Source organism: Okeania sp. SIO2F4, from assembly GCF_010672385.1.
Taxonomy (GTDB): Bacteria; Cyanobacteriota; Cyanobacteriia; order Cyanobacteriales; family Microcoleaceae; genus Trichodesmium.
In genome coordinates this window covers 1-57,671 of sequence record NZ_JAAHGT010000020.1, presented here as the reverse complement: position 1 = coordinate 57,671, position 57,671 = coordinate 1, and the positions used below count along the sequence as shown (strand labels likewise).

Here is a 57,671-nt window from a genome sequence, read left to right as displayed (position 1 = left end):
TTTATTTAGAACAGTTTAGAGCGCACTTTCGCAGTCGTATGAACCCTAGGCGTTCTGGTGTAATGGCCTACAATTCGGAGGAAAAGTTAAATCAACTAGGGTTAGAGTTATTGGGTAAGTTGCTATTCTGTACTGGTACGACCGGTATGCAGCGGTTTTGGATTAGTCTGTTTGATGGAGAAGTTTTGTAATATATAACAGGCAAGAGGTAATAGGCAAAAGTGGTATGGGAAAGATATTTTCTAGTTTAAGTTCATCATCACTCTATGCTATAAAATTTATAGCAAATCTCAAAAGTATTGCTAAATATTCTTTAGAGTAGGAGAGTAGGAAGTTAGAAAGTAGAGTTCAACCGAATAGGTAGTCAATCAGCTTAATAGACATGGGCGTGATAATCAAAAATAAAATCAATCCCATACGCAAAAATTATCAATTCTTTCTCCCTGTTAAGTGTTCCCTGTTAAGTGTTCCCTGTTCCCTCTTTTCCGGAGATGGCTAATGCAATGAATCGTTAAAAACATTGCTCAAGCTTACTTATTACTTAATAACTGAAGTCTTGAGCAAGGTCTTGCATTATTTTGGGGAATTTGGTGAAGGAAGTCAAAATTTCAAATTAAGATTGTATCGACTAAAAACTTTGAAACTATTAATAACTCAGAGCGATTATTTCAGATCATCGTAAAATTTCGGTAAGTGGGAAAAGTGCCAGTGTCTTCGGTGCGTCTTACATTCATTCATTCTGGGGAGACCCCAGAATTAGGCACTCGCTTTTAACTGCTGGATGGAAACAACTCGACGGATTTTAATCCGTAGTCAAAAAATTTGTGATAATTAACCAAGAATGAAATAGCCTCTGAGTTCTGACTTCAGCTATAGTTTTCCTGATACTCCCGACCCCTGAATAGTTAAATCAACCCCTATTACCACTAAATTTTGATTCTGTCAAACCAGACAAATTATCAGTTTGAAAATTAGTTAGCCATCTAGGCGATCGCTCCTTACCCAGTTACTATTTTTTAGCCACTTCATCAACGACTCTACTATGGTTTAAGGCTATTATCTCCTAAGCATTTTGAAAATTAGTCATAAAAATAGCACTATATCATTGTTTATATATGATACCAAATGCCTGAAAAAACGCAAGCTCGTAGAAATAGAAAGCAAAATTTTCCGCCGAATTTGATTCTTTTTATTTAAAATTTAAAACATAATCTCTATTTTAGACAACTTTTATTTATGAAATAGCTTTCTAGTGTTGACTTAAAAAATCTAATATGGTAATAATTACTTTCAAGTATAATTAACTATCTATCCTACTAAATTTTCCCATCGAAAGGGAATTTGGAAAAATTATCTCCAATGCCAATTACCAAAAATAATGCCAGACTTCACCAAGACTTCAACGATTAAGTAATCAGTAAAATTCAATAATGTTTTTGACAATTATCAGTTAGTAAATGTATATTATTACTATTTTTATCTCTGCCCCACTCCCCTGCTCAAGCGCTCTCCCACTCAATCATTTCAGTTAGCCTACAGGGGGAGGAACTGCGTTAACAGTACTGACCGCTGAAGCCAGAGGCTTGAAATACTAAAGTTGATTTTTTTCATCCCCTATCCAAGGGGAGCCTATAGACCTGATTTTTTGTCAGATGTAGCAAAACTTTTGAGATTTGGTATAACTCTATTTCCTGTTGCCTTTTTGAGGTAAATGCTGAGTGCTAAAACCTGACCGCTATTCAAAAAAAACATCATATAAAATTTCAATTATATACTGATTTAAACTTAAGAAAATTAAACTTAATACTGATTTAAAATTCACTAAACATAAAAATCAAAAAATATTTCAAAACAATACAAAAAGTTGATTTAATCAACTTACAATTAACCTCATAAGATAAAGAATGGAATTATAATCTAAATAGGTATCAAGTCATACCTAGAAAAAGTCATTCATTAGGGCAAGAAGATAATATGAAAGTAACAAACGAGCATGAACTAGAAGAGCTCATACAGAAAGTCAAACTAGCCCAAGAAAAATACGCCACTTATACTCAAGAACAAGTAGACTACATATTCAAAAAAGCAGCCCTAGCAGCCAACGCAGCTAGAATTCCCCTAGCAAAAATGGCAGCAACAGAAACAGGCATGGGATTAGTAGAAGACAAAGTAATTAAAAATCACTTTGCCTCAGAAATAATCTATAACAAATATAAAGGCGAAAAAACCTGTGGAGTTATCGCAGAAGACAAATCTTTTGGCTTTCAAAAAATTGCCGAACCAGTAGGAATTCTTGCCGGAATAGTTCCCACAACTAATCCTACCTCAACAGCAATTTTTAAATCATTAATAAGTCTCAAAACTCGTAACGCAATTATATTTTCTCCTCACCCCAGAGCCAAAAAATGTACCTGCGAAGCAGCTAGAGTAGTTCTCGAAGCAGCAGTTGCAGCAGGGGCACCAGAACAAATTATCGGTTGGATAGATGAACCAACACTTCCCCTATCTCAACAACTGATGCAACATCCAGATATTAAACTCATTCTAGCTACTGGTGGACCGGGAATGGTTAAAGCTGCTTACTCCTCCGGTCATCCATCTCTAGGAGTTGGTGCTGGTAATACTCCAGCTTTGATTGATGAAACTGCCGATATTAAAATGGCAGTCTCTTCAATTATCCTTAGTAAAACCTTTGATAATGGGATGATTTGCGCTAGCGAACAATCAGTCGTTGTGGTTGATAGTGTTTATGATACAGTCAGACAAGAATTTATCGACCGAGGTGCTCACTTCTTAACTCCAGAAGAAAAAGACAAACTGCGCAGCAAAATTATTGTCAACGGACGGTTGAATGCAGAAATTGTCGGTCAACCAGTGCAAAAAATTGCCGAAATGGCAGGTTTCTCCATCCCAGAAAAAACCAGAGTAATTATTGGTGAAGTGGAAGATGTCAATAAACAAGAACCCTTTGCCCATGAAAAACTCTCTCCCATTTTGGCAATGTATCATGCAAGTAGCTTTGAGGAAGCTGTAGACAAAGCAGAAAGTTTAGTCGAATTTGGCGGACGCGGACATACGGCAGCTCTATATACTTCCCCTGCTAATACAGATCATATTAAACGATTTGAAGATACAGTCGAAACAGCCAGAGTTTTGATTAATACCCCTTCTTCCCAAGGAGCGATCGGCGATATCTATAATTTCCGCCTTGACCCTTCCCTAACTCTTGGTTGTGGAACTTGGGGGGGTAACTCCGTTAGTGAAAACGTTGAACCTCACCATCTGCTCAATATTAAAACAGTGGCAGAACGTCGAGAAAATATGTTGTGGTTCCGCGTTCCCCCCAAAATTTACTTTAAATATGGAGCTTTACCTACTGCCATGCGAGAGTTGGCAGGTAAACAACGGGCGTTTGTTGTCACTGATAAACCCATATACGAACTTGGGATGACTCGCGGTTTAGAAAATGTGCTGGATGAACTTGGGGTTAAATATGACATCTTTTATGATGTGGAACCCGATCCTTCCCTGGATACTGTTAACCGGGGTTTGGATATGATGCGAAAGTTTAATCCTGATGTGATTATTGCTATTGGTGGTGGTTCGCCTATGGATGCTGCCAAAATTATGTGGTTGATGTACGAGCATCCAGAAATTGAGTTTGAAGGTTTGGCAATGCGGTTTATGGATATCCGCAAACGGGTTTATGAGTTACCACCTTTGGGAGAGAAGGCTATTTTGGTGGCAGTACCTACAACTTCCGGTACAGGTTCAGAAGTTACGCCTTTTGCTGTGGTGACTGACCGCCAGAATAATATTAAGTATCCTCTGGCAGATTATGCTTTGACTCCTAGTATGGCAATAGTCGATCCGGAGTTGGTGTTAAATATGCCAAAAGGTTTGACTGCTTTTGGTGGAATAGATGCTTTGACTCATGCAGTGGAAGCTTATGTTTCTGTTTTAGCTTCCGAATATACTAATGGTCTGGCTTTGAAAGCTATTGGATTAATTTTTAAATATCTGCCTTCTGCTTATGACAATGGTGCTAAAGACCCCAAAGCACGAGAAAAAATGCACTACGCTGCAACTATTGCAGGTATGGCTTTTGCTAACAGTTTTTTGGGTATTTGCCATTCCATTGCTCACCAGTTAGGAGCTATTTTTCATGTTCCCCACGGTTTGGCAAATGCGTTGATGATTTCTCATATTATTCGTTACAACGCTACCGATGCGCCATTCAAACAAGCTACTTTCTCTCAGTATAGATATCCTAATGCTAAATGGCGTTATTCTCAAATTGCTGATTATTTGGAACTTGGTGGAGAAACTGAGGATGAAAAGGTAGATTTGTTAATTGCTGCTATTGAAGAATTGAAGAGTAAAGTAGGTATTCCCAAGGGAATAAAGGATGCGGTTTCAGTGAGTGAGGCAGAATTTTTTGCCAAGTTGGATGATTTAGCAGACCAAGCTTTTGATGACCAATGTACGGGTTCCAACCCTCGTTATCCTTTGATTAATGATATTAAGCAGTTGTTAACTAATGCTTATTATGGTGGAGAATTAAATAGTAATGGTAATGGGAATCAGGGGTCAGGACTAAGGACTCAGGAGAAAATAGGGGTCATTAATTGATAATTGATAATTGATAATTGATAATTACCTCACCCATTACCTGCCAATCTGTAGGGGCGGGTTTTGAGGAGAACATCCTGCTGATGTCAAAGATTTTCCTAAACCCGCCCCCTGTTTCATGCACGGACAATGAATGGGGGCGGGTTGATTGAATTTATGGGGAAATGTCAAGGCTTTTGGCTAAACCCGTCCCTACTTTTGAATGTCACCCACACCCTCATATAAAATCCGGATAATTAGTATAGCCAAGTCCGCAGCGACGGTCACTCCGTGGAAGGAAGCAATCTCAGGGATGGGCGGAGATTGCTTCCTGGTGTCGCAATGACTACTGTCACACCCTCATATAAAATCCGGATAATTAGTATAGCCAAGTCCGCAGCGACGGTCACTCCGTGGAAGGAAGCAATCTCAGGGATGGGCGGAGATTGCTTCCTGGCGTCGCAATGACTACTGTCACACCCTCATATAAAATCCGGATAATTAGTATAGCCAAGTCCGCAGCGACGGTCACTCCGTGGAAGGAAGCAATCTCAGGGATGGGCGGAGATTCCTTCCTGGCGTCGCAATGACTACTGTTCAACCAGATTCTATATCAAAAAAAATGGTGCGTTACGGTTCACTTTTTTCCGCTTTGCGCTAGCCAAACGAAGTTGTGCGCTAGCTAAACACACGGTTCTACTAAACTTACCCAAACTTACCCATGAGGGTTTTGGAGCTAGCTTCCTGCTTCACTGAAGACCACTGACTATTGTCTGTAACTTATCTTCTAATCCCTTGGAATTCAAGCTACTGATTCACATAGTTTTTGCTCGTTGACAGCAGCATTAAAGTCTCTGTTTTTTTTATGCACATAGAAGATAATTAATCGCGCATAATAATCTGCGCGATCGCTCACTAAGAAGGAGTAGCTTTTTTTGGGTTAATTAAACAGATTTTATCCCAATTTGATAACTATTTGTAAAAAATAGTATAGCCAAGAAATAAGGAATAAAAAAAGGGGGAAATGATATAAATAGGTATATCATATGATTGAATAAGCTCAAGCATAAAAATAAATTTCTAGCTTTCTATCTTGTAGCATTTGCCTTGAGAAATGGTATTAGATTACATTTTAACTACTTCAGTTTGAATATTATCGGCTGATTTTAAAACTGAATTAGTTTTGACTGCACGGAACATTCCAAAGCGACAAAGACCACTCCCAAATGCAAGACGCATTAGTAGCAAAGTGGGTACTTCTCGTATAGACTTAATTATCCCTGATAAACCAGAGAGAATCATTCCTTGAGGTCTAATTACACCTTGCCAAATAGAATCAAACCAAGAAGGAAGAGTTTCTGGCGTCCAATCTGCGGTTATTACTTCCCCTTCTACTAATCCAGTTTCTGCTATTAGTTCCGAAAAGCCTTCGATACTAGAAAAAGCAGGATGAGACCACTGCTCTAATAATTGACGCATTACAGGTTTTTCCCAAAAATTGAGTGGTTTTTGGCGATCGTCTCGCTGATTCCAGTCAGCTACAACCAATATTCCACCAGGCTTTAATACCCGTATCATTTCTTGAGCATATTTAGCTTTATCTGGCATATGAGGTCCTGCTTCAATAGACCAAACTACATCAAAACTATTATCTGGGAAAGAGAGTGCCAAAGCATCATCTACCTTAAATTTAGCATCAACTCCTTCTGGGGTTAACTCCTGTGCGCGTTGTACTTGTTTAGGACTAATGGTAATACCCGTAACATTAAATCCGTAGTCTTTGGCTAAAATACGGCTACTACCACCAATTCCACAACCTACGTCTAAAACAGTAGTACCACGGGGTAACTTATCGACGCCGCCCCATTTAACCATTTCATGCACAAAGTCAGATTTTGCTGTCAAGAAATTTTTCTTCTGTGGTGGCGAGCCATAATGACCTAAATGAATGTGTTCGCCCCAGTAAAATTCGACGATACCGTCTTCAGTCCATTCATCGTAGGAATTGGCTACAGTTTCTGATGATTGATAACTGCGAGGATTTTTCAGGTAAAGCACAATGCCTATTACTGATAGTAAAAGTAGAAATCCAAGGGTGTAATATAGGTACATTGGAGAAATCATGGTGTTTATTTACAAGTTTATTGGTATTATATTAGATTTTCAAAATTTTATCGTTAAAATGTGAGTTAAGAAACCTAACCCCCCAACCCCCTTCCCTGCAAGGGAAGGGGGAGAAAACTCCCCTCTCCTCGCAGGAGAGGGGGGAGAGGTCTCCAAGGTTGCTCGCTCCTAACCCACAATTTTAGATGTAGGTTGGGTTGAGGAACGAAACCCAACAAAAATCTTTCTCCCCTACTCCCGTACGGACGTTCGCATTTTTGCCGGTGCAACGTCCCTACCCTACTTCCTAATGCACCATTTTAGTAGATGTAGGTTGGGTTGTTCCCGTTAGGGTTGCGTTAGCGTTAGCGTTAGCTTTAGCTTTAGCGTTAGCGTTAGCGTTGCAAAGCAAAGCAAAGCATGGAAACGAAACCAAACAATAGTAGAGTTTTGTTGGGTTTCACTGTCGTTCAACCCAACCTACAGTTTTAGCTACTCCCCCGCTCCCCTACTCCTTTAGGGACGGTAAGTTATTGACAATATTTACAGTTTCTAAACTAACTGTAATTACTTGACGAATTAATCGGACAATATATTGTTCGTCGTTTAAGCGGTTGGGGTCATTTTCAATGTCACTGCGTTTGTCTACTTTTACTTGGTAGCGATCGATAATCCAATCTAAAGCGGAACGATTACCGAGACGATACTCAAAGACTTTTGGCGGAATATTGGCTAAGGTGAGAAAGTCGTTATAAATTAATTGGGTTTTGTCTTTGCTGAGTTTCATTTTTTCGACTCGCCAATTTAAGGGAACTTCTTCATTCTCGATAAATTTTAAGGGATATTCGGGTTGTTGTTCATAGTTGATGTGAATTTCGGCGAGGCGTTTTCCGGCATTGGCAAATCGCTGAAAGTCGGGAGCGTAGGGGATGCGGGGTAATTCTCGTTTCAGGTTATCGGCGTATTTTTCTCGATAGGTGGGATGATGTAAAACGGCGTAGATATAATAGAAGATATCCCATTTAGCGATCGCCTCGTCTTGGTATTTTTGGCGAAAGGTGTCTAAGCTCCACTTGGTGATATTTTCTTGGCGGTTGGTTCCGTCTTCGTTGTAGCTGTAGAAGGGGAAACATTGGGTTTTTTCTAAAATATCTAAGCAAGGTATTTGTGAAGTCATCAGACTATGAAAAGGCTTACTACTACCGACTCCACTTAAACAAATCACCCGATTCTCTTTCTCAGTGTCCGGGGTAGGGAATATGTAGGGAAATTGATAACGACGATTATTTAAGTGAGCATCAAAATAAAGGCAAGATTTAGTAAAAGGACGATAAAGAGACTGTCTAATATTATTCTGATCGTATTCTACGACAATCCCCCGCTTTAAATGGTCTTTCAAATCTCCAGACCAGCTAATTTTAGTATCATCATAAATGACAAAATCATCGACTTTAACAGATTTGTCTTGACAACCCTGCCATTTTCTCACTTGTTCATTATAAGTAGCATTATTACCTGCTTGCGTGACCGAGGTTGCGGAGGGAATGGAAATAGAGACTCAGACTCCGAAGTTGCAAGAATATCGGCGAATGTTGGTGGAGTTAATATTTTCTGAGGGGAATCATGTTTGTGCGGTTTGTGTTGCTAATGAAAACTGTGAGTTGCAAAATATAGCGATCGAGGTGGGGATGGATCATAGTCGGTTTGCTTATCGTTTTCCAGAGCGAGGAATGGATTTATCTCACAAGCAGTTTGGGATAGATCATAATCGTTGTATTTTGTGTACTCGCTGTGTGCGGGTTTGTGATGAAATAGAAGGTGCCCACGTTTGGGATGTGGGGAGTCGTGGTGCTGATTGTTTTATTGTTTCTGGTTTAAATCAACCTTGGGGAGAGGTGGATACTTGTACTTCCTGCGGTAAATGTGTGGATGCTTGTCCTACTGGGGCAATTTTCCGTAAGGGTGCAACGGTAGCTGAGATGAAACGCGATCGCTCGAAATTAGAATTTTTGGTCAATGCGAGAGAAAATAAACAATGGACGAGGTGAATACAGTTATCAGTTATCAGTTATCAGTTAACAGTTATTGATTTAGCACTATTAACTGCTCCCTACTCCCTACTCTCTATTCCCTAATTTATAGTTAGAGACTGAATTTATAAAACTCCCTATTCCCTACTCCCTACTCCCTACTCCCTACTCCCTACTCCCTAATTCAAGGTATTAATTATGTCAAATAAAATAAAATTTGCCACAGTTTGGTTAGCTGGATGTTCTGGTTGTCATATGTCGTTTCTCGACTTGGATGAATGGTTGTTTGAATTGGCAAATCATGTTGAGGTTGTTTATAGTCCGGTTGGAAGTGATATTAAAGAATATCCAGAAAATGTTGATGTTTGTTTAGTGGAAGGAGGCGTTGCCAATCAAGATAATTTAGAAATAATTATTGAGGTGAGGAAAAAGACTAAGACGTTAATTTCTTTTGGAGATTGTGCTGTTACTGCAAATGTGCCAGCTATGCGAAATATGTTAGGTGGTACAAAACCTGTTTTAGAACGAGGTTATTTAGAATTGGCAGATAAAAATAAGCAATTACCAAACGCGCCTGGAATTGTACCAGAATTACTTGACAAAGTTTTGCCTGTGCATGAAGTAGTACCTGTGGATATTTTTATGCCTGGATGTCCGCCTCCTGCCGATCGAATTAAAGCAACTTTAGAACCTTTATTAAAGGGTGAAAAGCCAAAAATGGAAGGTCGAGAAATGATTAAGTTTGGGTGAAATTGAGTAGGTTTGGTTAAGGAAACGAAACCCAACAAATATATTATACTAAATCCGGTTTACATGGCAGCCTTATAATAAGGGTAAGGCAGAAGGGTTAGAGATAAATTTCAAAAAGGTACTTTTTATAACCGGATTTGGTATTATTAATTCTCGGCGTAGTTGTGTAAAAAATACCAGGCAAAAATGCAACAACTCCAGAAGGTAACAAGTAACAAAAGTAATAATTTTAAACTTTTTATCTAATGCCTGTATTTTTACATAAGATTTAGGATTGGTATACATATTTCTGTTGGGTTGCGCTGTCGCTTAACCCAACCTACTAGCTTAAGTGGTGCGTTAGATGGGGAGTGTGGGGAGGGTGGGAAGTGTGGGGAGTGTGGGGAGAAAAAGACACCTAGAAACAAAAATCTATTGCACAGTTTTAGTTGTGTCAGTCTACTACTAATAAGTAACCAAGAAAAGCTGATGAAAAGACAAAAAATTCATCTAATTTTAGCTTTCATATCCTGTGGAATTTTAATAAAATTATCTCTATTAAATATTCCCCAGTCTTTAGCTACTCAACAGGCAATAATTTCTCAGATTATTGATGGAGATACTTTAGAAGTTACTATGTCACAATGTCGAATTTATTGGGAAGGAAAGTCAAAGTTATGTCGGCTATAACTTGCTTGTATTGATAGTCTTGATTATGGAGATAGTTCGTTTTTTGAGACTACCAAAAGTAGACTTGAAACATTAATTCCTAGAGGTACAATATTATCAGTTATTGATACAGGAAAAAGTAGTTGTCAACGGATAGTTCCAGAGGTATTTAAAGATAATACTTCTCTTAATTTACAACTGGTTCGTGAAGGAAAAGCTTCTCTTTTCTGTAAACATTTAGATGATACTTGCCCTAGTTCAAAAAGTGCTTACTTAAATGCTAAAAATTCTGCTAGATAAGCAGGTTTAGGTGTCTGGAATTCTCAACAATATTGGGGAAAAGCTCGCGTTTGTAATTATAATTAAAGAAGGTCTTATATCATGTCTGGTTAAATAGTTATAATTAAAGCTTGTAGTAGGGCTTGAGCAATAAGATAGATATTTCATATCATGTATGGTAGCATCGGAGCCTGTATAAAATAAAATTACAATTGAAAGAAACTTTTCTGCTTTCTGTCTTCCTTCCAGCAAAGTATAAGTATTCAGGCGGAGCGGACACGATATTATGGGCTAAAGCCCTACTACAAACAAAAACTTTTTTATAACTCAATCCGGACATCATATTAGGGTAAGCATTTAGCAGTCAGCTATTAGCTATTGATTTTGGAGGAAATAAAAGCAGTTTAGAATGAGAAATTGAGAGAGAATTAAAAGTTACTGCTAATAGTTAAATTCTTACATTTATGAAATTTATCTCTAAACTTAATCAGTAAAAATTTCATCAGCTATCAGCTTTTTTCGTTTTGCTTAAAATACCCTTCTCGTAACTAAAAGAAAGTCTTACTGATTTCTGATAACTGATAACTGAAATTACCGCTTCTTTAATCAGCAAAAATCATAATTTTATTAAACTAAGGAGAAAATAAACTATGTCTAAAACAGTAGTCATAGACCCCGTAACTAGAATCGAAGGTCATGGCAAAATATCCGTTATATTAGACGATGCTGGAGAAGTATCCGACTGTCGATTTCATGTCGTAGAATATCGCGGCTTTGAAAAATTCTGTGAAGGACGACCCTTTACCGAAATGGCAGGAATAACAGCAAGAATTTGTGGAATTTGCCCTGTCAGTCATTTATTAGCATCTGCAAAAACAGGAGATAAAATTCTCGCAGTGCAAGTTCCTACCGCCGGAGAAAAATTACGCCGAATGATGAATTTAGGGCAGTTAACTCAGTCTCATGCTTTAAGTTTTTTCCATCTTAGTAGTCCTGATTTTCTATTAGGTTGGGATAGCGACCCTGCTAAACGAAATGTCTTTGGGTTAATGGCAGAAAGTCCTAATTTAGCAAGGGCAGGAATTCGACTCCGACAGTTCGGTCAAACTGTGATTGAATTGTTAGGAGCTAAAAAAATTCATGCGGCTTGGGCGGTGCCTGGTGGTGTACGAACTCCCCTCTCTGAAGAAGGGCGAGAATGGATAAAAAATCGTCTGCCAGAATCTTTTGAAACTGCTAATATTGCTCTCAATTTGTTTAAATATTTATTAGACGAACAATTGAAGACTGAAGCCGAAGTTTTTGGTAAGTTTCCATCATTATTTATGGGGTTAGTTGGGGCAAATGGTGATTGGGAACATTACGGCGGAAAATTACGGTTTACTGATAGTGAAGGTAATATTGTTGCCGATAATTTAAGTGAAGATAATTATCAGGAATTTTTAGGAGAAGCAGTAGAAAGTTGGTCTTATTTGAAATTCCCCTACTACAAACCAATGGGTTATCCTAATGGTATTTATCGAGTCGGACCTCTTGCTCGCTTGAACGTTTGTTCGCAAATTGGTACAGAAAAAGCAGACCGAGAATTAAAAGAATTTCGAGACCGTGCAGGTGGTGTTCCGACTTCTTCTTTCTTCTATCATTATGCTCGTTTGGTAGAAATTATTGCTTGTTTAGAAAGAATTGAACAATTGATAGATGACCCAGATATTGTTTCTCCACGCACCCGTGCTACTGCTGGTATTAACTGTTTAGAAGGAGTGGGAGTTAGTGAAGCGCCAAGGGGTACTTTATTCCATCATTATAAAGTAGATGAAAATGGCATTATTCAGAAAGTAAATATGATTATTGCTACTGGTCAAAATAATTTGGCAATGAATCAAACTGTCACTCAAATAGCCAAACATTATATTCACAATAATCAAATTCCAGAAGGAATGTTAAACAGAGTTGAAGCTGGTATTCGCGCTTTCGATCCTTGCCTTAGTTGTTCTACTCATGCAGCAGGTCAAATGCCATTACATATTCAATTAATTTCAGCAAATGGCACAGTTTTAGATGAAGTTTATCGGAATTAAATAGCTTTTAGAAATCAGCATTTTCTACAGAATGCTGCGCAAATAGCTATTAGATAAAGGTAGTAAACTGACACATCTAAAATGGTGCAATAAGTGTAGGTTGAGTTGAGGGACGTAGCTTGCTTCCCGTCAGGGTAACCCAACAACCATCTTTCTCCCCTCCGACCGTACGGACGTTTTGCTGACGCAAAGCTCCGCTAACGCTGCGCGACATGAAACGCATTTTTGCCTGTGCAACGTCCCTACCCCCTAATCTACAGTTTTAGCTGTGTCGGTCTAGTAGTAAACTGACATATCTAATATGGTGCGTTACGACAGATTGTTAAATCCCTTTCACAGTCTAAATTTTAGCCGTAAATACGCACCCTACTAGACCGTTTCAAAATAGTGCATTAGATTTGTCATTGCGTTTCGCTCCGCGACATGAAAAGCGCAGCTTTGCGATAGCAAACGACAGTGTTTGCGAAGCAGTCCGTAAGGATAGCAATCTCCAGACACTTTTCTATTGCACCATTTAAGATGAAACAATCCACTACTGGACTACTGGAGTCAGACTAAAATTTTCAGAAAAAAAACCTAACCCCCCAACCCCCTTCCCTACCAGGGAAGGGGGAGAATATTTCTCCCCTCTCCTTGTAGGAGAGGGGTCGGGGAAGAGGTATTAATTTGCTCAAATTTACCCACACAAATAGACTCGCTTTTGATAGACAAAAACAGCTTAACTATAAGTTATAGATAAATAAACATTTTTCCACCTTATGAACTGCCCAAATTATCCACAAAATTTTGATGTTCTACTGTAGCTAACCCCAGTTGTACTACTTCAATAACTTTCATTAAATTTCCTGTTAATAAAGCAGTTTTATCTAACCATAACCCTGGAAAAATTTCACTATAAGTTATGCCTTATGAATTAGGTTGAAGCTGAATATATTCCCCTGATTTTAACCGAAACCAATCAATTTCTCCATCCTCAACTCGCCAAACTAAATACTCTTGAACTTGATTACGACGATAAACTTTTAGCTTATCATTTACATCAAGAGAAACACTACTAGCAGCAATTTATACTATTAATTCTGGCGCTCCTTCCACATACCCATCCTCACTAATAATTGACTGCCCACCATTTTCAATTCTGAGCAAAGCATCTGGTTGAGGTTCATTATCTCCATCCAAACGAACAGTAGAATTATCTCCAAGTTCTATACCTGGAGTTGCTGACCAATAAATGCCCAACCAAGTCATAATTCGTGCATGAGGATTACCATGTTTTGTAATTCGTAAAGGAGAAGCCATATAAACTATTCCCTCAATTAATTCTGCTTTTTTTATATTTGACTTGCTGTAACGATTTTCAAATTCTATTCTAGTTAGGCGATCGCCATTTTCTAGGGTAGGAATTGTTGACATTAATACTCTATTTTTCAATTTACTTGTCATAATTTTCGCCTCATCGCCTTATAAATTACATTTTAATAAATTTTAAATACTTGGCTCCAACGCCAAACTAAATACTCTTGAACTTGATTTTGACAATAAACTTTGACAGGACTTACGCTCCAAGCGCCATATCTAGTAGGGGCATCTATGGGAATCGCCCCTACAGATGGCGTATAATTCCATATTTTGCGTAAGTCCTGTTTGAGCTGATCATCCACATCAAGAGAAACACTACTCACAGCAATTTCCAGAATTAATTCTGGCGCTCCTTCCACATCATCCTATTCCTCTTCTCCTAATTCTGCAATGATATCCAACCAATACTCATTAGCCAATTTGAGCAAAGTTTCTTTGATTTGCTGGTGTGACTCTGGAATTTGCTCTAATAAAGAAATGACTTCCTGAGAGTTACAGCTAATAGCTGCTATGTGGAGTTCAGAGCAAAAATCTTTACCCATAAAACTTAAGATTTCTGGAGATAAACTAGATATTGGTAAAGTCGAGTCTGTAGGAGTAGAGGAAATATTACAAGAACTTTGGGAAAAACCAGGATTTTTGGTCAGGTCGTGAGGAGCAAATATTAGTATTTCCCGTAGCGATCGCTTTACCTGATAACTATTTAATTCATGATGAAAATATTTTTGTAGGTATTCTTGAGGCACATGAGCGGCAATATTTTCTGGATAAATTCCCCTGGCAGCAGTTTCTAGAGCATTAGTATCTATGTCAGTGGCAAAAATTTTCACATTGAGAGATTTACTCGTTTGCAGTATAGCTTCATTAACCAGTATTGCCATTGAATAAGCTTCTTCTCCAGTTGCACAAGCACAGACCCAAATACACAGTTGTTTTTCTTCCTGTTGAATCCTATTTACGATTTGGGGAAAAATTTCTGTCTTTAAATATTCCCATGCTGGAGGGTCTCGCCAAAATGAGGTAGCACCGATCAGCAAATCTTGGCAAAGTATTTTTTGTTCCTCTGAAGAATTTGTCAGGTAATGAATATAATTTTCTAGCTTTCCGTATCGTGACAGAGCGCAGCGATGAATAATGCGACGGCTGAGAGTAGAAGTTTTGTAATAAGAAAAATCTATTTCCTGAGTTCTGTAGAGGATACTTAATATTTCTTGTAGTTCTTCAGGGATAACTAATGATAATTCTCCTTTTTGATTCTCTTGAGAGAATAATGGATTTCTTCCCCACTCCACAATCTGATACACAAATTGAGCAAGTTCTCTTGGAGATAAGATTTCCTCAACTAACTCCGAGGAAATGGCATTAGTAGACACATTCGTAAAGTTGCCTGTTTCTGAAGCTTGGGCTAGGGATATGCCATTAGCTTTGTTAATGGCTCTCAACCCTTCTTGGCCATCATTCTGATTACCTGCAATGAGAATAGCAACAACTTGCTCTCCCCATTCTTGAGCTAGGGACTTGAAAAAGCTATTGATGGGGGTGTCAGACTCTGGAGGATTGTCTAGTAAACGTAGAATGCAATTTTCTAGCTGTAGATATTTGTCTTCTGTGGCTGCCAGAACATAGAAACTATTGGAGAGAATAACTGTCTCATTTTCTATTGTATAGACTTTTGAGGGAGTTTTTTCTTCTAGGAGTTGAGTCAATCGAATGATGAAATTAGGAGATTGAGTGTGGAGTAATATTATAAATGCAGCATTTATCTTGTCCGGCAGATTAAGAAAAAATTCTTCTAACTGCTGAAAATTATCTGTAAATATTGCTATACCGACTACAAATAACTTTTTTTCCGGCTGTAGTTTCATTCTTTTAGTTTGGATTTTTTGGTGGGTTTTCTCGTTCTTAGATGGCTTTATTGAATGAAACTAGCGATCGCCAAGAAAGTTTTACAGGAGGTGCAAACTATAATTTTACTTTGGGGTTTGCTGAAAAAATCACAAAACGAATGACTTGTGTAGTTTTTAAATGTTTCTACTCTTTTCCTATCACTTATAAACTGTTTGTCAAATAAGTATTAAGAAATTAAATAGGGCTTGCTGGTTAAATCTAAAAGCATTGACATTCTAATGGTAAAAGCATTTTTAGGTTGCCAAAAGTAATATATTTTTGCCTGATAAGGCTCAAAAAGTTAGTATTTTAGGTAAGAGTTGGACAGAAAAATCAAGGGATAATTTTTCCGAGTACCTCCTCTCTTACCGAATTATTAATTATTAATTGTTAATTAAATAATTGTGGTTTAAAGCCTCCCCTTGGATAGGGGAAAAAAGCGGTCCTTGGATGGCGAGGTTTCCTCGCTTGCCTCCAATCTCCCCTTGAGAAGAAATGATATTTCCCAATCTTCAATTCCGTAACGGTTTTAACCTTCTTGTAATTATCAATTATCCATTATCAATTATCAATTAATGAATCCCTATTCCTCTTGACTCTTCACTACTCCTGTACGGGCGATTCGCATAGATGCCCCTACTCCCTACTCCCTACCTCAACCATGCATACTTCCATAAGCAAACCCTAAATAGTGACTAAAATCTAAAAGCACTAAGACTTTAAACAATTGAAATCTGGTAAATATAGAGATGTTTGGTACATATCTTTCTAGATTTAAAACAGACAAATATTTGTCAATATTTATTCCTCCTAATTCCTAATTCTCAATTCTCAATTCCCTGTCTCCTCTAAAAAATTAATCGTATATTCAGCTTCAAATTCAGAGCATATCCAAATAAATACCCAATTTTTAGTGTACTTTAGCAGAAAAGATGCACAATTTCTGATTTAGAATTTAGAATTTAGAATTACACAGGACTTACGCAAAATCTTGAATTATACCCTATCTGTAGGGGTGATTCCCATAGATGCCCCTGCTAGATGTGGTGGTTATGCGCAAGTCCTGTTACAGAGGTTTTCATTTGAACCAATCCTCTTCTTAAAAATAAGAGGTAATTAGAGCTAGCTGAAACTATCTAAAAGGATTGATATATAAAGACTTTAGCATTTTTTTTGTCGAAGAAAATGCGCCTGTTTCAGGCTGAAACGCTCCAAAAGTTAGTATTTTAGGCAAGAGTTAAGCAGAACAATCTTGGGACAATTCTTACCGAATAATTAATAATTATTAATTATTAATTAAATAATTCAGCTTTACCAGCCTCCCCTTGGATAGGGGAAAAAAGCGGTCGGAAAGCGGAGCATTCCGAAGGATGGGATGGCGAGGTCTCCTCGCTTGCCTCCAATCTCTCAAGAGAGAAGAAACAGTATTTCCTTGTATTTAATTCCGTAACGGTTTCAACCTTCTTGTAATTATCCATTATCCATTATCCATTATCCATTATCCATTAATGAATCCTACCTCCCCTAACTCCTAACTCCTAACTCCTGTCTCCTGTCTCCTGTCTCCTGACTCCTGCCAATTTAGTATCAAAATATTAAAGTCTGTTGCATTTTCTTTACATACCCTGACAAAATCAACTACGAGACCTAAGTCCGTGATACCATCCCAATTTGTATATAGAAAAAAGATTAAGGAGAAGACCTTTGACTTTAAGGGTTGCTGTTGTTGGTTCTGGTCCAGCGGGTTCCTCTGCTGCCGAGACCTTAGTAAAAGCAGGCATTGAAACTTATTTATTTGAACGTAAACTAGATAACGCCAAACCTTGCGGTGGAGCTATTCCCCTCTGCATGGTTAGTGAATTTGAGCTACCACCAGAAATTATCGATCGCCGGGTGAGAAAAATGAAAATGATATCTCCCTCCAATGTTGAGGTAGATATCCATATAGAAAAACAAGATGAATATATAGGTATGTGCCGTCGGGAAGTATTAGACGGCTTCCTCAGAGACCGAGCAGCTTCCCTAGGAGCTAACCTAATTAATGGCACAGTTTATAAACTGGATCTTCCTACTAATGATAGAGACCCCTACACTATCCATTACTCTGACCATTCAGAAGGAGATATTCAAGGAACAGCCAAAACCTTAAAAGTGGATTTAGTTATTGGAGCTGATGGGGCAAACTCCCGTGTAGCTAAAGCTATTGATGCAGGAGATTATAATTACGCGATCGCCTTCCAAGAGCGTATTCGTCTCCCTGACCATCTCATGGCATATTATGAAGACCTAGCAGAAATGTATGTGGGAGATGATGTTTCCCCAGACTTCTACGCTTGGGTCTTCCCCAAATATGACCACGTTGCTGTAGGTACTGGCACAATGAAACCTAACCAGGCCAGAATTAAACAGTTACAAGCAGGTATTCGCGCTCGTGCAGCTAAACGCCTCGAAGGTGGGGAAATTATCAAGGTAGAAGCTCACCCCATTCCCGAACATCCTCGCCCCCATCGGGTTCGTGGTAGAGTTGCTCTAGTAGGAGATGCTGCGGGTACTGTTACTAAGTCTTCTGGTGAAGGTATCTATTTTGCAGCTAAGTCTGCTCGGATGTGTGCTGAAACTATTGTTGAGACTTCTAATAATGGTGCTATTGTCCCGACTGAAGCAGATTTGAAACTTTATCTGAAGCGGTGGGATAAGAAATATGGCATGACTTATAAAGTATTGGATATTTTACAGACAGTATTCTATCGTTCTGATGCTACTCGCGAGGCATTTGTAGAAATGTGTGCTGACCGGGATGTACAGAAATTAACTTTTGATAGTTATTTGTACAAAACTGTCGTACCTGCTAATCCTTTAGTTCAAATGAAGATTACTGCTAAAACTATTGGTAGTATGCTCCGGGGTCATGCTTTAGCTCCTTAATTAGCTATCAGCTTTTAGCATTCAGCTATTAGCTTTAATTCTGTAGGTGGTTTGCTCTCCAAACTCCCTACAGTTAATTAAATTAATCAGGACTTACGCAAAGCTACTATATATAGAGTTCAAAAACTATAACGTTATGGTTTTTAACGCTATATATATGGTCTGGTGCGTAAGTCATATTAATCTTAAAATCCTGTATATAGTAGGATTTTACCATATTTAACACTCCTCTCAAGAAGTCCCGCGCTGTAATTTTCAATTCAGTGTCGAAAGCCAGAATATGATATATTATTATCAAAACAGGGGTAGAGCATCATCTCTGTATAAACAGCAGCCAAATTTTTCAGGCTGAAGAATCCCTCGTTTTCGCGTAGGCGCAACGTCGGGAGTATATCAAATAAAAAGCATTCTTAACTGCTAATGCTTTTTTTGTAAGCTCTGTAAGCTAGAGGTTATAGCAGTCAAAGCAGAGGTTAAGATATATAATCAGAGATTACTTCTGACTTCTGACTTCTGACTTCTGACTTGTAGCCATAAATGGGGCTGTGGCTCAGATGGATAGAGCAAGCGCCTCCTGAAATATCGGGCACCATGTGAGGAAACTCCGTGAGTGAATGTGGTCAAACTCAAGGAAGCCTAAGTCTTTTATACAGATAAGGTAATCTTGAGCCAAGCTTTACCTGATTATGGGTAAAGAAGGTGCAGAGACTAGAGTTTTAAGGAGTAATTAAAATTATCCTTAAGCGTTAGGCCACCACCTAAAGCTATGAGAGCTATGGTGAAGGGATAGTCCAGAGAGTGGGGAAACTCACACAAATCTGAAGCGCTAGGTCGCGCGTTCGAATCGCGCCAGTCCCGTAAATTAAGTCAAAAGTTAAAAATTAAAAGTTAAAAGTTTGATTGTGTTTGATTACAAATTAGACTTTTCGGTGGTGGTGCATTTTCATTAATGGATAATGGATAATGGATAATGGATAATTACAAGAAGGTTGAAACCGTTCGGGAATTGAATACAAGGAAATACTATTTCTTCTCTCTTGGGAGATTGGAGGCAAGCGAGGAGACCCGCTCTTGACAGAGCCGCTGCCTCTTACAGAGGAGCTGCGAAGTGCGCAATTCAAGTCGCTCCGCGAAACGCCATCCCATTCTAAGCTCATGCTCCGCTTTCCGACCGCTCTCTTGGTCGATTAGATATGGCGAGGAGACCTCGCCATCCCTCGACCGCTTTTTTCCCCTTGAAAGGGGAGGCTGGTAAAGCTGAATTATTTAATTAATAATTAATAATTACCAATTATTCGGTAATGGTGGTTTATTGTAATTATTTTGGTCAAGGGTACAGTGGGAGCATCTTGCTTCTTTACCGAAAAATTGGGTTTAAAGCCTCGCCAAGGCGCGGGCGACTTTCTATAGTATGCTAATAATGAGATTAGTTATGTACCCGCCAAGTCTCATAAATACTCTAGAAAAGAAGATGTTTGTCGAAACTTCTTAACCTTCAGAGCTGAACTTGGGAAGCTTTCAGGTCAATGAGGAGCCAAAAAGAGAAGGCACAGATAAGCATCTATAAGAATTCTTGCTCTTGTTGCGGGAGGGCATTCCGAGACTCTAAATGGACTTGGAGGCAACTGTAAGACTACCTTGACGGTAGCAGCAGCCGGTGATATGTCAACTCGCCGAGTATCTAGGGCTCGGTAGGAATTCCTCTGCCTAAAGGCAGGGGAGGATGTCAATAAGCATTTTTGATCCCCATCTACCATGTGATTTCTGAAACTAGACTGTTATTTTTTTTGACCGAAAAATTGGGTCTGAAGCCTTGCTCTTCTAGAGCAACTTTTTGATTGATTAAGTAGGAAGACATAATCTATAGTATTGTTGTCGCGGGTGGCCAATCCGAAACATTAAACAGACCAGGAGGGAAGCGTTAGACTACTGCCAAGGTAGCAGCACCCTGTGAAGCGCTAACCCGCCGAAGAGTTACTACTCAGTAGGAATTCCTGTGCCTTTAGGGTGGGGAGGATGTCACATCTCAAATGTAAATAGTATGATATTATCTCTATTTCCTACTCCGGATGGTAGATAATACTTTCTGAATATTGATATTGAAACTCTTTCCATCTGTAAAACTACAGATGGTTTTTTATTTTTAAAGATATGGTTTTGAGGGTAGTTTCTAGTAAAAAATTATATAAAGCATTGAATATGTCTCGAATTTCCTGGTTTTTAGTAGGATTTTTAGTGACTTTTTGGATTAGTTACCAGCAATTTGCAGGTAGTATTGAACCTCCTCAAGCTTTATTGGTACTTGGTGGGGCCATAGAAAGAGAAGTATTTGCTGCAGAATTTGCCCGCCAACATCCTCATCTAGATATTTGGGTATCTTCTGGCACGAACCCAGAATATGCAGAGTGGTTATTCTCCCAGGCTGGGATATCACAAACCCGTTTACATTTGGACTATGATGCTGTAGATACTGTAACTAATTTTACTACAATAGTGGATAAACTAGAATCCCAAGGTATTACAAGCGTTTATTTAGTTACCTCCGATGACCATATGCGTCGTGCTGCAGTTATCGGCCAAATTATTTTGGGTAGTAGGGGTATTACTTTTAAACCCCTACCAGTTCCCTCTGGGCGATCGCCAGAACCTATCGAAAAAGTGATTCGAGATGGAATTAGAGGAATTGTTTGGTTAACTACTGGTTATACGGGAGCCAATTTGCCCCATCAATTATCCCCTTGAATTTCTACAGGTTCTTGGATTAAAACAAAAGGCTCTACTATCAAAGCATTAAACTTTTTGGTATCGTTACTATTCCAAATCGACAATTGTTCTGCTGAAGGTTTATAAATAAGTTCTTGGTTCATCCAGTCTTGGACAGAAGATGTATTATCAGAAGCGATCGCTTCTCCGACATCTAGCAAATCTAATTTTTGGTCTATAATTACTACAACATCACGTTTAACATGAGGTACTAACCAATTCCATTCAGCCACATCGAAATTTTCAGCCAATCGTTCTCTAATATTAATATCTTCCATTTTCTTTCTAACTAAATTTACTAACTAAATTTATTAAATAAGCACTCAGCACTCAGTAGAATTTTAAATTCTAAATTCTAAATTCTGAATTCTAGTTAACGTCCTAAATCGTGCATTTTGTTAATTATATCTGCACATTTCTGGCTGATTAATTCTAACTCTTCTTTTTTAGTTGATTCAGGAGGAGGTATAATCTCTCCTATTCTGACAGTTATTGGTACATAATTAGCCATCAAACCTTGACGCTTGACTGCATGAGTACCCCAAATACAAACTGGTAATAATGGTACTTTTGCCTTTGCCGCGATTAAAGCAGCACCCAACTTTGGTTCTGTAATTCTACCATCAGGAGTCCGAGTTCCCTGTAGAAAGATACCCGCAGCCCATCCTTCTGCTAAACTATTCATAGCGGAACGAATAGCACTTCGATCTGCCGATCCTCTTTTTACAGGATAAGCACCATATAGGTTAATTATCTGTTTCAAAATTGGCACATCAAATAATTCCTCCTTTGCCATATAAGCAACTGGTCTTCTGACAGAAACAGATAAAATTGGAGGGTCTAGATCGCTAGCATGGTTACTAACTATGACTAAAGGTCCCTGTTGTGGAACATTTTCGACCCCATAAATATTACTCCGAAAATAAAAACGAAGTATAGGAACTATTAATGACCATTTTAATAAGCGATAAAGAACTAAATTCTTAACTGGTTCACGATTTCTAGCCACAGGATTTTACATTATTAATTTTAAGTAAGTTATTTCACAATATAGCCTATAGCATTTTTTGGTACAGTTGTGCAGAAAATATTTGCATAATTTAGGGTAGACCTAACCGGGAATTGTGAACAGGAATAATAATTTTACACTTTATTATCTATTGGAGGATTTTTGACAAATCTTACACAGATTACTGTATCAGTTTTTCGATCTTGATGCTAAAAAAACTAATTCATTTCAAAGGTACAAAATCTACCTGTTGTACAAAATTTTGACCTTGGTTTGACACAGCAAATACCAGAAATTTTTTTACTACTAAACTTGTTTTGCTTGGTACTGCTAAAAATATGTGGCGAGTGAGGGGATAATTATAATTATTGATAGTAGCTCGATTGACGACAGGTGAAATTCCGTTAATTGGTACAATTCTAACTGTAGTTTGATTTTTGGCCTGAGCTATTGTGGTATAGCTAATTCCATTAGTTTTCAACTCTCGTAAAATTGGAGTTGTAACATCTCTTTTATATGTAATAAAGTTGGCACTATCTGGAGCAAAAGATTCTCCTAACAAGACAAAATCTTGGAATAAATTGTAGATGCCACTTTTGGGATAACGATTGATAACTTTAATCCGTAAATCAACACCGCCAACTTCTGACCAATTAGTAATTTTTCCCTGATAAATATCTTTTAGTTGGTCTAATGTTAAGCCTCCTGTGTAGGGATTATTGATTCCTACTACTATCGCCAAAGCATCTTTAGCAATAGGATATTAATTTTATATTTGCCGGAGCTTCTTCTGGTTGTAATGGGCGAGATATTGCTGCTATTTGTACCTGATTTGTCAGTAAATTTTTGATGCCTTGATTAGAACCATTTGGCATACCTTCAGGTACTCCATAAGTGACAGGAATATTAGGATATTTTTGTTCATAAGCATTTTCTAGTAGCTTGATTAACTTAACCATTGTCACACTACCATCTATTGCTAATACATTAGGATTTGGTAGAGAAGCATCTAGGTTAGAAACTATTTGATTAGCTTCTTTCAGCAAACTTAGTTTTCCTGTTGGATTATTAACTATCTTAATTATTAGTATTCTGTAGTTTATTTTGATTTAATAAAAACCAATACCCTCCTCCACTTAATAGAATAAAAACAATTGCTGGTGGTCCGCTACTTTTAGTCATAATTATTTGGCTTAGATTCATATTAAGGTGGGTATTGTAATTTAAATATGGCAAAATTATGTGCTGTATAGCGAATGCTGACCTGTAAATTATAAATTTTTACTCTTTTTCAAGTATTAAATCATAAACATTCAGTCGTCACCCATCAGCTAATCCTAAATAAAAAAAATGGTTACATAATTAATCTGTTAATTCTGAAGTATTTCCTCAAAATCAACACTACCCACCTTATACCATTTCGACCTGATGTTGCGCTTAATAAAAGATAACAGCTATTAGTAAAATTCAGGTTTGAGTAAGAATTATTAAGCGCATTGTTACAGAGAAATGGTATTACAGCTATTTACCGAAAAATCAAGGTTGAAAGCCTCTCATTTCAAGGATAAAAAAAGAAAAAATCCCTTTTAACCAATCCTATCTGTTTGAAGAAGAGGTAATTATTAACTAGCTATTAGCTGGAGCGCATTTAGCTGGAGCGCTCTTCAATTCGAGGGTTTAAGTCCCCCACTATATTTAAAAAAATTAGTGGTGCGCTTTTTTGGGGGTTTGAATCCCCCATTATACACCAAGAATAAGCTGACTGCTGAAGGCCGCAGTTACGACCCAGGAGGCTAGCTGAGTGCTGAGTGCTACTTCAATTATTAATTATTAATTGTTAATTATTAATTATTGAACTATTTGCTCCAAATTACTCACATTTACCAATTTTAAATCTGGACAAGTTCGTTTAATCAAACCTGTAAGAACCTTTCCTGGACCTATTTCTATAACTTTTTCTATTCCTTCTTTTTCTATCTCTATAGATGTTTCACGCCATCGCACACCATTTGTCATTTGTTGATAAAGACGAAGTTTTATTGTCTCTGCATCTTGAGAAGCAATAGGTTCAAAATTGGAAATTATTGGTACTTTAGCATCAGCAAATTCTACAGATTTTAATATTTGTTGAAATTCCCTAGATGCAGACTCCATTAAAGGAGAATGAAATGCTCCAGAAACATTTAATTTAACTGCACGTTTAGTCTTAATTTTTCCAAGTAAAATTTCTACTGCTTCTGGTGTACCAGATATCACAACTTGAGCAGAATTATTATCATTTGCCAAAACTACACCAGGGGTTTGCTGAAGTTCTTCCTCAAGCTGTTTTCGGTCAAATCCCATTAAAGCTGCCATCTTTCCATCTGTGACATTATTCATTAGTTCAGAACGTTTTTTAACTAATTTTAATCCTGTCTCAAAATCAAATACTCCAGCAACATAGAGAGCAACATATTCTCCTAAACTATGACCTGCAACTAAATTTGGTTGAAAAGAATGAGCAAACATTTCATCTGCTAATATACTTTCCACTACATACAAACAAGGTTGAGTATAGAGAGTTTGAGATAATTTTTCTTCTTCACTTTGGCAAATTTCCGTTACAGACCAACCTAAAATTTCGTTTGCTTGCTCAAATTTTGCTTTGGCAGAAGGTAAATCTAATAAACCTATTCCCATACCAACTTTTTGAGAACCTTGTCCTGGAAACACCCATGCTGTTTTTGTCATTTTGATATTATAAATTTAACTATGCAAAGATTTGTTTTTAACCCCTAAATTTACATCATAATTTATATATACTAACGCTCGGAAAAAATACTCAAAAAATACTAGAATAAAGAAGATTAAAAATTTATACTTCTGAAGTAGTGGCAATTCATTAATTGCCACTAAAATCCTATTTGCTACCTGTATCTATCCTTCCTTATTTCCATTTAACTAGCTATCAGCTTTTCCTTACGAAATGCTCCGTAAACAGCATTTAGCTGTCAGCTAAAAATTCGAGGGTTTAAGTCCCCCACACTTATTTGGAAAAGCAGGTGTTGCGTGTTAATGGGGATTTAAATATCTTATTATATACCTTGAGAAGCTAATAACGCAGTTTCTCTGTAAGAAGCTTGTTAATAGCTGAGTACTGACTGCTACTTCAATTATGGTAGAACAAAAGTTTTAAGCTTATTTTGCTGAAAGTTTTATTCTCAAACTCCATAAATATTGGAGTTTGGAAAAAGTTGTACAGAGGATATTAATTTTGAATTTTCACTTTTGACTTAAATCAATACCGCTCCACTCAAAAATTACCGCCCCCCAAGTTAATCCAGCTCCAAAACCAGAGGCAGCAATAATATCCCCTGATTTAACCTTACCTTTTCTAACAGCTTCATCTAAAGCTAGAGGTATAGAAGCTGCAGAAGTATTGCCATAATTACTAAGATTACTAATAACTTTTTCCGAGGGAATTTTCAGTCTATTAGCAACAGCATCAATTATTCTTTGGTTAGCTTGATGTAATAACAACCAGTCAATTTTATCCACACCAATATCAGCTCTAAACAGAGTTTTTTCTATCACTTCTGGTACTTTTTGTACGGCAAAACGATAGACTTCTTTACCATTCATACTTATTGGTTGATAAGTACCTTGACTAACAGTTACTCCCTCAATTATTTCCTTTGCTTGGGGTTGGTAAGAAAGATTTAAACAGCCATTTTGACTACCATCACTGCGAAGTTCAAAACCCAGGAGGCGATCGCTTTCTGAAGCTTGCAAAATCACTGCACCTGCTCCATCTCCAAATAAAACACAGGTGGTTCGGTCTTCCCAGTCTACCCAACGTGAGAGAATATCTGCCCCAATTAATAAGACATTTTGATAAACTCCATTACGGATAAACTGCGCTCCTGTAACTAGGCCAAATACAAAACCAGAACAAGCTGCAGTCAGGTCAAAGGCGACTGCTTTTGTAGCCCCCAACTCCCCTTGAATTTGACTAGCAGTGCCAAATAAATCATCTGGACTAGATGTAGCCAGAATAATCAGGTAAATATCTGCAGGAGTAATATTTGCTTGGTCAAGAGCTGCTAGAGACGCTTGAGTTGCGAGGCTACATAATGATTCTGTTGTATCTGCCAGTTGTCGCTTACTAATCCCAGTACGAGAACTGATCCATTCGTCAGAAGTCTCTACTATTTGGGATAATTTTTGATTATCTAGAGATACTTTTGGTGTGGCGGAACCGCTTCCGGTTATGGAAATACCTATATTTGTCATCTGTCAGTTTTTAATTATTACTTGTTTTCTAGTATTACTTACTGCTTTTCATCAATCTTTCCTGAATCTATACCTTAGTACTGCAAATTTTCTTGTTTTGTTTACCCTCACGACTTATAAAAGCTTGTTTAAAACAGCAAAATTATTAGCAATATCCTAACAAGGAAAACTACAGAGTCAAGTTTACTAAATAATCATTATAACTTATATAAGTAGGAGTAAATAGGAAAAATTAAATATCAGATTACTGTCAGAAGTAATTTTTCCAAAATCATTCTTAATTCTAACTCCTGAATTCTGCTAATTTCAAGTTCACTTGACTCTTTACCGGGTACTTAGCTTTTCTCAAATCAATGATGTAGACAATTTTTTAATTTTAGGTAACAGGGAAGATGTAACATATAAAGGGAAAAAAATACAGTATCTCATTAATATGAGAACCGCTATATCTTAAGAAATAAACTGAATAAAATTGAAACAGTTGAATTCTAAATCCTCGTCTTTTTCAATTGAATAATGAAAAGTCAAAAATTATGCAAAAATGGTTTTGCTTTTGAGTCAAGCTTTTGATGGTTGCCAGAAATCAGGTAATCGCTATAACAGAAGCACTACTGATTACTAACTATTGACTTTTTACTTTCTGGTAAATACTTAGAATTAATTCGTTCCAGCACTCTATTTTCAACAGCTTCTTTTGCTGAACGAACCGCATTATATATAGCTGGTGCTTTAGAAGAACCATGACTAATAATACAAATTCCTCCTACTCCTAATAATAATCCCCCTCCATGTTCTACATGGTCTATTCTTTGTTTCATACGTTTTAAATTAGGTCGTAATATTGCAGTACCTATTTTCCCACTCAGACCAGGTGTCAATTCTTCCCTCATCATTTGCAGTACAGCATCACCCACTGCCTCCGCAAACTTTAATAACACATTACCTGCAAAACCATCACAAACTATTACATCAAATTCACCAGATAAAACATCACGACCTTCTGCATTACCGATAAATTTGATTTGACTATTTTCTTGCAATATTTGGTGAGTTCGTACTGCCAAATCATTTCCTTTTGATGGCTCTTCCCCAATATTAAGTAGTCCCACTTTTGGGTCGGAAGTCCTCAAAACATATTCACTATAAATTGTCCCCATCACTGCAAACTGCTCTAAATATTTGGGGCGACAGTCCACATTCGCTCCCACATCCAGAATCAGGACTGGTTTTTTCTTAATCATAGTAGGTAAAACTGCCCCAATTGCAGGGCGATCTATTCCTGGTATTCTTCCCAGACGCAGCAAAGCGGAAGCCATTGCAGCTCCTGAATGACCTGCGGAAACTACAGCATCTGCTTCTTTCTCCTTTACTAAGTTCATAGCTACATTAATAGATGCCTTGGACTTGCGCCTAATGGCAGTCAAAGGTTCTTCGTGCATTTCTACTATGTCCTCAGCAGGAACTATTTCTGGCAGAGGTTGGTTTGATTTGTGATGTATACAGGCTTTAATTTGCTGAGGGTCGCCAACTAGCAATACTTTGACACCATAAGCTTCTTGGGCTTTGAGTGCTCCCTCAACAATTTCTGATGGGGCATGGTCCCCACCCATAGCGTCGATTGCGATTCGTGTAGGTATTATTCCCATTTATCAAAATTTAGAAAAACCTTCAAGATTTTATCAGTTAATTGAGCATTTATTGACTTTTCACTTGAGAAAAATTGCTGGATAGTAAATTAGTTTCATATTACATTAAGCTAATTCATAAAAGCAAAAAAATATTCTCCTCCAAGCTATAAAGTGTGTAATATCATGTCCGGTTGAATACTTATAAATAAACGACGGAGGAGTCAGGAGTCAAGAGTCAGGAGTCAGGAGGGAAGAAAGAAGCAAGAAAGAATAAAGAGGAGGAAAAGGAGAAAGTTTTTTTTATCACTAATTATCCGGACATGATATAACTTGGCAAGTTGATTTACATGACTTATATTACTTTTATTTTTTGACTTAGTAACTATCAATGTCAGGATTCAGGTATCAGTAGGTAGCTTTTTCTAGATCGTAATGCACTAACAGCTTTTTAATTTCTGAGGAAGATTAGCTAATCTGTTTTGATAGTAACTTTTAATTTTTGCTCAATCTTTCAATTTTACTTCCTCTTTCAAAGATAGTAAATTAATAGCTGACAGCTAAAAGCTAATGGCTGTTTCCCTGCGCGATATAAATTGGCAGCATTCCGCAGGAAATGTTTACATATCAATTTATTTGATTAGCTGCTTCTTGCAATTTTTCCACTATTTTTTGGTTTTTTTGGCTCCGACTACCATACAATCTAGCTGTAAAAACTTTGATAATTTCTAAGATATCTCGATCTAAATCTTCTTCTTCTGTGGATTCAGAACAGTGATTAATAATCACAATTTCTGTGCCAAAAATCTCACAAATGGTAAATATTAGTTCAGCGCCAAATCTTAGCAAACGGTCTTTATTCGTTAATACTAAACGCTCTACTTTTTCTGAGCAGATCATTTTGATTAACCTTACCAGTCCTCTTTTTCTGTAATTTATTCCTGAACCTAAATCTCGAATGATTTCTACTAGCCAGCCCTGATTATTACAGTAGGCTTCTAATACCATGATTTGTTTATCTAAATTGGCTGTTTGCTCAGAATTGGAAATACAGGCATAACCAATGGTTTTACGTTCTCCAGCTCTAAGTCCAAGAAGAGTTGCTACATCATATCGGCGATGTCCATTTTTGGTTCTTTCTGACTGGATTTTGCCTTCACGTTCCCATCTTCTCAGGGTACTTTCTGCTACTCCTAGCAATTCAGCAGCCTTTCCTATAGAAATTTTGCTCATTTTCTATGATTAGGATATTTGGTAAGCAATTTTAGCAAATAACCAGTAAGTTTTTGTAAGTATCTTAGAATTCTTTTTTTTGACAAGTATTATAAAAATTAATATTTTTATGCGTAACTATAAATTTAATATATTTAAACTTTAAGGCTTAACTATTGCGCAATAGTAATGAATATATTTTCTATTTTTGATAAAACAATTAAATTAGCTTCTGATTGACACTCCACGGGATAAATCCGCGTGGATTCTTAAGGGTCACAAATTTTACGGGCTAAAGCCACGTCAAATTTTACCCTTAATGGCATAGCCAAAGATGCCTCTAGTCTGTCCGGGGTAAACCCATTCAGGTTGCTTTTGACTCCAATATTTGCAGCCCCATTACANGAAGTCAAAGATTGGAATGGAGGTCAAGCCCTCGGTCTGTTAGTGTGTCTTAGCTCCATACATTACTGCACTTCCACTTAACACCTATCAACGGGTCGTCTTCCCGTGACCTTACCTACCTAACGTAGTGAGAGCACTCATCTTGAGGTGGGCTTCCCACTTAGATGCTTTCAGCGGTTATCCGCTCCGCACTTGGCTACCCTGCGTCTACCGTTGGCACGATAACAGGTACACCAGCGGTGCGTTCCTCCCGGTCCTCTCGTACTAGGGAGAAATCCTCTCAATGCTCTTGCGCCTACACCGGATATGGACCGAACTGTCTCACGACGTTCTGAACCCAGCTCACGTACCGCTTTAATGGGCGAACAGCCCAACCCTTGGGACGTACTTCCGCCCCAGGTTGCGATGAGCCGACATCGAGGTGCCAAACCTCCCCGTCGATGTGAACTCTTGGGGGAGATCAGCCTGTTATCCCTAGAGTAACTTTTATCCGTTGAGCGACGGCCTTTCCACGCAGTACCGTCGGATCACTAAGGCCTAGTTTCCTACCTGCTTGAGTTGTCTCTCTTGCAGTCAAGCTCCCTTGTGCCTTTACACTCTCCGGCTGATTTCCAACCAGCCTGAGGGAACCTTTGCGCGCCTCCGTTACCTTTTAGGAGGCGACCGCCCCAGTCAAACTGCCCCCCTGAAACTGTCTTTAGGCCGGATACGGCTCTAAGTTAGAATTCTAGCCTCTCTAGAGTGGTATCTCACCGATGGCTCCTAGACCCCCACAAGGGACTATTCACAGCCTCCCACCTATCCTGCGCAAGAGAAGCCCGAACCCAATTCCAGGCTACAGTAAAGCTTCATAGGGTCTTTCTGTCCGGGTGCAGGTAGTCCGTATCTTCACAGACATTTCTATTTCGCCGAGTCTCTCTCCGAGACAGCTCCCAGATCGTTACGCCTTTCGTGCGGGTCGGAACTTACCCGACAAGGAATTTCGCTACCTTAGGACCGTTATAGTTACGGCCGCCGTTCACCGGGGCTTCGGTCGCTAGCTTCACTTTCGCTGACCAACTTCCTTAACCTTCCGGCACTGGGCAGGCGTCAGCCCCCATACATCGTCTTTCGACTTAGCGGAGACCTGTGTTTTTGGTAAACAGTCGCCTGGGACTCTTCACTGCGACCAGCTTTCACTGGTACCCCTTCTCCCGAAGTTACGGGGCCATTTTGCCGAGTTCCTTAGAGAGAGTTATCTCGCGCCCCTGAGTATTCTCAACCACCCTACCTGTGTCGGTTTCGGGTACAGGCATTATTGGCTTATGGTGTTTAGAGCTTTTCTAGGAAGCTTGACAGATACTACTTCGCACCCGTGGGTGCTCGGACTCACGCCTCAGCTTGGAACGTTTTCTCCGCTCCGCAACACCTCGAACGCTTACACCGGTAACCATCTTCCGGCTAGCTCACGCCTTCTCCGTCCCTCTGCACCAACCAATAACAGTACGGGAATTTTCACCCGTTGTCCATCGACTACGCCTTTTGGCCTCGCCTTAGGTCCTGACTCACCCTCCGCGGACGAGCCGTCCGGAGGAACCCTTAGGGTTTCGGGGTATGTGATTCTCACACATATTTTCGCTACTCAAGCCGACATTCTCACTTCCGTTTCGTCCACAACTGCTCTCGCTACTGCTTCGTACTACTACGGAACGCTCCCCTACCAATACTATTAGTATTCCACAGCTTCGGTATACCACTTAGCCCCGTTCATTTTCGGCGCCAGAGTCCTTGACCAGTGAGCTATTACGCACTCTTTCAAGGGTGGCTGCTTCTAAGCCAACCTCCTGGTTGTCTATGCACTCCAACCTCCTTTCTCACTTAGTGGTAATTTGGGGACCTTAGCTGGTGGTCTGGGCTGTTTCCCTTTCGACGATGAAGCTTATCCCCCACCGTCTGACTGGTAAGATTACCATCTGGTATTCAGAGTTTGTCTCGATTTGGTACCGCTCTCGCAGCCCGCACCGAAACAGTGCTTTACCCCCAGACTTTTACTCTTACCGCTGTGCCTCAACACATTTCGGGGAGAACCAGCTAGCTCCGGGTTCGATTGGCATTTCACCCCTAACCACACCTCATCCGCTCCTTTTTCAACAGAAGTCGGTTCGGACCTCCACTTGGTGTTACCCAAGCTTCATCCTGGACATGGTTAGATCACCCGGGTTCGGGTCTATAAACTGTGACTATCGCCCTGTTCAGACTCGCTTTCGCTTTGGCTTCGACCTTAAGGGTCTTAACCTGCCACAGCCTATAACTCGCCGGCTCATGCTTCAACAGGCACACGGTCACTCGTTTAATCGAGCTCCCATTGCTTGTAAGCTGACGGTTTCATGCTCTATTTCACTCCCCTCCCGGGGTTCTTTTCACCTTTCCCTCGCGGTACTGGTTCACTATCGGTCACACAGGAGTATTTAGCCTTACGAGGTGGTCCTCGCTGATTCACACGGGATTTCACGTGCCCCATGCTACTCGGGATACAACCGGAACTGAATTGGGTTTTTGACTACAGGACTTTCACCTTCTCTGGTGCAGTATTTCGCTGCTTCGTCTAACTTCATTCAACTCCTGATGGTTGTCCCACTACCCCATCTGTAATAACAGATGGTTTAGGCTTCTTCCCTTTCGCTCACCGCTACATAGGAAATCGCGCGTTGCTTTCTTTTCCTCCAGCTACTAAGATGTTTCAGTTGGCTGGGTTAGCTCGTGCGGGCTTATATATTCAGCCCGTCGTTTCTGGGTTGCCCCATTCGGACATCTCCGGCTCAATGCTTGCTTCCAGCTCCCCGGAGCTTTTCGTAGGTAACCACGTCCTTCTTCGCCTCTGTGTGCCTAGGTATCCACCGTCAGCCCTTGATAACTTGACCACTTGAATTTCTACCTGACTAGATTTTAATTTTGTTAGGTTTTACCTAACCTCTGGTTCAGTTACTTTGACTTCTTTTGACTATGCAGTTTTCAAGGTTCTTACTGGACTTTTAGATGACCAGCAGCATGACTTGATTTATTCAGGTCTTGTTGCTGAGTTCTGTGGTTTTCCTCCTACCTGGAGGTAAGCGGACTCGAACCGCTGACTCCTGCCTTGCAAAGGCAGTGCTCTACCAACTGAGCTATACCCCCTTATTTTCGGTTAGGTGGGCCATTCTGGACTTGAACCAGAGACCTCACCCTTATCAGGGGTGCGCTCTAACCATCTGAGCTAATAGCCCGTGAACCGAACCTAACCTCTAGTTTGAAAGCTTAACTTGACTTTTTTTCCTTGCTCGACCAGGGTTCTCCAATCACAACACATATACTTTTTCTGTGTTGAGTTGGTTGGTCTCCCTAAAAAGGAGGTGATCCAGCCACACCTTCCGGTACGGCTACCTTGTTACGACTTCACCCCAGTCATCAGCCCTACCTTCGGCATCCCCCTCCCATAAAGGGTTAGAGTAATGACTTCGGGCGTGGCCAACTTCCATGGTGTGACGGGCGGTGTGTACAAGGCCCGGGAACGGATTCACCGCAGTATGCTGACCTGCGATTACTAGCGATTCCTCCTTCATGCAGGCGAGTTGCAGCCTGCAATCTGAACTGAGGCTGGGTTTTGGGGATTGGCTTCCCCTCGCGGGTTCGCTACCCTCTGTCCCAACCATTGTAGTACGTGTGTAGCCCAGGACGTAAGGGGCATGCTGACTTGACGTCATCCCCACCTTCCTCCGGTTTGTCACCGGCAGTCCCTTCAGAGTGCCCAACTTAATGATGGCAACTAAAGACGAGGGTTGCGCTCGTTGCGGGACTTAACCCAACATCTCACGACACGAGCTGACGACAGCCATGCACCACCTGTGTTCGCGCTCCCGAAGGCACTCTCAGCTTTCACCGAGATTCGCGACATGTCAAGCCCTGGTAAGGTTCTTCGCGTTGCATCGAATTAAACCACATACTCCACCGCTTGTGCGGGCCCCCGTCAATTCCTTTGAGTTTCACACTTGCGTGCGTACTCCCCAGGCGGGATACTTAACGCGTTAGCTACGGCACTGCCTGGGTCGATACAGGCAACACCTAGTATCCATCGTTTACGGCTAGGACTACTGGGGTATCTAATCCCATTCGCTCCCCTAGCTTTCGTCCCTGAGTGTCAGTTTCGGTCTAGCAAAGCGCTTTCGCCACCGATGTTCTTCCCGATATCTACGCATTTCACCGCTACACCGGGAATTCCCTTTGCCCCTACCGAACTCTAGCTTTGTAGTTTCCACTGCCTGACCAGAGTTGAGCCCTGGGTTTTGACAGCAGACTTACATGGCCACCTGCGGACGCTTTACGCCCAATCATTCCGGATAACGCTTGCCTCCTCCGTATTACCGCGGCTGCTGGCACGGAGTTAGCCGAGGCTGATTCCTTTGGTACCGTCAGAACTTCTTCCCAAAGAAAAGGGGTTTACAACCCTAGAGCCTTCCTCCCCCACGCGGTCTTGCTCCGTCAGGCTTTCGCCCATTGCGGAAAATTCCCCACTGCTGCCTCCCGTAGGAGTCTGGGCCGTGTCTCAGTCCCAGTGTGGCTGCTCATCCTCTCAGACCAGCTACTGATCGTTGCCTTGGTAAGCTTTTACCCCACCAACTAGCTAATCAGACGCGAGCTCATCTCCAGGCAAAAAATTTTCACCTTTCGGCATATTGGGTATTAGCAGTCGTTTAGACCTGAAGGCAGATTCTCACGCGTTACTCACCCGTCCGCCACTAGCTCCGAAGAGCCCGTTCGACTTGCATGTGTTAAGCAGACCGCCAGCGTTCATCCTGAGCCAGGATCAAACTCTCCATGATGTTTGTTTGACTCTTTGTTTTTTTTCTCTTTGTCTATTGACTTAGAGATGTTTTTTATGTATCTTAGGACTCAGAAGTATATTTCTTTGTCCTAAATAATTTACTTATAACAAGGACTTTAGAAGTAGTGCTGTTAAACTTTCAAACTATTGAGTTGTCTAGGTTCAGGCGCTTGGTTTGAGATTCGTTTGTGTTCGTTTCTCTCTCCGGCACATTTATTAATCTAGCAACTCTACCTTGATGTGTCAACCCCTTTTCTACATTTTTTTCTCAAAACAGGATTTTCAGGTTGGTAGGTAACGTCTATATGTATTACCTAGTAAGGTTTTGATGAATTAGAAATTTATAAAAAAAAAATTGGCAGCCAGAAAAATCATTCAACAAGATGTCCCTTTTTTATTTAAGGTTTTGGATATATATTTTTAGACCCTTATGCTCCATAGGGTATTCTGATTAGAGACGATTATGAGATTCCGAAGACTTACGAGTTAGGTTTTCTTCTTTATATATAGAACCTAACTACAATGACGAAACTCTTTCGACTCTTATAGTTACTTCACAGACTTTATTTAACTGTTATTTATCTTAGCTTGGCCAGCTTATGTATACGATCAAATTGCTAGTAGAAGCGTAATATTAACTGGCATTCATCCTGACGTTCCCTTTAAAGGATATGCCAAGTATTCTGCCAACGTTTTGATAAAATTAACTAACTGAAGCTAAATCAAATGTCCATAGCCTTAATTTTCAACCCACAGGAGGAGAAATATTGCAAATACTCCTAAGTTTGTCTCGAATGATCGATCGCTTGAATGAGCTAATTGGACGTTTGACTTACTGGTTAGTTATACTAATGGTCTTAGTTGGTGTTTGGAATGTGATTGGACGCTATCTGGGTAGGAGCATTGGTCAAAATTTAACTTCCAACGCTTTTATAGAAATTCAGTGGTATATTTTTGACCTGGTTTTTCTCCTAGGTGGAGCTTATTCTCTAAAACATAATGAACACGTCCGTGTGGACATTTTTTATACTAATTGGAGTCCGAAAAGAAAAGCTCTGGTTAACCTAATTGGTACAATATTGTTTTTAATCCCTTTCAGCATTATTGTAGTGATAGTTTCCTGGGGTGCTGTTGTAAATTCTTGGGCTATCCTTGAAACTTCTCCTGACCCTGGTGGATTACCCCGTTACCCAATCAAAACAATGATTATAGTTAGCTTCGTATTATTATTTCTTCAAGGAATTTCTGAAGCAATTAAAAATTATTTAGTAGTCTTTGCAGGTAAATCTAAATTATCCCCCCGTCAGGAGTCTAATGAGTCTGAGTTTTGAATCTGAATTTCTTGGTCCATCAATGTTTGCAGGAGCATTGGTTTTACTTTCTTTTGGTTATCCTGTAGCTTTTTCCCTAGGTGGAGTAGCAATAATCTTTGGTTTAATAGGTATTGGTTTAAGAGTTTTTGACCCTATATTTCTGACTGCAATGCCCCAAAGAATTTTTGGTATTATGGCTAACTATACTTTGTTGGCTATACCCTACTTTATTTTTATGGGGGCAATGTTAGAAAAATCTGGCATTGCAGAACAACTGCTGGAAACTATGGGAATATTGTTTGGTCGAGTTAGAGGTGGTTTAGCTCTAGCTGTTGTTATTGTAGGCGCTCTTTTAGCTGCTACTACTGGTGTGGTTGCTGCTACGGTAGTGGCAATGGGGTTAATTTCTTTACCTATTATGTTGCGGTATGGGTATAATAAAGAGTTGGCTACAGGTGTAATTGTGGCATCGGGGACTTTAGGTCAGATTATTCCCCCTAGTGTGGTTTTGGTAGTATTGGCAGACCAACTGGGAATTTCTGTTGGCGACCTGTTTATTGGTTCTATTTTGCCTGGTCTAATGATGGCAGGAACTTTTGCTCTTCATGTTTTGATTGTTTCTTTTATACGACCAGACTTGGCTCCAGCTTTACCACCAGAAGTACGAAATATTGGAGGTAGAAATCTAGGGTTTAGGGTGCTAACAGTAATGATTCCACCATTACTGTTAATTTTATTGGTTCTGGGTAGTATATTTTTTGGTATTGCTACACCGACAGAAGCAGGTGCTGTGGGATGTGTGGGGGCGATCGCTCTTGCTATTGTTAAGGGTAAATTTAGTTGGACTTCCTTAAGAAATGTATGTGATGTGACTCTCCGCACAACTACTATGGTGATGTTTATACTTTTGGGGTCAACTGCTTTTAGTTTGGTTTTTCGGGGAGTGGAAGGCGATCGCTTTATGTTTGATTTACTTTCTAATCTTCCTGGTGGTACGACTGGTTTTTTAGTTGTCAGTATGGCAATAGTTTTTTTTCTTGGTTTTTTTATTGACTTTTTTGAGATTGCTTTTATTGTTGTACCTTTATTTGTACCTGTTGCTCAACAACTTGGTATTGACTTAGTTTGGTATGGTGTGATTTTGGGGGCTAATCTTCAAGCATCTTTTTTAACGCCTCCCTTTGGTTTTGCCCTGTTTTACTTGCGGGGTGTAGCACCTTCAGAAGTTACTACTGGTCAAATATATAGAGGCGCTATTCAGTTTATTCTACTTCAGTTATTGGTTTTAGTGCTGATTATTACTTTTCCTGGCATTGTTAATTTCCTACCCTCATTGAGTGGATAAAGGTTTGATCCAAAAATATTGAGAAATTTTATATAAATTCTTATATAAAATATATACCAACTCTCTAAAACTTTACTAGGTTTAACTTGATTACTAAGTATCTATAAATTAAGAACTAAATCCACCTAAATAATACCATTTATCAAAAACTTTTCTACACTTTCTTGAGTAGGAGAGTGAGGGAGAAGTAAAAACATAAATAATTAACACGCTCCTGGCTAATAATTATCAAAAAGGTTATTCAACCCGTGTTAATTACTTAATAATTAGGGTTTACTGAATAAGTCTTTTACTAAGGGGGAGTTCTCAGAAATCAGGAGTACGGAGTCAGGAGTTAGGGGAGTTATAGAGTAGTTAGTCAGAAGAATAGTCCCTTAATTTTTCTGCCTCGCGTTACCCCAAAATGCTCAGTTTTTCAGCTCATTTAACCGAAAAGCTGGTACTTTTTCCCGATCTAAAATTGCTCAAACCTTTATCCGTCAATGCTTTGATATTTAATCAGCAAACCCTAATTAAAGTTTCACCTAAGTTTAGTATTCTTTCCTCAAATTGGTATAATTTGAGTCTGAGAAAATGCTCCTACATTAGACTACTTGAGTAGTTAAGGGATATCTTGATTTAGCAATAGAGAAATATTAAATATGAGGGTTTTCTCTAATTTCCCACTACCTAATTCTTAGTTCCCTATTTTTGTTATTGAGAGAATGCAAAAAAGTAAAAGTTTTTCTCATGCCTGATAACTAGAGATTTGACAAATACATTTTTTTGAACCAGACTCAGTATAACTTTAAGTATTTATTTTATTAGAATTTATTCTTCTAAACTTTTTCAGTTTTTACTACTGAATTATGATTACGACCAAAGTTAGTAGCAAAAATGGGTTAAACTTAGTATGAGGTATTTTTACCAACTCTTGACTATAAGCTATATAAGCTAAAATTATTAAAAAATTTTCTCAACTATTGCATAAATTAAGGAATTTAATATATACTAATTCTCAACTTCAGTTTATAGGAAGTTATTCAAGACAAATTTAGTTCAACTGGGAGATATTAGTATGTCAAAAGAATTTGATGTTCAGCAAGCTCGGCCTAGTAAAATTCAGGTAGAGGTAAAAGATATTCTACAAAATTCACTAGGCAAAAACTGGGAAACAGGATTAAATTTTGACTCAGATGGTGGCGACCGCAACTTTGACTCAGATGGTGGCGACCGTCACTTTGACTCAGATGGTGGTGACCGTCATCACTAATAGTTAAACATTTAAGTATTTTAATTTTTGTCTTAAATGTTTAGGGGGGTTAAGAGTTACCTATTATTCCTATCTTAACTAGCCATGTAAGTCTGAACAGGTGACAACTGAAAAATATGATGGTAAAAGCTTTACCCCTTTATTTATAAGAAGGCATACAGAATTAATTACACAAATATTTTACTGAAATCCCCATTCAATATTCAATAAGGATCGAATTTGTAAATAATTTTATTCAGGTGCTTAAATACTCTGACATACAAATCTCAGAATGTAAAACTCTAACTAATTGTATAAAAACAATAATAGTAGTAGTTTTGAGATTTATTTAATGCCAGAGACAAAAACTAGGTACTCGTAAAGGAGTAATGATGCTGGTAACTTACTTTTTGACAATAAAGGGAATTTACCAACTAATACACTTAGATATTTAGGACTACAAAAAAATCCAAATAATTTCTTACTTATGGTGATTAATTATTTCAAATAATTCCTGAATAAACTCACCTAGTAATATAGTGAAAAAATTTAAGTGTTTGAATTTTTATCTTAAATTTTTAGCTAGGTTAAGAATTACTATTATTCGTAATCTTAACTAGCCATGCAAGTCTGAACAGGTGATAACTGAAAATATATGATGCTAAAAGCTTTTCCCCTTTATTGATAAATATACTGACATACAAATATCAGAAGATGAAACTCTAGCTAATTAGATAAAAGTAATAATAGTAGTAGTTTTGAGGTTTATTTAATGCCAGAGACAAAAAATCAAAATAATTACTTGCTTATGGCAATCGAGTATCTCCGCTAATATCAAATCAGGTAGCATCGGTATAATTAGATAAGTAGTCAGTAGGCACGGAGTTAGGACGGAAGAGAATTTAGAAAGATTTGGCAATTGTTGAGGTTGTCATTTTTTTATACCGAAATTAAGCAGATTTAATATAATTAAGGTATCAGTTAATATAATAAAGTTAAGAATTCGTGAATAAACCCACATATAAAACAATAAAGTTTAGTTGACAACAAAATTTATTTGATAGACAGGTAAGGTAAAGATAAGCTTTGACAAATATATAATTTGCTAGAAAAAATTCTTAACTTAACTGTATTATCCTATAAATCTCAAAAATTAATAGAAAAAATTCTCGATTATGTCATGTCTAACAAATTTAATACAACCATTAGACCAAGAAGAATTTCTAGAAAATAACTGGACTAGAAAAGCGATCGCTATCTCTAGTAAAGGACACAAAAATTTTACAGACCTATTTTCATGGGACAAACTCAACCATCTATTGAACTTTCATCAAATAGAATATCCCGATTTGCGCCTTGCATTTGATGGAAAAGTTCTGGAGGGAAAGGAAAATAGAAATCTTACCCAATGGTGTGAGAAAGGTGCAACCTTAATCCTAGACCAAATCCATAAAAGGGTTCCAGAAGTTTCTCTATTTGCTTCAAAACTTAGCTATGAATTAGGATACCCAACTCAAGTCAATGCTTATTGTTCTTGGTCTAGTAAAAAAGGATTTTCTAAGCACTACGATACTCACGATGTATTTATTTTGCAAGTAGAAGGAAGTAAGCAATGGTATGTCTATACTGACACGTTCAAATATCCATTACCAAACCAAAAATCATCTTCTTTTGTACCACCCGAAGAAGAAGCATATTTGAGTTGTATTTTACATCCAGGAGATGTACTTTATATACCTCGCGGACATTGGCATTATGCAGTGACAAAAGAAGAACCATCTATTCATCTTACTTTAGGTATTCACTCTCGAACAGGTGTCGATTTATTGGAATGGTTAATTGGTCAATTACAACACAAAGAAGAGTGGAGAAAAAGTCTACCTTTAAGAATAGATGAGACTTCGTTTAATCTTGATGTAGAAAATTTAATTCAAGACTTAGAAGGGTATATAAATAATCATAATATTAGTGAAGAATATAATAACTACTTGGATGGTTTAGGAAAACCTGTTGAGGCATATAGTTTGCCATATCAAGCTGGATTTAATATTTTTGATAATGGTGTTGAAACTAAGTTTAAAATTTCTCAGTTTCAACGTTTAAAAATTTTACAAATGGCTGATGAAGATGGATATAAAATTTTAGTTTCTGGTAAAGAAGTATCTATTCGAGGAGTGCCAGAATATTTAGTAAAAAATTTATTTAGTCAAGAAACATTTACTGGAAAAGATGTCAGAAATTTGCTGCCAGACTATGACTGGGAAATAGATATTATGCCCCTGTTATCCAGGTTAGTCAGTGAAAGAGTTATTTTTGTAGAACCAGGAGTTTAAATATGAAGAGATTTTTGGGCAGTGATGTTTATTAAGGAGGTGAATATTATGAATATCAAACTCTAGTTTCCACCAAAGAATTATGTATTGAGTTTGGTAGAGAAACATTTACTGGAAAAGATGTCAGAAATTGTCTGCCGGACTATGACTGGGAAATAGATATTATGCCGATGTTATTAAAGTTAGTCAGTGAAAGAGTTATTTTTGTAGAATCTGGAGTTGAAACATGAATACATTTTTTTCTGCTGATGTTTATTTTCGAGTTTAGTGGAGAAACATTTACTCGAAAAGATGTCAGAAATTGTCTGCCGGATTATGACTAGGAAATAGATATTATACCAATGTTATCCAGGTTAGTCAGTGAAAGAGTTATTTTTGTAGAACCAGGGGTCTAAATATGAAGAGATTTTTGGGCAGTGATGTTTATTAAGGAGGTGAATATTATGAATATCAAACTCTAGTTTCCACTAAAGAATTATGTATTGAGTTTGGTCGAGAAACATTTACTCGAAAAGATGTCAGAAAAAGGAGATGAATATGATGAATATAAAAATCTAGTTTCCACTAAAGAATTATATATTCGAGTTTAGTAGAGAAACATTTACTCGAAAAGATGTCAGAAATTGGCTGCCAGACTATGACTGGGAAATAGATATTATGCCGATGTTATCTAGGTTAGTCAGTGAAAGAGTTATTTTTGTAGAACCAGGGGTTTAAATATGAAGAGATTTTTGGGCAGTGATGTTTATTAAGGAGATGAATATGATGAATATAAAATTATAGTTTCTGGTAAAGAAGTATCTATTAAAGAAGTGGCAGAATATCTAGTTAAAAACTTGTTTAATTGAGAAACATTTACTGGATTAAAGATGTAATAAATTGCCTATCTGACTATGACTTGTAAACAAACATGATGCCAATGTTATTGAAATTAGTGAATAAAAGAATTGTTTTTGTAAAATCTGGAGCTTAAACATGAATACATTTTTTTGTGCTGATGCTTGCCGAAAAGCAGATGAAGATATTATTGGAAGTGGTACGAATTATTCAGTCTATATTTTGATAGAGTGTCCTTACCCTTGGGAATATAATGCTTTTGAATCTCGTTTTCTCCCGAAAAACTTAGAGATTTTGATGACAGAAGTCAATAGAGCTAAATTGTCTCTCAGATTTTTACTGATTACTCAAAATCAAAATTACAGGCAAAATAACAGAAAGATTTTAATCTATGAAAAAGAGCAAAGCTCATTTATCAATGGTTATAAAAAATATGAGTTTGACGTAGACCATCCTGAAAAAATAGCTCCAATTATTCAAAAATATTTAGCGGGGGATAATTTAGATACTAAGACTCAAAATCCTCGAACAAGAGATATATTAGTTTGTACTCATGGTAGCCATGATAAGTGTTGTGCTAAATATGGTAATCCGTTTTATACGGAAGCTAAAAAAACTATTTCTCAATTAGGTTTAAAAAATACAAGAATTTGGAAAGCAAGTCACTTTGGTGGTCATAGATTTGCACCTACTATAATTGACTTTCCTGATGGTAGATATTATGGCTTGCTTAATCAAGAATCTTTTCAAGCAATTTTGCTAAGAACTGAAAATATTGAATTATTAAACCGAGTGTATCGAGGTTGGGGAATTTTACCAACTTGTATTCAAGTCTTGGAAAGAGAACTTATCTTCCGCCACGGTTGGGAATGGTTTGAGTATAAAATTAACCTTTTAAATTTGGAGATAAATTCCGATAAAACATTAATTAAAGCTCAATTAGGTGTGCTTAAACCAGATGGTTATCAATATATTTGTCAAGCTAAATTAGTCAAAGATGAAACTAAAACTATCCACCTTAAGGGTTCTTGTGATGCTTCTAAACAGTCAGAATTTATCAAGTATTATGTCAACCATCTTAGCTTCAAAATTGAGAATAAAACTTCTGAAAAAATGTTGATAAATTCTCAGAAGAAGGTAAGTTGAAGGTAAGCATTCAGCTATTAGCATTCAATTTTATTCTGCGGAATAGTACCCAAACAGCTTTTGAAATAACCAAGCAATGACTAAGGTTAGCCGATCGCCTTTTTCTTTCCTGCGGAATGGTGCGTAAACATAACTTTTAATTCTCCTTGGAGACTAATTCCTCCTAAGCGGAATGGTGCGCAAACATAACTTTTAATTCTCCTTGGAGACTAATTCCTCCTAACAAGATAATCAGTTAATAACTTATAGCTGATAGCTGACGGCTGAATGTTTACATTTGAAGAACATAAATTGATTTGGTATTTATCAAAACTAAAATGGCTGACGAATCTCTCTCAAATGAATGTTTACATTTGAAGAACATAAATTGATTTGGTATTTATCAAAACTAAAATGGCTGACGAATCTCTCTCAAACCTATATCTTTGAGAAAATTTATAATCATTGATATAGCAATCCGCGCATAGGTTGCGAGTAATCAAAAAGTAGATAAAAAAACTGAAACTCCCACCTGTTTCCTATTCCCTGTTCACTGTTCCCTAAGGGCAGTAATATTTTTATACACAAATAAAATAGGATTGCTATATGAGAGATTACTATCAAAAATTTTAGTTGCTTCTCGTTACTAATTTTCCAAGTTTTTTTGAATTAAAGCTCTACCTAATAAATTCTTAGAATAAGGTAAGTTAAGGAGCATAAATTGGTGGGATATTCCTAAAAATTTAAATGGCTGACCAGTGCCTCTAAAACCGATTTTTTCATAAAATTTAGAAGAATTGATACGAGACATAACTCTCAAAGATGTTAGCTGTTTCTGTTTAGCAATTTCAATAATTTTTTGAATTAAAGCTGTACCCACTCCCTGAGATTGAAATTCAGGTAAAACAGCAAGATATGCAATACTTCCTATACCTGTAGATAATTCTCGCAATCTAGCTGAACCAATAATTTGTTCCTCACAAACAGCAATAAAATGTAGAGCATAATCATCATACTCATCTTTTTCTGTTCCTCTTTCCATATCTATCGGTTTTCTTAACACTAACCAACGTTGATAATACATTTCCTCTTTTTCTGGTTGGCTTTGAATTAAGCAAATCTTAAATACTGGCATTTTTAAATCGTAATTAATTAGAGGTAATTCCTGTTTTTATTTATGGCTTGCGCAAGAAAACTAAAACCATTAGCAATCTAGATTAGCAAAAATTATTCAACATTGAACAAGTGCAAGAAATCAACTTTTATAGTATCAAAACTAATGGCATAGATAGAAGATAAAGTAGAAAAGCAATGGAGTTAAACAATAGTCAAACTCTTCCCTACCTTCAACCATAACTATGAGTTTTTCAGCAAACCCTACTTAGACCAAGCAGGATGAGATAACAAAGAAGAAAACATACGCACCCCACGCAGTAAATTAGATAGAGGTAGATGACCTTGCGGCGCAGTCAAATTCCAAGTAAATTCATTAGGATATCTTGTCCAAGTATTACCATTTTTCCAGCCTATTTTTGGTAGTAACTTATCCCAGTTTTTGCCTACTCCTAGCCAAATTTCTCTCTGTACAGAATAGCCAAATTTTCCTTCTGAATAAACTAACCACATAGTATTAATAGTTTGCAGATCTGGAATGGGAATACTATCTACCTCTGAAAAATAAAGCCACTTTCTTTGTGTTGCCGCTTCTCCTGCTAACTCACACAATTTTTGCATAGTTAATTTATCAGCTTCTAAAAAATCTTGATGAGCTAATTTTATTTGTAAGTGACTATAATCAATATTAGATCCTGAATTGATTGGCACAACTCCTAGGGGAAAATGTTTCTGTATAAATTCATCAACTTTCGATGAATTTACTTGACGCAAAACTTGATAGATTTTTCCCTCAACTACAGTAGGTGAATCTGATTTTTTGTTTTGCAAAAATTCCATGAGAATATCTAAACCCTGCCCTCCTGTTTCTGCCAAACTAGGAATTACCTGTAACTGTTTTTTTTCAGAACCAGATTCTAATTGAGATTGCAGTTCAGATATATTCAATGAAGCGTTTTCTGTAGAATTAATCTTTGATTCTGTCATAAAATTATTGTGTATTTCAATGCTTGGAATGAATTGAGAATTATAATTATTTATTGATGGTGTAAAATACGATTAATAATTGCACTAGTAGAAGTCGGAACTTCTATTTGAACTAAAGAAATTTTACCACCATAACCTTTAACTTTTGGAGCTTCAGGTAATGTTTCAATAGAATAAATCTGCCCAAGTATTTACCACACGACCACTAGAATCGATGATGGACTGGTTGAAGTTGAAACCGTTTAAGTTGAAGGCCATTGTACTCACACCTAATGCTGTGAACCAAATTCCTACTACTGGCCATGCACCTAAGAAGAAGTGCAAGGAACGGCTGTTGTTGAATGAAGCATATTGGAAGATTAGACGACCGAAGTAGCCGTGAGCTGCTACGATGTTGTAAGTTTCTTCTTCTTGACCGAACTTGTAACCGTAGTTCTGAGACTCAGTTTCTGTTGTTTCACGTACTAAGGAAGAAGTTACCAAGCTTCCGTGCATTGCACTAAATAATGAACCACCGAATACACCTGCTACACCTAGCATGTGGAATGGGTGCATTAAGATGTTGTGCTCTGCTTGGAACACTAACATGAAGTTGAATGTACCAGATATTCCTAAAGGCATTCCATCAGAGAAACTACCTTGACCGATAGGATAGATTAAGAATACTGCTGTTGCTGCTGCTACTGGAGCAGAGTAAGCAACACAGATCCAAGGACGCATACCTAAGCGGTAGGATAATTCCCACTCACGACCCATGTAGCAGAATACGCCAATGAGGAAGTGGAAAATTACTAGCTGGTAAGGGCCACCGTTGTAGAGCCACTCATCTAAGCTAGCTGCTTCCCAGATGGGATAGAAGTGTAGACCAATCGCGTTGGAGGAAGGTACTACTGCACCGGAAATGATGTTGTTTCCGTAGAGTAAGGAACCAGCAACGGGTTCGCGGATACCATCGATGTCTACAGGAGGAGCTGCTACGAAAGCGATGATGTAGCAGATAGTAGCAGTTAGGAGAGTAGGGATCATTAATACACCGAACCAGCCGATGTAAATACGGTTGTCTGTGCTAGTTACCCAGCTACAGAACCTCTCCCATACGTTAGCGCTTTCGCGCTGTTGTAAGGTTGTAGTCATGTGATAATAATTGCTATGTATTTTTCAAGGTTCTCGGTAGCGCTTTTGCTACCTTGTTTACTATATTAATCATCTAATTTAGTTTTGTAAAGGGTTTTAAGAAAAGTATGTTGGAATTTTTTAATAAGTTAGACTTATGGGAATAGGGAATAGGGAGTAGGGAGTAGGGGAGTAGGGGAGTAGAAGATAAGAGAAACACTATTAGGACTTACGCACCTGCAAGGTATTTTCGTCATTGCGACCGACTCTTAAGCAATCTCAAATCCTAGTTTTTCGTACCTCATGCGTAAGTCCTGACTATATAATTCATCCCACACTTCCCACACTTCCCACACTCTACATTAAATTAGCCAGGAGGCCACTGCATTTGACGACCCCCAAGAATATGAAGATGTAGATGAAATACTGTTTGGCCAGCTTCTGCGCCATTATTAATCACCACACGATAGCCATTTTGTAGTCCTTGTTCTTCTGCGATGCGCTTTGCAGTCAGCAACAAATGTCCCATTAAAGCATGGTCTTCAGGTACAGCATCGGCTAACTTGGGAATAGGCTTTTTCGGAATCACCAGGATATGAATGGGGGCTTGAGGATTGATATCTCTGAAAGCCAAGGCCATATCATCCTCATAAACAATATCCGCGGGAATCTCGCGCTGGATAATTTTACTGAAAATAGTTTCTTGTTCGCTCATTTATCTATTTATAAAGAACTAACTATACAAATCTAAGAATATAAGAATATGTTAGCTAGAGTCTGGAGTGCATCAATAATTGGTATTGAGGCCGTAAAAGTCGGTGTAGAAGTCGATGTATCTGGGGGCCTCCCAAAAATTGTCGTTGTGGGATTGCCAGATGCAGCAGTTCAAGAGTCAAAAGAAAGAGTCAAAGCGACCCTAAAAAATTGTGGTTATGCCTTCCCCATGCGGAAAATTTTGATTAATCTCACCCCTGGAGATTTACGCAAAGAAGGCCCTAGTTTTGACTTACCTATTAGTATAGGAATTTTGGCTGCCTCGGATCAGGTGAAGGCCGACTTACTGGGAGACCATCTATTTTTAGGAGAAGTTTCTCTTGATGGTAGTTTGCGACCAGTTGCCGGAGTTTTACCTATTGCTGCTGCTGCCCAAAAAATGGGAATTACTGGTTTAGTTGTGCCTGCTGCTAATGCTAAGGAAGCAGCGGTGGTGAAGGGGTTATCGGTTTATGGATTTGATAATATATTTAATGTAACTGATTTTTTGAATAATCCTAATAGTTTTTCTCCTGTCGAAATAGATACTGCTGAGATTTTGGCAAAACAAGGGTTTACAGGTTTAGATTTAAAAGAAGTTAAAGGACAAAATCATGCCCGTCGCGCTCTGGAAATAGCTGCTGCGGGCGGGCATAATTTAATTTTTGTCGGACCTCCTGGCAGTGGGAAAACAATGTTGGCGCGACGTTTACCAGGAATTTTACCTCCCTTGAGTTTTGAGGAGGCGTTAGAAGTGACTCAAATTTATTCGGTAGCGGGGTTGTTGAAAGACCGGGGGAGTTTGGTGAGCGATCGCCCGTTTCGTGCTCCCCATCATTCGGCATCGGGACCTTCTTTGGTGGGTGGAGGCAGTTTTCCGCGACCGGGGGAAATTTCTTTATCTCACAGAGGGGTATTATTTTTAGATGAGTTAACGGAATTTAATCGCAATGTTTTAGAATATTTGCGTCAACCCTTGGAAGATGGGGTGGTAACAATATCTCGCACCCGACTATCGGTAGAATTTCCCGCTCAATTTACTTTGGTGGCGAGTACAAACCCTTGTCCGTGCGGTTATTATGGCGACCCCATTCAACCATGTACTTGTTCGCCACGACAACGGGAGCAATATTGGGGGAAGTTATCGGGTCCGTTGATGGATAGGATAGATTTACAGGTGATGGTGAGTCGGTTGAAACCGGAGGAAATTACGAGACAGGAAACTGGGGAAAGTTCGGTAGATGTGAGGGAAAGGGTGAGGGAAGCACGCGATCGCGCTCGACATCGGTTTCGGGATGAAGTTGGTTTAAGTTGTAATGCGCAGATGCAAAGTCGTCATTTTCGGAAGTGGTGTCAGTTGGATGATAGTAGTCGGAATTTGTTGGAGGGGGCGATCGGGAAATTGGGGTTGTCAGCGAGGGCGAGCGATCGGATATTGAAAGTGGCGCGGACTATTGCTGATTTAGCGGGGGATGAGGAGTTGAAACCTAGTTATGTTGGTGAGGCAATTCAGTATCGGACAATTGATAGAATGCAGTAATTGATGACATAGCTTTGTAGGTTGGGTTGAGGAACGAAACCCAACATCATATATATCGTACTTCACCTTGATATAGAATCCGGTTGAACAGTCGTCCGCAGCGACGAAGCGGAAGCAATCTCCGCGCACCCATGAGATTGCTTCCTTCCACTCCGTTCCAGTCGCAATGACTACAATAATTAATTATCTGGATTTGATATTAATAAAAAATGAGCTGATGTAGTTTTTCTAAGGAAAAGAACCCTACAAGTTAGGTTTTTGGGTGGTAGTGCATTGTAATGGTCGTCCATTGTAATCAGGACTTACGCAGAGCCACCATCTCTTGGTGCGCGTTCCCTTGCGACTGGCGTCGTCGCGGGGTCGCACCGCTATCTAGTAGGGGTTAACGGCCGTTAACCCCTACATATTGTGTATAATTTAATATGCGTGGCTTTAGTCCTGGTAATTATTTTTGTTACAAGGGAGGGCAGTGGGAGCATCTGTCTCCCGTATTCGCGGGCATCCTGTCCGCACTGGGTATTGCTTGTTCCTATCTACCATTACTATGCAAGAATACTGGTTTTTGTTGGGTTGCGCTGTCGCTTAACCCAACCTACAATATTATTACTGACCAGAGTATTTAATAAGATTTGGGGTTTGGCGATCGCTCTTCATTTGTTTAGTGAGGTGGAAGAGCGATGGCTTGTAAATATCCCTAAAGTTTCATGGTTTAACTATCATTTTCTCCATTTGTTTGTGGAGGAGGTAATTCTACCGTACCATCAACAGGCGTTAATTTTACTTCCTTTTTTGATGCTGCTTTATTAGCTTCAATAATCTCAGTTATTGCCTGAGCAAAGTGAGATTGAGTAACACATTTTTGTTCTTTGGGTTTGTCTTCCCTAGCAGCAGCAACTACAGCTTTGAACACAGCATTTTTGATGTCTCTACCAGATATTTCATCAAACTGTTTCGCAAGTTCATAAAAATCTACTGAGTTTTCATCTAATGGAAGTTTAGCAGGAATTTGAGCTTGCCAAATTTTTGCTCTTGCCTCTTCATCAGGTAAATCAAATTGAGTTTTCCATCGTATTCTGCTAATAAAAGCTGGATCGTAGTTGCGAATTAAATTAGTTGCGAAAATAACGATTCCTTCGTAAGAGGAAAGTTGCATCAACATCACACTACGAGTCAAATTAACTGCAGTGTCCGTTGCTTGAGTCACATTTTCTAAACGTTTACCTAAAAAAGAATCTGCTTCATCAAAGAATAAAACTGCATTATTGCTAGTAGCAAATTCAAATGCTTTAGCAATATTCTTTGGTGTTTCACCAACATATTTAGATTCAAGTTGCTGATAAGGAACAACTAAAATTTTCAGTTTTAGCGCATGAGCAAGTGCTTCAGCAGTCAAGGTTTTTCCTGTTCCAGGGGGACCAGAAAAATTAATGGAAAGAGCTGTATCCAACTTGTGTTTTTCACCCATTCCCCACTCGTTATAGATTAAATCATGATGCTCAATTTCTGCTAAAATTAAGTCTATTTTATTTTTAGTTGTTTGAGGCAAAATAACATCTTCAAGAGTATATTTTGGTTCTCTTAGATAGGGGGTAAAATCTATACTTGATTCTGGTTTTTCTGAATCACTAGATCGATCATTTTTATAGTTTAGAGTATCATTAACACCATTATTAGTCGAGGTGTTTTTTTCTCCTGCTGCTTGTCTAAATGCTCCTATTTTATCAAATCTTGGCATGAAAATTTTTCCTTTAATTTATAAGTTTAAACTAACAGTTAGACTCCAAATAAATTACTCTGATTGAACTCTGTTTATTCATTGTTTACTGAAATTTAAGTCGGTAAATTAGGGATTTGCAACTTAATAAAGTACCAATTATTAGTGGAGAAAAAGGCTCGTGGCTGTCATTGCGAGGCGGTGATATTAGACTCAACCTCAATTAAGAATAGTTAAGCTAGCCGAAGCAATCTCTACTCTATAGATTAGCTGATAGTCTATTTTTTTTGCTAGTCCCTTAGTCATGCCAATTTTCCAAAGTCATTATTCTAGCTTTTGACCTATCTTTGGGAAAATTATTAATATCATTATCAGTTATTCCTGATAATTTAAACACCTGAGATGGTTTGCTTTCAACGTGTTTTGGGTCCCACACTTCCAAAATCAGTTTATGAGAATTTCCCAAGTAAAGTATCAAATATAAAGTTGTTCCTTTACCAAATGATTCAATTAAAACTGGAGCAATATTTGTATCCCAGATTGGCTCCAATTTTCTATACAACATTTCAGTTGTAGAACTTCTATTACCACCCAAAAATTCACTCAAGGAATTAAAAAAATTTCTCCTATTTCTTTTTGGCATAGAATTATCCTGACTATATTGGCGGAACTGTGATTCTCTATCTCTAGGCGGATCGCTTCGTGGCATTGATAACTACCTCTAAATTTTTACTTCAAATTAACAACTAGCTTTCTCTATATTTCAATAGTCAATCTATCTGAATAATCAAAGCATTAAAAAATAGACTTTGCTTCATTTTGGCATATTTGTCGATAGTTTCATTTGTTTTGTCTATTACTTCTACAATTGGCTTAAATAACTGAATCAAAGGATTGTTAGCTATTGATTCTTCAGTTGAAAATGATGATAATTCTGGTGGTGCCATAAATTTTCTAAATAAAGGGTTGAAAAGATTTTCAGCATTTCTTCTCCAACTTTGGTATTCTTGACCAGTTAACTCATTATCTAGAACATAAATTCGTTCTAACTTAGAATCTGGAATATTAGACTCAATTTCTAAATCACCTCTATCAAGTGTGGGAACACTATACCCTCTTTCATTGTTTCCTATTTCAGTATCATACAACCATATTTTGAGGTACTCAAAATTGCAATTAGGCAAGAAACGACTTTGACGAAATAGCTCTCTGACGATTAATGTATCAAAGAAATTTTTTGTTTTATTACCAACAACACATTCGCCATTATTTAATCTTTCCCCAGGAACTCCTAACAATTCAATAGTCTTTAAATTTCCATAGGTTTCTGGAGAACGAAAACCAATTTCTAGATAAATTTTTTCAGCAGGTATTCGTGACATAATTATTGACTCCTTTTGAGAATTAATACCAATTTTCTAGTTTCAGTTTTTTTGCTTCTGAACGTTTTTTGGGCAAAGGAGAGCTTTGAGGTGCTTGCCCTAGTTTGAAAACTTCTGAAGGTTTGCTATTTGCATATCTGGGGTCCCAAATTTCCATTATTGTTTCCCCAAGAACTGCACCAGCATAAAAAATAACGTATAAGGTTGCTACATATCCAAAAGCTGTTATTAGAGCAGCAGCTACTATCGTTTCCCAAATTTTTTGCAGAGCATAAACCAAAGCTTCAATAAAGCGTCTAAAGACTTCCCCTAACCAGTCTAAAAACTGATCTATTAGACTACCAAACCATGTAAAAAAACCCATTTATTTTACCTCCTATTAACTAACTACTTAAGACAGCAACTATCGGTTTGTTTTGCACTGTTGGCAACTGAACATCTTGGTCTTCTAAAGGTTTTAAAGAAATCATAACTGGCTGCATATCTGAGCGTTTTGGATCTACAAATGCAACTATTACATCCAACCCATCCCTGAAGACTGCTAGCAACCACTCGCTACGATAGCCAAATTCTTGTCTTAGATAAGATTCAATCTCCGGCCAGTTATTGTCTAAGAATTGAGCTACTAAAGCCAAATAATATTTAGTAGCTTCTGTTACATAGCCCCATATCTGTTTAATCCCGCCAACAAATTGTTCCCACACATTAGCAAAAGCTCTCTCAAGAGCTTCAACAATTGCACCAAAAGCATAAACAGCAGCAGCTCCGAGAAGAAGTCCAGCAGCAGCTTGTATTAAAATATCCCAAGCCATTAATTAGTTACTCCACTAACAATTATCAGTGATTACTCAAGTCACTTTGATTTAAAGTGTCTATTTATACCCAAAATAACTTAACTAATCTTAGAATAAAACTGATAAAACTTAGAACTGATATTAGAATTACATCAGGAATTTTGGATAACTATCTAATTATGGCCTCCATTGACAAACAATTTGCTGAAGCAGCCCAAAATTGGGACTTAGAAACCCTATATACAGACCTCGCTTCAGCTAAGGGAAAGCGTCTTACCCCTACTGAAAAGTTACATCTACGAGGTTTACTTTGTGGCTACAGTCCCGGAGAAATTGCTGAAAAACTAGGCAAAAATCCTAAAGGTGTAGAAACTGACTTATGTGCAACCATATATAGATACGTCAAAAGTTTAGTCGATAGGTGCGATCGCAGAATTGAAAATTGGAGAAATATTTCTGAATGGTTGGAAATAGATGGATATAGATGTCGGTCATCTCCTCAAGTACCACTTGATAGTTTGTTAACAGAAAAAAGTGTAGTTAATGTAACTAATATCAACATTGAAAATAATCAATTAGTGATTGCTTTTAACTTACGGATACCCACTTTAAAATCTGAGGGAATATCAGTAGAAAACTTTGGCTTAAGTGATGATATGATTCCTAAAGATATTGCTAGAGATTTATCTGAAAAATATTAAACAAGACTTACGCATGAGTTAGGAAAAACTAGGATTTGAGATTGCTTCAGAGTCGGTCGCAATGACAAAAATACCTTGCAGGTGCGTAAGTCCTATTAAATTTACCTGCTTACTCTGAAACCCAGGAAATTCATTTGACTAACCCACAAAATCAATCAAAGTAGTTATATCCTCAACTTTAGAAAAATTCATTTATAATAAAAAATTAACTGTTTATAATAGGAAATTTAATAGGAATAACTTATGTCCGTATTCTTAGCGATCGCAGTTTTAGGTATGTTAATTGTAGTTCACGAGTTAGGCCACTTTCTGGCTGCTCGACTCCAAAACATCCATGTTAACCGTTTTTCTATCGGCTTTGGCCCGATAATCTGGAAATACCAAGGGCCACAAACTGAATATGCACTTCGAGGTTTTCCCTTGGGAGGTTTTGTCGGTTTTCCTGATGATGACCCAGATAGCTCTATACCTAAAGACGATCCAGACCTCTTACGCAACCGCCCCATTCTAGACAGAGCGATCGTTCTCAGTGCTGGAGTAATTGCTAATCTCATATTTGCTTATTTTCTGTTAGTTGCTCAAGTGGGTATTATTGGTGTAGCAGATTTTAACTATGCTCCTGGGGTGAAAGTTCCAGAAGTTGCTACAAGTGTTAGTTCTGCTGCTGCTCAAGCAGGTATTAAGGCAAATGATATTATTTTGTCAGTTGGTAATCAACAATTAGGTGCGAACAAAGAAGCTATTAGCACTTTGGTAGAAACTATTCAAAATAATGCTAATAAAACTTTGGAGATGGAAATTCAGCGTGACGGAGAAAAATTATTTCTTGAAGTCACACCGGAATTGGGAAATGATGGCAAAGGTCGCATCGGTGTGCAACTAATTTCCAATGGAGAAATAGTAAGAAACCGCACTAATAATATAATTGAAGTTTTTAGTATTGGTGCTGAAGAATTTCAAAGAATTGTTGTCTTGACACTTCAGGGTTTTTGGCAGCTGATAAGTAATTTCGGTCAGACAGCAGGGAAATTAGCAGGACCTGTTGCTATTGTAGACATGGGAGCAAAAATTGCTGAGGATAATGTGGTCGAATTGTTTAGGTTTGCTGCATTAATTAGTATTAATTTGGCAGTGATTAATATTTTGCCTTTGCCTGCTTTAGATGGGGGTCAGTTAGCATTTTTGGCAATTGAGGGAGTTAGAGGTAAACCTTTACCACTTCGCGTGCAAGAAAATGTGATGCAGACTGGTTTGGTATTGTTATTAGGTTTAGGAGTGTTTCTCATTATTCGGGATACTGCTAATTTGGATGGGGTGCGTTCAATATTCCAGAGATAAGTGTGGAAGTTAAAAGTTAAAAATTTTGGTTGGTAAGGTTTTGAGTATTTTGTCAAATGCTGCCTTCCATAGATTGTTAAATGTGTTTCACAGCTTAAATTTTGGTAGTATAACGCCCTCTAATGGATTGAAACATCTAAAATGGTGCCCGGCGACGGATTCCTGAATTCCTTTCATAGTCTAAATTTAAGCCGTATAACGCACCCTACTAGACCGACACACCTTAAATAGTGCATTAGAAAATGGGGGGATGGGGTGATGGCGCGATGGGAGGATGGGGTGCGAGACGAAAAAACCTAATGCAAACTTAGCTGTGTCAGTCTACTACTCGACTGTTTCATCTTAAATGTTGCAATAGATGTAGGTTGGGTTGAGGGACGTAGCTTGCTTCTTTGCAGGAGTAACCCAACAACAATCTTTATCCCGTACGGACGTTGTATGCAACGTCCCTACCCTACTCCCCTACTCCCTAATGCAGTGTTTTAACTGAAACCCAACCTAAATTACAATTTTGCACAAAATTAGCTGTGACAGGACTTACGCAGGGGAACCCAGAAACCGGGTTTTTTCGTCAATGTTAATTGTTAAAAACAACGATTTATCTCTAAAAACCAGGTTTCGCGTGCGTAAGTCCTGTGTGATTGATAGACCACTACTTCTTCCTTCTTTCCATCTTCCTTCTTCCTTCCTCACAATGGTAACAACTCGTAAATTTTCACTGAAACGACAGCGATCGCTAGAATTACTTCTTCGTCTAAAAGGTCTCTATCCAGATGCTACTTGTACTCTTACTTATGAAACCCCTGTTCAGTTACTTGTAGCTACTATTCTTTCCGCTCAATGTACTGATGAACGAGTCAATAAAGTTACGCCTGCTCTATTTCAAAAATTTCCCGATGCTGTAGCACTGGCAAATGCAGATATTGAAGAACTGGAAAATTTAGTCCGTTCTACAGGATTTTATCGCAATAAAGCTAAAAATATTAAAGCTGCTTGCCAAATGATTATTGAGAAGTTTAACTCTCAGGTACCAAAGCAGATGGAACAACTTTTACAATTACCTGGAGTAGCGAGGAAAACAGCTAATGTTGTTTTAGCTCATGCTTATGGAATTATTGTCGGGGTGACGGTAGATACCCACGTTAAACGGTTGAGTCAACGGTTGGGTTTAACTGAACATTCTGACCCAATTAAAATTGAGCGAGATTTAATGCGGTTGATACCTCAACCTGATTGGGAAAATTGGTCAATACGATTAATTTATCATGGTCGGGCAGTTTGTAAAGCCAAAAATCCTGCCTGTGATAAATGTTTATTAGCTGATTTATGTATCTTCACAAAAGAGTAACTTAATAAAGTCAGAAGTCAAGAGTCATCTGTTCTAGTTTCTAATCCCTACTTCCTAAAACAAGGAATTTTATGGTATTCTAGGAGGTTGGGAAAATAACCTAAAATTAAAGATATCGCAGTTGAAGCAAAGGTTAGGACATTGCTAAATGTTGTTTGCGCAGCATTTCCGCAGAAAAAACTAAGTCAGAGATAACTTCTGACTTCTGACTTCTGACTTCTGACTTGCGCGTAGCGCTGTACCAATTATTTTGGAGGAATAAAGTAATTCATCATGGCTAAAAAGAGCATGATCGAGCGTGAGAAAAAACGCAAAAAATTAGTAGAAAAATATGCTGAGAAACGTGAAGAACTAAAACAGCAATTCATGGAGGCAGAAGATTTAGAGGAGAAAATAGAACTCCATCGTAAACTTCAGAGATTACCTCGTAACAGCGCTCCTAATCGTGTTAGAAATCGTTGTTGGTTAACTGGACGTCCCAGAGGGTATTATCGGGATTTTGGACTTTCTCGTAATGTTATCCGAGAAATGGCCCATGAAGGTTTATTGCCAGGGGTTGTGAAGTCTAGCTGGTAGTTTATACAGGAGAGGGGGAAGAGAGGGGAGAGGGGGGAGAGAGGGGAGAGAGGGGAGAGAGGGGAGAGGGTTAAATTAACTGTTTGCGCGTTTAATCTTTCAATACCCCCGACTTACCCACAGCTCACACACTCATTTTCGCGAAGGGTTTTAGTAGAATGAAACTGCCCTCCAAACCTCCTCCAAACCCCCAATTCCACAAAAAATTTCCCTAAAGCAATAAACTGAAACGTCGAAATTTTCTATTGTCCACAACAACGTTCTATTCCGAGACTATCTAATAGTAAGTCACTAACAGCATTGGCGATCGCAAATTCCCCATAAAAACTCTGGGAAAAATCAAAGGCTTGCATTTCTGTAATAATGGCAATTACTAATGAACCTAAATCATTTTCCCCTTCCATGCGGTGGCGAACAAAGATTTGGGCCGCTCTGTTGGCAATATCTTCGTTCACTTTTTCGGGAATAAACTCTTGATCGAGCCATTTATGTAAGGAAATTTTTAACCATTGGCCTTCTTGTTGGGGATTTTGTGCTGTTGGTAAGGTAATTGCTTTGATTGGTTCAGCCATAATTCTAAAGTTTATATTATAAATCGTTAATCGTAATTCCATGATAGAATATGATATTGGGTCAATCATACAAGGATATGCTCAAGGCTACTTCCTCATGGCAAATGATGGAGAGAATAGTTTGGGGTGGTATGGTAGTCGTAAGCGGGCCTTGATTCCTTTAGATGAAAGATTTCGCTATCCACGGTCTTTGCGTCGTGCAATTAATCAAAATCGTTTTACTGTTGCTGTTAATCAAGATTTTGAAGCTGTGGTTGAGGGTTGTGCAGATCGAGAAACAACCTGGATATCTGGGGAACTCAAACAGATTTACAAAGCTTTAAATAAAGCAGGATATGCTANAATTAGGAAGTGGAAACATACCAACTGGTAAGGACCACCGTTGTACAACCACTCATCTAAGGAAGCTGCTTCCCAGATGGGGTAGAAGTGCAAACCGATAGCGTTAGAAGAAGGTACAACAGCACCAGAGATGATGTTGTTTCCGTAGATTAAAGAACCTGCAACAGGCTCGCGGATACCATCGATGTCAACAGGAGGTGCTGCAATGAAAGCGATGATGAAACAGGTGGTAGCAGCCAAAAGTGTAGGAATCATCAATACACCGAACCAACCGATATATAAACGGTTGTCAGTGCTGGTGATCCATGCACAGAACTGTTCCCACGCAGAGGCGCGCTCGCGTCTTTGTAAGGTGGTTGTCATGGTTCAGATAATTGCTGTTAAGCGTTAAGTATGATTAAGTAGGTGTTTTAACCTATGT

General features: G+C 38.3%; 39 protein-coding genes, 2 tRNA genes, 2 rRNA genes and 6 pseudogenes (1 of these 49 running past the window's edge). 20 read left to right on the top strand and 29 right to left on the bottom strand.

Features of this window, described 5'->3' with window-relative positions; translation table 11 throughout:
- Positions 1–191, top strand: the end of a protein-coding gene (locus tag F6K22_RS01945; RefSeq protein ID WP_293092677.1) for a DUF3038 domain-containing protein. It extends 415 nt beyond the left edge of the window; the window shows 191 of its 606 coding nt (coding positions 416–606); its start codon lies off the left edge, out of view; it ends in the stop codon at positions 189–191.
- 1,783 nt (positions 192–1,974) lie between these two features.
- On the top strand, positions 1,975–4,632 hold the full coding sequence (adhE, locus tag F6K22_RS01940) for a bifunctional acetaldehyde-CoA/alcohol dehydrogenase (protein WP_293092675.1): 2,658 nt from the start codon (positions 1,975–1,977) through the stop codon (positions 4,630–4,632).
- 1,104 nt (positions 4,633–5,736) lie between these two features.
- Here adhE and F6K22_RS01935 read toward each other — a convergent pair.
- Together F6K22_RS01935 and F6K22_RS01930 are read right to left on the bottom strand one after the other, a co-directional pair.
- A complete protein-coding gene (locus tag F6K22_RS01935; RefSeq protein ID WP_375340128.1) occupies positions 5,737–6,723 on the bottom strand; it encodes a methyltransferase domain-containing protein in 987 nt (328 codons plus the stop codon).
- Between the two features lie 499 nt (positions 6,724–7,222).
- Positions 7,223–8,203 (bottom strand): type ISP restriction/modification enzyme, encoded by a 981-nt coding sequence (locus F6K22_RS01930; RefSeq protein ID WP_363272658.1) that lies wholly within the window; start codon positions 8,201–8,203, stop codon positions 7,223–7,225.
- A 19-nt stretch (positions 8,204–8,222) separates the two neighbouring features.
- Between F6K22_RS01930 and F6K22_RS01925 the strand changes: the two are divergent.
- The 4 genes and pseudogenes from F6K22_RS01925 to F6K22_RS01910 form a co-directional block, all read left to right on the top strand.
- Positions 8,223–8,762, top strand: a pseudogene (locus F6K22_RS01925) (4Fe-4S binding protein); the annotation flags it as partial.
- Between the two features lie 180 nt (positions 8,763–8,942).
- Complete coding sequence (locus F6K22_RS01920; protein ID WP_293092671.1) at positions 8,943–9,494, top strand: NADH-quinone oxidoreductase subunit B family protein; 552 nt, start codon at positions 8,943–8,945, stop codon at positions 9,492–9,494.
- A 297-nt stretch (positions 9,495–9,791) separates the two neighbouring features.
- A complete protein-coding gene (locus F6K22_RS01915; protein WP_293092669.1) occupies positions 9,792–10,163 on the top strand; it encodes a hypothetical protein in 372 nt (123 codons plus the stop codon).
- 908 nt (positions 10,164–11,071) lie between these two features.
- Positions 11,072–12,499: a Ni/Fe hydrogenase subunit alpha gene (locus F6K22_RS01910; protein WP_293092667.1), complete on the top strand. Its 1,428-nt coding sequence runs from the start codon at positions 11,072–11,074 to the stop codon at positions 12,497–12,499.
- Positions 12,500–13,255: 756 nt separating this feature from the next.
- On the opposite strand, the pseudogene F6K22_RS01905 reads toward F6K22_RS01910, so the two are convergent.
- The 3 genes and pseudogenes from F6K22_RS01905 to F6K22_RS01895 form a co-directional block, all read right to left on the bottom strand.
- Positions 13,256–13,912 (bottom strand): annotated as a pseudogene (locus F6K22_RS01905) (Uma2 family endonuclease).
- A gap of 62 nt (positions 13,913–13,974) precedes the next feature.
- Positions 13,975–14,217, bottom strand: a complete 243-nt coding sequence (locus tag F6K22_RS01900; RefSeq protein ID WP_293092665.1) for a hypothetical protein — start codon at positions 14,215–14,217, stop codon at positions 13,975–13,977.
- Positions 14,218–14,223: 6 nt separating this feature from the next.
- Complete coding sequence (locus tag F6K22_RS01895) at positions 14,224–15,723, bottom strand: CheR family methyltransferase (RefSeq protein ID WP_293092663.1); 1,500 nt, start codon at positions 15,721–15,723, stop codon at positions 14,224–14,226.
- 41 nt (positions 15,724–15,764) lie between these two features.
- Between F6K22_RS01895 and F6K22_RS01890 the strand changes: the two genes are divergently transcribed.
- The 3 genes from F6K22_RS01890 to F6K22_RS01880 all read left to right on the top strand — a co-directional run bounded on the left by F6K22_RS01890 (position 15,765) and on the right by F6K22_RS01880 (position 21,412).
- Positions 15,765–15,929: a hypothetical protein gene (locus F6K22_RS01890; RefSeq protein ID WP_293092661.1), complete on the top strand. Its 165-nt coding sequence runs from the start codon at positions 15,765–15,767 to the stop codon at positions 15,927–15,929.
- Positions 15,930–17,449: 1,520 nt separating this feature from the next.
- On the top strand, positions 17,450–18,670 hold the full coding sequence (gene chlP / locus F6K22_RS01885) for a geranylgeranyl reductase (RefSeq protein ID WP_293092659.1): 1,221 nt from the start codon (positions 17,450–17,452) through the stop codon (positions 18,668–18,670).
- A 2,199-nt stretch (positions 18,671–20,869) separates the two neighbouring features.
- A complete protein-coding gene (locus F6K22_RS01880; protein ID WP_375340127.1) occupies positions 20,870–21,412 on the top strand; it encodes a YdcF family protein in 543 nt (180 codons plus the stop codon).
- Here F6K22_RS01880 and F6K22_RS01875 read toward each other — a convergent pair.
- The 12 genes from F6K22_RS01875 to F6K22_RS01820 all read right to left on the bottom strand — a co-directional run bounded on the left by F6K22_RS01875 (position 21,397) and on the right by F6K22_RS01820 (position 34,791).
- Complete coding sequence (locus F6K22_RS01875; protein WP_293092655.1) at positions 21,397–21,711, bottom strand: DUF2288 domain-containing protein; 315 nt, start codon at positions 21,709–21,711, stop codon at positions 21,397–21,399. The two genes, F6K22_RS01880 and F6K22_RS01875, sit on opposite strands and share 16 nt — an antisense overlap.
- 95 nt (positions 21,712–21,806) lie before the next feature.
- Positions 21,807–22,442 carry a lysophospholipid acyltransferase family protein gene (locus tag F6K22_RS01870; RefSeq protein WP_293092653.1) on the bottom strand — a complete coding sequence of 212 codons (636 nt, stop codon included), beginning with the start codon at positions 22,440–22,442 and terminating at the stop codon, positions 21,807–21,809.
- Positions 22,443–22,665: 223 nt separating this feature from the next.
- Positions 22,666–23,184, bottom strand: coding sequence for a substrate-binding domain-containing protein (locus tag F6K22_RS01865; protein WP_293092651.1), 519 nt, complete (start codon positions 23,182–23,184; stop codon positions 22,666–22,668).
- Positions 23,185–23,191: 7 nt separating this feature from the next.
- Positions 23,192–23,488 (bottom strand): substrate-binding domain-containing protein, encoded by a 297-nt coding sequence (locus F6K22_RS01860; protein ID WP_293092649.1) that lies wholly within the window; start codon positions 23,486–23,488, stop codon positions 23,192–23,194.
- An 802-nt stretch (positions 23,489–24,290) separates the two neighbouring features.
- Entirely contained in the window at positions 24,291–25,172 is an 882-nt protein-coding gene (gene fabD, locus F6K22_RS01855) for an ACP S-malonyltransferase (protein ID WP_293092647.1), read from the bottom strand.
- Positions 25,173–25,703: 531 nt separating this feature from the next.
- Complete coding sequence (locus tag F6K22_RS01850) at positions 25,704–26,714, bottom strand: beta-ketoacyl-ACP synthase III (protein ID WP_293092645.1); 1,011 nt, start codon at positions 26,712–26,714, stop codon at positions 25,704–25,706.
- A gap of 608 nt (positions 26,715–27,322) precedes the next feature.
- Positions 27,323–28,360 carry a phosphate acyltransferase PlsX gene (gene plsX, locus F6K22_RS01845; RefSeq protein ID WP_293092643.1) on the bottom strand — a complete coding sequence of 346 codons (1,038 nt, stop codon included), beginning with the start codon at positions 28,358–28,360 and terminating at the stop codon, positions 27,323–27,325.
- A 606-nt stretch (positions 28,361–28,966) separates the two neighbouring features.
- Positions 28,967–29,572 carry an IS607 family transposase gene (locus F6K22_RS01840; RefSeq protein ID WP_293092641.1) on the bottom strand — a complete coding sequence of 202 codons (606 nt, stop codon included), beginning with the start codon at positions 29,570–29,572 and terminating at the stop codon, positions 28,967–28,969.
- Positions 29,573–29,975: 403 nt separating this feature from the next.
- A 23S ribosomal RNA gene (locus tag F6K22_RS01835) occupies positions 29,976–32,856 on the bottom strand.
- A 180-nt stretch (positions 32,857–33,036) separates the two neighbouring features.
- Positions 33,037–33,109, bottom strand: a tRNA-Ala gene (locus F6K22_RS01830).
- A gap of 15 nt (positions 33,110–33,124) precedes the next feature.
- A tRNA-Ile gene (locus F6K22_RS01825) sits at positions 33,125–33,198 on the bottom strand.
- Positions 33,199–33,317: 119 nt separating this feature from the next.
- Positions 33,318–34,791 (bottom strand): 16S ribosomal RNA (locus F6K22_RS01820).
- The 16S and 23S rRNA genes sit together here with 2 tRNA genes alongside, the layout of an rRNA operon.
- Positions 34,792–35,560: 769 nt before the next feature.
- On the opposite strand from F6K22_RS01820, the gene F6K22_RS01815 reads away from it, so the two are divergent.
- The 5 genes from F6K22_RS01815 to F6K22_RS01795 all read left to right on the top strand — a co-directional run bounded on the left by F6K22_RS01815 (position 35,561) and on the right by F6K22_RS01795 (position 42,998).
- Positions 35,561–36,124 (top strand): TRAP transporter small permease subunit, encoded by a 564-nt coding sequence (locus F6K22_RS01815; protein ID WP_293092639.1) that lies wholly within the window; start codon positions 35,561–35,563, stop codon positions 36,122–36,124.
- A complete protein-coding gene (locus tag F6K22_RS01810) occupies positions 36,108–37,451 on the top strand; it encodes a TRAP transporter large permease (RefSeq protein ID WP_293092637.1) in 1,344 nt (447 codons plus the stop codon). The genes F6K22_RS01815 and F6K22_RS01810 overlap by 17 nt, the downstream gene beginning before the upstream one ends.
- Before the next feature lie 1,057 nt (positions 37,452–38,508).
- Entirely contained in the window at positions 38,509–38,703 is a 195-nt protein-coding gene (locus tag F6K22_RS01805; RefSeq protein WP_293092636.1) for a hypothetical protein, read from the top strand.
- 1,154 nt (positions 38,704–39,857) lie between these two features.
- Positions 39,858–41,015, top strand: a complete 1,158-nt coding sequence (locus F6K22_RS01800; RefSeq protein WP_293092635.1) for a cupin domain-containing protein — start codon at positions 39,858–39,860, stop codon at positions 41,013–41,015.
- 975 nt (positions 41,016–41,990) lie between these two features.
- Positions 41,991–42,998: a ferredoxin family protein gene (locus F6K22_RS01795; RefSeq protein ID WP_293092633.1), complete on the top strand. Its 1,008-nt coding sequence runs from the start codon at positions 41,991–41,993 to the stop codon at positions 42,996–42,998.
- Between the two features lie 625 nt (positions 42,999–43,623).
- On the opposite strand, the gene F6K22_RS01790 is transcribed toward F6K22_RS01795, so the two are convergent.
- From F6K22_RS01790 to F6K22_RS01770, 5 genes and pseudogenes are all read right to left on the bottom strand, one after another.
- Entirely contained in the window at positions 43,624–44,112 is a 489-nt protein-coding gene (locus F6K22_RS01790; RefSeq protein ID WP_293092631.1) for a GNAT family N-acetyltransferase, read from the bottom strand.
- Between the two features lie 242 nt (positions 44,113–44,354).
- Positions 44,355–45,077: a GUN4 domain-containing protein gene (locus tag F6K22_RS01785; RefSeq protein ID WP_293092629.1), complete on the bottom strand. Its 723-nt coding sequence runs from the start codon at positions 45,075–45,077 to the stop codon at positions 44,355–44,357.
- Between the two features lie 50 nt (positions 45,078–45,127).
- Positions 45,128–45,256: pseudogene (locus F6K22_RS01780) on the bottom strand (D-glycero-beta-D-manno-heptose 1-phosphate adenylyltransferase); the annotation flags it as partial.
- Positions 45,252–46,211 (bottom strand): annotated as a pseudogene (gene psbA / locus F6K22_RS01775) (photosystem II q(b) protein); the annotation flags it as partial. The pseudogenes F6K22_RS01780 and psbA, both read right to left, overlap by 5 nt.
- Before the next feature lie 346 nt (positions 46,212–46,557).
- Positions 46,558–46,905, bottom strand: a complete 348-nt coding sequence (locus F6K22_RS01770) for a histidine triad nucleotide-binding protein (RefSeq protein WP_293092627.1) — start codon at positions 46,903–46,905, stop codon at positions 46,558–46,560.
- Positions 46,906–46,953: 48 nt separating this feature from the next.
- Here F6K22_RS01770 and F6K22_RS01765 point away from each other — a divergent pair, with 48 nt between their 5' ends.
- Positions 46,954–48,483 carry a YifB family Mg chelatase-like AAA ATPase gene (locus F6K22_RS01765; protein ID WP_293092625.1) on the top strand — a complete coding sequence of 510 codons (1,530 nt, stop codon included), beginning with the start codon at positions 46,954–46,956 and terminating at the stop codon, positions 48,481–48,483.
- 709 nt (positions 48,484–49,192) lie between these two features.
- On the opposite strand, the gene F6K22_RS01760 is transcribed toward F6K22_RS01765, so the two are convergent.
- The 5 genes from F6K22_RS01760 to F6K22_RS01740 form a co-directional block, all read right to left on the bottom strand.
- Positions 49,193–50,218, bottom strand: coding sequence for an ATP-binding protein (locus F6K22_RS01760; protein WP_293092623.1), 1,026 nt, complete (start codon positions 50,216–50,218; stop codon positions 49,193–49,195).
- A 277-nt stretch (positions 50,219–50,495) separates the two neighbouring features.
- Positions 50,496–50,906 carry a hypothetical protein gene (locus F6K22_RS01755; RefSeq protein WP_293092621.1) on the bottom strand — a complete coding sequence of 137 codons (411 nt, stop codon included), beginning with the start codon at positions 50,904–50,906 and terminating at the stop codon, positions 50,496–50,498.
- 61 nt (positions 50,907–50,967) lie between these two features.
- Entirely contained in the window at positions 50,968–51,579 is a 612-nt protein-coding gene (locus F6K22_RS01750) for a hypothetical protein (protein WP_293092619.1), read from the bottom strand.
- Between the two features lie 22 nt (positions 51,580–51,601).
- Positions 51,602–51,943, bottom strand: a complete 342-nt coding sequence (locus tag F6K22_RS01745) for a hypothetical protein (RefSeq protein ID WP_293092617.1) — start codon at positions 51,941–51,943, stop codon at positions 51,602–51,604.
- A gap of 19 nt (positions 51,944–51,962) precedes the next feature.
- Positions 51,963–52,391 (bottom strand): hypothetical protein, encoded by a 429-nt coding sequence (locus tag F6K22_RS01740; protein ID WP_293092615.1) that lies wholly within the window; start codon positions 52,389–52,391, stop codon positions 51,963–51,965.
- Positions 52,392–52,552: 161 nt separating this feature from the next.
- Between F6K22_RS01740 and F6K22_RS01735 the strand changes: the two genes are divergently transcribed.
- From F6K22_RS01735 to rpsN, 4 genes are all read left to right on the top strand, one after another.
- Entirely contained in the window at positions 52,553–53,074 is a 522-nt protein-coding gene (locus F6K22_RS01735; RefSeq protein ID WP_293092613.1) for a helix-turn-helix transcriptional regulator, read from the top strand.
- Positions 53,075–53,317: 243 nt separating this feature from the next.
- Positions 53,318–54,412, top strand: coding sequence for an RIP metalloprotease RseP (gene rseP / locus F6K22_RS01730; protein WP_293092611.1), 1,095 nt, complete (start codon positions 53,318–53,320; stop codon positions 54,410–54,412).
- A 694-nt stretch (positions 54,413–55,106) separates the two neighbouring features.
- The gene (gene nth, locus F6K22_RS01725; protein ID WP_293092699.1) at positions 55,107–55,760 is read left to right on the top strand and encodes an endonuclease III; all 654 of its coding nucleotides are present in this window, start codon (positions 55,107–55,109) and stop codon (positions 55,758–55,760) included.
- A gap of 273 nt (positions 55,761–56,033) precedes the next feature.
- The gene (rpsN, locus tag F6K22_RS01720; RefSeq protein WP_094671973.1) at positions 56,034–56,336 is read left to right on the top strand and encodes a 30S ribosomal protein S14; all 303 of its coding nucleotides are present in this window, start codon (positions 56,034–56,036) and stop codon (positions 56,334–56,336) included.
- Between the two features lie 242 nt (positions 56,337–56,578).
- Here the strand turns inward: rpsN and F6K22_RS01715 are convergent, their stop codons facing one another.
- A complete protein-coding gene (locus F6K22_RS01715) occupies positions 56,579–56,908 on the bottom strand; it encodes a hypothetical protein (protein WP_293092606.1) in 330 nt (109 codons plus the stop codon).
- Between the two features lie 40 nt (positions 56,909–56,948).
- Here F6K22_RS01715 and F6K22_RS01710 point away from each other — a divergent pair.
- Positions 56,949–57,248, top strand: a pseudogene (locus F6K22_RS01710) (leucyl/phenylalanyl-tRNA--protein transferase); the annotation flags it as partial.
- Positions 57,249–57,250: 2 nt separating this feature from the next.
- On the opposite strand, the pseudogene F6K22_RS01705 reads toward F6K22_RS01710, so the two are convergent.
- Positions 57,251–57,613, bottom strand: a pseudogene (locus F6K22_RS01705) (photosystem II q(b) protein); the annotation flags it as partial.
- Between the last annotated feature and the right edge of the window lie 58 nt (positions 57,614–57,671).

Bases quoted from the DNA above. Each gene is read 5' to 3' on its own strand.
- adhE (WP_293092675.1), top strand. From the start codon at position 1,975: ATGAAAGTAACAAACGAGCATGAACTAGAAGAGCTCATACAGAAAGTC.
- F6K22_RS01935 (WP_375340128.1), bottom strand. From the start codon at position 6,723: ATGTACCTATATTACACCCTTGGATTTCTACTTTTACTATCAGTAATA.
- F6K22_RS01920 (WP_293092671.1), top strand. From the start codon at position 8,943: ATGTCAAATAAAATAAAATTTGCCACAGTTTGGTTAGCTGGATGTTCT.
- F6K22_RS01910 (WP_293092667.1), top strand. From the start codon at position 11,072: ATGTCTAAAACAGTAGTCATAGACCCCGTAACTAGAATCGAAGGTCAT.
- F6K22_RS01895 (WP_293092663.1), bottom strand. From the start codon at position 15,723: ATGAAACTACAGCCGGAAAAAAAGTTATTTGTAGTCGGTATAGCAATA.
- F6K22_RS01890 (WP_293092661.1), top strand. From the start codon at position 15,765: ATGGCTTTATTGAATGAAACTAGCGATCGCCAAGAAAGTTTTACAGGA.
- F6K22_RS01880 (WP_375340127.1), top strand. From the start codon at position 20,870: ATGTCTCGAATTTCCTGGTTTTTAGTAGGATTTTTAGTGACTTTTTGG.
- F6K22_RS01875 (WP_293092655.1), bottom strand. From the start codon at position 21,711: ATGGAAGATATTAATATTAGAGAACGATTGGCTGAAAATTTCGATGTG.
- fabD (WP_293092647.1), bottom strand. From the start codon at position 25,172: ATGACAAAAACAGCATGGGTGTTTCCAGGACAAGGTTCTCAAAAAGTT.
- F6K22_RS01850 (WP_293092645.1), bottom strand. From the start codon at position 26,714: ATGACAAATATAGGTATTTCCATAACCGGAAGCGGTTCCGCCACACCA.
- plsX (WP_293092643.1), bottom strand. From the start codon at position 28,360: ATGGGAATAATACCTACACGAATCGCAATCGACGCTATGGGTGGGGAC.
- F6K22_RS01840 (WP_293092641.1), bottom strand. From the start codon at position 29,572: ATGAGCAAAATTTCTATAGGAAAGGCTGCTGAATTGCTAGGAGTAGCA.
- F6K22_RS01810 (WP_293092637.1), top strand. From the start codon at position 36,108: ATGAGTCTGAGTTTTGAATCTGAATTTCTTGGTCCATCAATGTTTGCA.
- F6K22_RS01805 (WP_293092636.1), top strand. From the start codon at position 38,509: ATGTCAAAAGAATTTGATGTTCAGCAAGCTCGGCCTAGTAAAATTCAG.
- F6K22_RS01800 (WP_293092635.1), top strand. From the start codon at position 39,858: ATGTCATGTCTAACAAATTTAATACAACCATTAGACCAAGAAGAATTT.
- F6K22_RS01795 (WP_293092633.1), top strand. From the start codon at position 41,991: ATGAATACATTTTTTTGTGCTGATGCTTGCCGAAAAGCAGATGAAGAT.
- F6K22_RS01790 (WP_293092631.1), bottom strand. From the start codon at position 44,112: ATGCCAGTATTTAAGATTTGCTTAATTCAAAGCCAACCAGAAAAAGAG.
- F6K22_RS01785 (WP_293092629.1), bottom strand. From the start codon at position 45,077: ATGACAGAATCAAAGATTAATTCTACAGAAAACGCTTCATTGAATATA.
- F6K22_RS01770 (WP_293092627.1), bottom strand. From the start codon at position 46,905: ATGAGCGAACAAGAAACTATTTTCAGTAAAATTATCCAGCGCGAGATT.
- F6K22_RS01765 (WP_293092625.1), top strand. From the start codon at position 46,954: ATGTTAGCTAGAGTCTGGAGTGCATCAATAATTGGTATTGAGGCCGTA.
- F6K22_RS01760 (WP_293092623.1), bottom strand. From the start codon at position 50,218: ATGCCAAGATTTGATAAAATAGGAGCATTTAGACAAGCAGCAGGAGAA.
- F6K22_RS01755 (WP_293092621.1), bottom strand. From the start codon at position 50,906: ATGCCACGAAGCGATCCGCCTAGAGATAGAGAATCACAGTTCCGCCAA.
- F6K22_RS01750 (WP_293092619.1), bottom strand. From the start codon at position 51,579: ATGTCACGAATACCTGCTGAAAAAATTTATCTAGAAATTGGTTTTCGT.
- F6K22_RS01745 (WP_293092617.1), bottom strand. From the start codon at position 51,943: ATGGGTTTTTTTACATGGTTTGGTAGTCTAATAGATCAGTTTTTAGAC.
- F6K22_RS01740 (WP_293092615.1), bottom strand. From the start codon at position 52,391: ATGGCTTGGGATATTTTAATACAAGCTGCTGCTGGACTTCTTCTCGGA.
- F6K22_RS01735 (WP_293092613.1), top strand. From the start codon at position 52,553: ATGGCCTCCATTGACAAACAATTTGCTGAAGCAGCCCAAAATTGGGAC.
- rseP (WP_293092611.1), top strand. From the start codon at position 53,318: ATGTCCGTATTCTTAGCGATCGCAGTTTTAGGTATGTTAATTGTAGTT.
- nth (WP_293092699.1), top strand. From the start codon at position 55,107: ATGGTAACAACTCGTAAATTTTCACTGAAACGACAGCGATCGCTAGAA.
- rpsN (WP_094671973.1), top strand. From the start codon at position 56,034: ATGGCTAAAAAGAGCATGATCGAGCGTGAGAAAAAACGCAAAAAATTA.
- F6K22_RS01715 (WP_293092606.1), bottom strand. From the start codon at position 56,908: ATGGCTGAACCAATCAAAGCAATTACCTTACCAACAGCACAAAATCCC.